Source organism: Pseudomonas sp. KCJK9111 (assembly GCF_046231935.1).
Taxonomy (GTDB): Bacteria; Pseudomonadota; Gammaproteobacteria; order Pseudomonadales; family Pseudomonadaceae; genus Aquipseudomonas; species Aquipseudomonas parafulva_B.
The window spans coordinates 1-57,333 of sequence record NZ_JBJJMO010000013.1 but is presented as its reverse complement, the minus strand read 5'-3'; the positions used below and the strand labels follow the sequence as shown (position 1 = coordinate 57,333).

Annotated in this window: 53 protein-coding genes (1 of these 53 only partly in view); 22 read left to right on the top strand and 31 right to left on the bottom strand. The window is 61.1% G+C overall.

Annotated features, from left to right (window positions below):
• From ACK59L_RS07710 to ACK59L_RS07665, 10 genes are all read left to right on the top strand, one after another.
• Positions 1–69, top strand: the 3' portion of a protein-coding gene (locus ACK59L_RS07710) for a methyl-accepting chemotaxis protein (RefSeq protein ID WP_392527054.1). It extends 666 nt beyond the left edge of the window; only the last 69 of its 735 coding nucleotides appear in the window; its start codon lies off the left edge, out of view; it ends in the stop codon at positions 67–69.
• 112 nt (positions 70–181) lie between these two features.
• Positions 182–748 (top strand): nicotinamide riboside transporter PnuC, encoded by a 567-nt coding sequence (pnuC, locus tag ACK59L_RS07705; RefSeq protein ID WP_058605142.1) that lies wholly within the window; start codon positions 182–184, stop codon positions 746–748.
• On the top strand, positions 745–1,308 hold the full coding sequence (locus ACK59L_RS07700; RefSeq protein ID WP_409272784.1) for an AAA family ATPase: 564 nt from the start codon (positions 745–747) through the stop codon (positions 1,306–1,308). The genes pnuC and ACK59L_RS07700 overlap by 4 nt, the downstream gene beginning before the upstream one ends.
• A gap of 290 nt (positions 1,309–1,598) precedes the next feature.
• Positions 1,599–2,033: a hypothetical protein gene (locus ACK59L_RS07695; protein ID WP_409272782.1), complete on the top strand. Its 435-nt coding sequence runs from the start codon at positions 1,599–1,601 to the stop codon at positions 2,031–2,033.
• A gap of 1 nt (position 2,034) precedes the next feature.
• A complete protein-coding gene (locus tag ACK59L_RS07690; protein ID WP_409272780.1) occupies positions 2,035–2,613 on the top strand; it encodes an adhesin in 579 nt (192 codons plus the stop codon).
• A 49-nt stretch (positions 2,614–2,662) separates the two neighbouring features.
• Positions 2,663–4,081 (top strand): hypothetical protein, encoded by a 1,419-nt coding sequence (locus tag ACK59L_RS07685; protein ID WP_058605138.1) that lies wholly within the window; start codon positions 2,663–2,665, stop codon positions 4,079–4,081.
• Between the two features lie 60 nt (positions 4,082–4,141).
• The gene (locus tag ACK59L_RS07680; protein WP_409272778.1) at positions 4,142–4,822 is read left to right on the top strand and encodes a C39 family peptidase; all 681 of its coding nucleotides are present in this window, start codon (positions 4,142–4,144) and stop codon (positions 4,820–4,822) included.
• A 45-nt stretch (positions 4,823–4,867) separates the two neighbouring features.
• On the top strand, positions 4,868–5,626 hold the full coding sequence (locus tag ACK59L_RS07675) for a hypothetical protein (RefSeq protein WP_409272776.1): 759 nt from the start codon (positions 4,868–4,870) through the stop codon (positions 5,624–5,626).
• A gap of 45 nt (positions 5,627–5,671) precedes the next feature.
• The gene (locus ACK59L_RS07670) at positions 5,672–6,952 is read left to right on the top strand and encodes a hypothetical protein (RefSeq protein ID WP_058605135.1); all 1,281 of its coding nucleotides are present in this window, start codon (positions 5,672–5,674) and stop codon (positions 6,950–6,952) included.
• A gap of 135 nt (positions 6,953–7,087) precedes the next feature.
• The gene (locus tag ACK59L_RS07665; protein ID WP_409272773.1) at positions 7,088–9,289 is read left to right on the top strand and encodes an LTA synthase family protein; all 2,202 of its coding nucleotides are present in this window, start codon (positions 7,088–7,090) and stop codon (positions 9,287–9,289) included.
• A gap of 73 nt (positions 9,290–9,362) precedes the next feature.
• On the opposite strand, the gene ureG is transcribed toward ACK59L_RS07665, so the two are convergent.
• The 14 genes from ureG to ACK59L_RS07595 form a co-directional block, all read right to left on the bottom strand.
• Entirely contained in the window at positions 9,363–9,986 is a 624-nt protein-coding gene (gene ureG, locus ACK59L_RS07660) for an urease accessory protein UreG (RefSeq protein ID WP_409272771.1), read from the bottom strand.
• Between the two features lie 11 nt (positions 9,987–9,997).
• On the bottom strand, positions 9,998–10,672 hold the full coding sequence (locus tag ACK59L_RS07655) for an urease accessory protein UreF (RefSeq protein ID WP_409272769.1): 675 nt from the start codon (positions 10,670–10,672) through the stop codon (positions 9,998–10,000).
• Complete coding sequence (locus ACK59L_RS07650; protein ID WP_058639348.1) at positions 10,672–11,217, bottom strand: HupE/UreJ family protein; 546 nt, start codon at positions 11,215–11,217, stop codon at positions 10,672–10,674. Before ACK59L_RS07650 ends, ACK59L_RS07655 begins: the two co-directional genes overlap by 1 nt.
• A 17-nt stretch (positions 11,218–11,234) precedes the next feature.
• Positions 11,235–11,720, bottom strand: a complete 486-nt coding sequence (gene ureE, locus ACK59L_RS07645) for an urease accessory protein UreE (RefSeq protein ID WP_058639349.1) — start codon at positions 11,718–11,720, stop codon at positions 11,235–11,237.
• A gap of 10 nt (positions 11,721–11,730) precedes the next feature.
• Complete coding sequence (gene ureC, locus ACK59L_RS07640) at positions 11,731–13,434, bottom strand: urease subunit alpha (protein WP_409272766.1); 1,704 nt, start codon at positions 13,432–13,434, stop codon at positions 11,731–11,733.
• A complete protein-coding gene (locus ACK59L_RS07635; RefSeq protein WP_028687722.1) occupies positions 13,431–13,748 on the bottom strand; it encodes an urease subunit beta in 318 nt (105 codons plus the stop codon). The genes ureC and ACK59L_RS07635 overlap by 4 nt, the downstream gene beginning before the upstream one ends.
• 19 nt (positions 13,749–13,767) lie before the next feature.
• Complete coding sequence (locus ACK59L_RS07630; protein WP_003253929.1) at positions 13,768–14,070, bottom strand: urease subunit gamma; 303 nt, start codon at positions 14,068–14,070, stop codon at positions 13,768–13,770.
• An 11-nt stretch (positions 14,071–14,081) separates the two neighbouring features.
• The gene (locus ACK59L_RS07625) at positions 14,082–14,915 is read right to left on the bottom strand and encodes an urease accessory protein UreD (protein WP_409272764.1); all 834 of its coding nucleotides are present in this window, start codon (positions 14,913–14,915) and stop codon (positions 14,082–14,084) included.
• A 280-nt stretch (positions 14,916–15,195) separates the two neighbouring features.
• The gene (xerC, locus tag ACK59L_RS07620) at positions 15,196–16,110 is read right to left on the bottom strand and encodes a tyrosine recombinase XerC (RefSeq protein WP_058605127.1); all 915 of its coding nucleotides are present in this window, start codon (positions 16,108–16,110) and stop codon (positions 15,196–15,198) included.
• Positions 16,111–16,352: 242 nt separating this feature from the next.
• Positions 16,353–18,614 (bottom strand): ATP-dependent DNA helicase, encoded by a 2,262-nt coding sequence (locus tag ACK59L_RS07615; RefSeq protein WP_409272762.1) that lies wholly within the window; start codon positions 18,612–18,614, stop codon positions 16,353–16,355.
• Complete coding sequence (locus tag ACK59L_RS07610; RefSeq protein WP_409272760.1) at positions 18,611–20,260, bottom strand: VRR-NUC domain-containing protein; 1,650 nt, start codon at positions 20,258–20,260, stop codon at positions 18,611–18,613. Before ACK59L_RS07610 ends, ACK59L_RS07615 begins: the two co-directional genes overlap by 4 nt.
• A 130-nt stretch (positions 20,261–20,390) precedes the next feature.
• Positions 20,391–21,719, bottom strand: a complete 1,329-nt coding sequence (locus tag ACK59L_RS07605) for a GntR family transcriptional regulator (RefSeq protein WP_409272758.1) — start codon at positions 21,717–21,719, stop codon at positions 20,391–20,393.
• Positions 21,719–23,098 carry a hypothetical protein gene (locus tag ACK59L_RS07600; RefSeq protein ID WP_409272756.1) on the bottom strand — a complete coding sequence of 460 codons (1,380 nt, stop codon included), beginning with the start codon at positions 23,096–23,098 and terminating at the stop codon, positions 21,719–21,721. Before ACK59L_RS07600 ends, ACK59L_RS07605 begins: the two co-directional genes overlap by 1 nt.
• A gap of 612 nt (positions 23,099–23,710) precedes the next feature.
• Positions 23,711–24,733, bottom strand: coding sequence for a zinc-dependent alcohol dehydrogenase family protein (locus ACK59L_RS07595; protein ID WP_409272754.1), 1,023 nt, complete (start codon positions 24,731–24,733; stop codon positions 23,711–23,713).
• Between the two features lie 204 nt (positions 24,734–24,937).
• Here ACK59L_RS07595 and ACK59L_RS07590 point away from each other — a divergent pair, with 204 nt between their 5' ends.
• Positions 24,938–25,852 carry a LysR family transcriptional regulator gene (locus ACK59L_RS07590; protein ID WP_230380240.1) on the top strand — a complete coding sequence of 305 codons (915 nt, stop codon included), beginning with the start codon at positions 24,938–24,940 and terminating at the stop codon, positions 25,850–25,852.
• Between the two features lie 181 nt (positions 25,853–26,033).
• Here ACK59L_RS07590 and ACK59L_RS07585 read toward each other — a convergent pair.
• Positions 26,034–27,184 (bottom strand): IS3 family transposase gene (locus ACK59L_RS07585; RefSeq protein WP_409272752.1). Its coding sequence is split into 2 segments (ribosomal slippage): positions 26,034–26,950 and positions 26,950–27,184, totalling 1,152 coding nucleotides; the frame shifts between segments, so codons are not numbered across the junction.
• Between the two features lie 335 nt (positions 27,185–27,519).
• Here ACK59L_RS07585 and ACK59L_RS07580 point away from each other — a divergent pair.
• Positions 27,520–27,987: an NIPSNAP family protein gene (locus ACK59L_RS07580; RefSeq protein WP_409272750.1), complete on the top strand. Its 468-nt coding sequence runs from the start codon at positions 27,520–27,522 to the stop codon at positions 27,985–27,987.
• A gap of 10 nt (positions 27,988–27,997) precedes the next feature.
• Here the strand turns inward: ACK59L_RS07580 and ACK59L_RS07575 are convergent, their stop codons facing one another.
• Both ACK59L_RS07575 and ACK59L_RS07570 read right to left on the bottom strand, forming a co-directional pair.
• Positions 27,998–28,882 carry an SMP-30/gluconolactonase/LRE family protein gene (locus tag ACK59L_RS07575; RefSeq protein WP_409272748.1) on the bottom strand — a complete coding sequence of 295 codons (885 nt, stop codon included), beginning with the start codon at positions 28,880–28,882 and terminating at the stop codon, positions 27,998–28,000.
• 2 nt (positions 28,883–28,884) lie between these two features.
• Positions 28,885–29,730: an SDR family NAD(P)-dependent oxidoreductase gene (locus ACK59L_RS07570; protein WP_409272746.1), complete on the bottom strand. Its 846-nt coding sequence runs from the start codon at positions 29,728–29,730 to the stop codon at positions 28,885–28,887.
• Between the two features lie 316 nt (positions 29,731–30,046).
• On the opposite strand from ACK59L_RS07570, the gene ACK59L_RS07565 reads away from it, so the two are divergent.
• Complete coding sequence (locus tag ACK59L_RS07565; protein ID WP_409272744.1) at positions 30,047–30,985, top strand: LysR family transcriptional regulator; 939 nt, start codon at positions 30,047–30,049, stop codon at positions 30,983–30,985.
• Here ACK59L_RS07565 and asnB read toward each other — a convergent pair.
• From asnB to ACK59L_RS07530, 7 genes are all read right to left on the bottom strand, one after another.
• Positions 30,982–32,817 (bottom strand): asparagine synthase (glutamine-hydrolyzing), encoded by a 1,836-nt coding sequence (asnB, locus tag ACK59L_RS07560; RefSeq protein ID WP_409272742.1) that lies wholly within the window; start codon positions 32,815–32,817, stop codon positions 30,982–30,984. The two genes, ACK59L_RS07565 and asnB, sit on opposite strands and share 4 nt — an antisense overlap.
• 12 nt (positions 32,818–32,829) lie before the next feature.
• Positions 32,830–34,212 carry an amidase family protein gene (locus ACK59L_RS07555; RefSeq protein WP_409272740.1) on the bottom strand — a complete coding sequence of 461 codons (1,383 nt, stop codon included), beginning with the start codon at positions 34,210–34,212 and terminating at the stop codon, positions 32,830–32,832.
• A complete protein-coding gene (locus ACK59L_RS07550; RefSeq protein ID WP_409272738.1) occupies positions 34,209–35,090 on the bottom strand; it encodes an acyl-CoA synthetase in 882 nt (293 codons plus the stop codon). The genes ACK59L_RS07555 and ACK59L_RS07550 overlap by 4 nt, the downstream gene beginning before the upstream one ends.
• Positions 35,091–35,186: 96 nt before the next feature.
• Positions 35,187–35,471, bottom strand: a complete 285-nt coding sequence (locus ACK59L_RS07545; protein ID WP_196129702.1) for an acyl carrier protein — start codon at positions 35,469–35,471, stop codon at positions 35,187–35,189.
• A 4-nt stretch (positions 35,472–35,475) separates the two neighbouring features.
• Complete coding sequence (locus tag ACK59L_RS07540; RefSeq protein ID WP_409272735.1) at positions 35,476–35,871, bottom strand: hypothetical protein; 396 nt, start codon at positions 35,869–35,871, stop codon at positions 35,476–35,478.
• A gap of 9 nt (positions 35,872–35,880) precedes the next feature.
• Positions 35,881–37,620, bottom strand: a complete 1,740-nt coding sequence (locus ACK59L_RS07535; protein WP_409272733.1) for a prenyltransferase/squalene oxidase repeat-containing protein — start codon at positions 37,618–37,620, stop codon at positions 35,881–35,883.
• Positions 37,617–38,933 carry an AMP-binding protein gene (locus ACK59L_RS07530; protein ID WP_409272731.1) on the bottom strand — a complete coding sequence of 439 codons (1,317 nt, stop codon included), beginning with the start codon at positions 38,931–38,933 and terminating at the stop codon, positions 37,617–37,619. The genes ACK59L_RS07535 and ACK59L_RS07530 overlap by 4 nt, the downstream gene beginning before the upstream one ends.
• 421 nt (positions 38,934–39,354) lie before the next feature.
• Here ACK59L_RS07530 and ACK59L_RS07525 point away from each other — a divergent pair, with 421 nt between their 5' ends.
• Positions 39,355–40,719: a 3-deoxy-7-phosphoheptulonate synthase gene (locus tag ACK59L_RS07525; protein ID WP_409272729.1), complete on the top strand. Its 1,365-nt coding sequence runs from the start codon at positions 39,355–39,357 to the stop codon at positions 40,717–40,719.
• A gap of 33 nt (positions 40,720–40,752) precedes the next feature.
• Entirely contained in the window at positions 40,753–41,946 is a 1,194-nt protein-coding gene (locus ACK59L_RS07520) for an MFS transporter (protein ID WP_409272727.1), read from the top strand.
• 206 nt (positions 41,947–42,152) lie between these two features.
• On the opposite strand, the gene ACK59L_RS07515 is transcribed toward ACK59L_RS07520, so the two are convergent.
• Together ACK59L_RS07515 and ACK59L_RS07510 are read right to left on the bottom strand one after the other, a co-directional pair.
• Positions 42,153–42,338, bottom strand: coding sequence for a DUF1289 domain-containing protein (locus tag ACK59L_RS07515; RefSeq protein ID WP_058605120.1), 186 nt, complete (start codon positions 42,336–42,338; stop codon positions 42,153–42,155).
• A gap of 98 nt (positions 42,339–42,436) precedes the next feature.
• Positions 42,437–43,759: an APC family permease gene (locus tag ACK59L_RS07510; RefSeq protein WP_196136945.1), complete on the bottom strand. Its 1,323-nt coding sequence runs from the start codon at positions 43,757–43,759 to the stop codon at positions 42,437–42,439.
• A gap of 266 nt (positions 43,760–44,025) precedes the next feature.
• Between ACK59L_RS07510 and cyoA the strand changes: the two genes are divergently transcribed.
• From cyoA to cyoD, 4 genes are read left to right on the top strand one after another with little or no spacing between them, the layout of a single operon-like run.
• Positions 44,026–44,910 (top strand): ubiquinol oxidase subunit II, encoded by an 885-nt coding sequence (cyoA, locus tag ACK59L_RS07505; RefSeq protein ID WP_409272813.1) that lies wholly within the window; start codon positions 44,026–44,028, stop codon positions 44,908–44,910.
• 4 nt (positions 44,911–44,914) lie between these two features.
• On the top strand, positions 44,915–46,888 hold the full coding sequence (cyoB, locus tag ACK59L_RS07500; RefSeq protein ID WP_409272724.1) for a cytochrome o ubiquinol oxidase subunit I: 1,974 nt from the start codon (positions 44,915–44,917) through the stop codon (positions 46,886–46,888).
• A 3-nt stretch (positions 46,889–46,891) separates the two neighbouring features.
• A complete protein-coding gene (gene cyoC / locus ACK59L_RS07495; RefSeq protein WP_409272722.1) occupies positions 46,892–47,503 on the top strand; it encodes a cytochrome o ubiquinol oxidase subunit III in 612 nt (203 codons plus the stop codon).
• On the top strand, positions 47,503–47,841 hold the full coding sequence (cyoD, locus tag ACK59L_RS07490; RefSeq protein WP_409272720.1) for a cytochrome o ubiquinol oxidase subunit IV: 339 nt from the start codon (positions 47,503–47,505) through the stop codon (positions 47,839–47,841). The genes cyoC and cyoD overlap by 1 nt, the downstream gene beginning before the upstream one ends.
• Before the next feature lie 50 nt (positions 47,842–47,891).
• Here cyoD and ACK59L_RS07485 read toward each other — a convergent pair whose 3' ends face one another.
• Complete coding sequence (locus ACK59L_RS07485; protein WP_409272718.1) at positions 47,892–49,124, bottom strand: MFS transporter; 1,233 nt, start codon at positions 49,122–49,124, stop codon at positions 47,892–47,894.
• A 70-nt stretch (positions 49,125–49,194) separates the two neighbouring features.
• Positions 49,195–49,872, bottom strand: a complete 678-nt coding sequence (locus ACK59L_RS07480; protein ID WP_409272716.1) for an RraA family protein — start codon at positions 49,870–49,872, stop codon at positions 49,195–49,197.
• A gap of 222 nt (positions 49,873–50,094) precedes the next feature.
• Between ACK59L_RS07480 and ACK59L_RS07475 the strand changes: the two genes are divergently transcribed.
• From ACK59L_RS07475 to ACK59L_RS07465, 3 genes are all read left to right on the top strand, one after another.
• On the top strand, positions 50,095–51,072 hold the full coding sequence (locus ACK59L_RS07475) for a hydroxyacid dehydrogenase (protein ID WP_409272714.1): 978 nt from the start codon (positions 50,095–50,097) through the stop codon (positions 51,070–51,072).
• 73 nt (positions 51,073–51,145) lie between these two features.
• Positions 51,146–52,474, top strand: coding sequence for an MFS transporter (locus ACK59L_RS07470; protein WP_409272712.1), 1,329 nt, complete (start codon positions 51,146–51,148; stop codon positions 52,472–52,474).
• 99 nt (positions 52,475–52,573) lie between these two features.
• Positions 52,574–53,494: an amidohydrolase family protein gene (locus ACK59L_RS07465; protein WP_409272710.1), complete on the top strand. Its 921-nt coding sequence runs from the start codon at positions 52,574–52,576 to the stop codon at positions 53,492–53,494.
• Positions 53,495–53,587: 93 nt separating this feature from the next.
• Here ACK59L_RS07465 and ACK59L_RS07460 read toward each other — a convergent pair whose 3' ends face one another.
• The 3 genes from ACK59L_RS07460 to ACK59L_RS07450 all read right to left on the bottom strand — a co-directional run bounded on the left by ACK59L_RS07460 (position 53,588) and on the right by ACK59L_RS07450 (position 57,324).
• Complete coding sequence (locus tag ACK59L_RS07460) at positions 53,588–53,746, bottom strand: hypothetical protein (RefSeq protein ID WP_165919269.1); 159 nt, start codon at positions 53,744–53,746, stop codon at positions 53,588–53,590.
• A 17-nt stretch (positions 53,747–53,763) separates the two neighbouring features.
• Positions 53,764–54,879, bottom strand: coding sequence for a catalase family protein (locus ACK59L_RS07455; protein ID WP_409272707.1), 1,116 nt, complete (start codon positions 54,877–54,879; stop codon positions 53,764–53,766).
• Between the two features lie 90 nt (positions 54,880–54,969).
• Positions 54,970–57,324, bottom strand: a complete 2,355-nt coding sequence (locus ACK59L_RS07450; protein WP_409272811.1) for an FdhF/YdeP family oxidoreductase — start codon at positions 57,322–57,324, stop codon at positions 54,970–54,972.
• Between the last annotated feature and the right edge of the window lie 9 nt (positions 57,325–57,333).

Here is a 57,333-nt window from a genome sequence, read left to right as displayed (position 1 = left end):
GAGGCCGGCGTGGCGCTGGGCCGCCTCAGCCAGGACCTGGAACAACTGCTGCGCCAGTTCAGGGTCTGAAGCCGACACCGGCTCAGGGCTGCTAGACGGCCCTGATCCCGGCAACGCTCTACACCTTCCTTGAGCTAACCGCTACAATCGCGCCCCTCCCTGAAATCTCCAAGGATCGCCGATGTCCGGCCTTGAACTCATCGCCGCCGTCCTCGGCGTCATCGCTGTGTGGCTCACGGTCAAGCAGAACGCCTGGTGCTGGCCCCTCGGCCTGATCATGGTGCTGATCTATGCCTGGCTATTTTATGAGGTCAAGCTCTATTCGGGGATGCTGCTTCAAGTTGCCTATGCGCTGTTGCAACTGTATGGCTGGTGGCAGTGGAAGCGCCCTGAACGGCAAGACGCGGCACGCCAGGTATCGAGCTTACGGCCCGGCGCGCTGGTCATCCACCTGGGCCTGGGCGTACTGCTTAGCGCAGCATTGGGTACTGCCATGGCCACCTGGACCGATGCCGCCCTGCCCTGGCTGGATGCCAGCCTGACCGGCTTTAGCCTGGTGGCCCAGCTGTGGATGGCGCAAAAGCGCTTGCAATGCTGGCCCCTATGGGTCGTGGTGGACATCATCTATGTCGGGCAGTACCTGCACCAGCACTTGTATTTCACCGCGGCGCTGTTTGCGGTGCTCACCCTCATTGCCCTGCGCGGATGGCTGGAATGGCACCGGGACCCGGCGTTGGTGAAGCCATGAGCGCTGTCACGAGCACCCAGGTTGTGGTGCTGTGCGGCCCCGAATCCAGTGGCAAGAGCTGGCTCAGCGGCCAGATCCAGGCGCGTTTCGGAGGGCTGGTGGTGGGTGAGTACGTGCGTCATTTCATCGACCAGCACTGCCGCGATACGTGCTACGCCGACATCCCCAGCATCGCCCGTGGGCAGTTGGCCTGGGAAGACGCTGCACGCGCAGCCTCGCCGTCGCTGTTGATTCTGGACACCCACCTGCTCAGCAACATGCTCTGGAGCCAGACCTTGTTCGGCGATTGCCCACCTTGGCTGGAGCAGGCTCTGCTCGATCGTCACTACGACCTGCACCTGCTTCTCAGCCCAGAGGGCGTGCCCTGGGTTGCCGATGGCCAGCGCACCCAACCGGATGTGCGAGAGCGCCAGCAGTTTTTCGAGGCAAGCCTGCACTGGCTGCAAAATCACGATCAGCCTTATCGCATCATCGAAGGTGACTGGGCGGCACGTCAGGCCCTGGCGCTGGAACTGGTCGCCTCGACGCTGCGGGGCTCTGACCCGGTGTTAAGCCTCTGACACACCCCGGCTGTTACCAACCCCGCAAGCATGCGGCTTACGCCGTGAACTCCGATAAGTGTCACGCCACCGATACACTGCCTGTCATTCCAATCAAACCACGCCCTAGAGGTGACCGCTTGGTCATCAGTCCATGGTCGTTGTATCAGCACTGACACAACGCAGCCCTATACGACAGCTTTCATCGCGCTAACCCTCTGAAATACAGCGACTTCTCAAAAGCGGCACGGCTTCTGCTCTTGCTAGCGCAACGCTGAACAAGGCCAGCGGCTGAAGAAGGAATTGCCGTCGTGAGGAACATCGACAAACGCCTGGGTTACCTGTTGCTGCTGGGGTGCGCGATCAGCTCGCTCAGCGCGACCGCCCAAGCCGACAATGGCACCATCGTCATTACCCGCGACGTGCAGACACGCAATGCCGTGATTCCCCCACTGCGTCCGGACCCCACACCCACCACCGTCAATGCCAACCCGGTCAATCATGTGCTGCGCCAGACCAACGAGTTGAGCGATGGCGACTTCGCCAGCATCAGCAGCAGCTCAGGCATCAACGCCCTGATCACCCAACACACCGATCACCTGGGCAGCAACCTTGGCTACCAGAGCCAGTTGCCCAACCTCTCTGGCGGGCGTGGAGCAGGGTCGGGCAACGGGATCTCCAACATGGTCAATTCGAGCGTGCAGAAAGGCCTCGCGCCCCTGCAGATCCTGACGGGGGGCAAATGACATGAAGCCTGCCCTGCTCGTCATCACCCTGCTGTGCAGCGCCTCCGCCATGGCCCAGCCACCGACTGCCATCAGCAACAACGCCACCATCGACGACGCCGGCCGTGCCTATCAGGGCAACATGACGGTCAACCAGGCCGCCGGGGACATGCAGCAGCAGGCCAATGCCCGGGCCTTTGCCCTTGGCCACGGCGCCAGTGCCACGACCCAGATCCGGCAACGGCTCAATACGCCTGCGCACGCTCCCATGGATACCCAAGCCCGCATTGGCGGCGCCTCGTTCAGCCACGGTAATGGCGCGCTTGGCGTCAACCAGAGCGCCGGTGCCGGCACCCAGCAGGCCAACGCCCTGCGCATCAGCGTCGGAACACAACCGCAAAGCATCGACGACAGCGTCCTCCTGCAACAGAACGTGACGCTGCTCAACACCTTTGACTCAGCTGCTACCCCGACAGGTCATCGCCAGGTCACCACCAGTGACCAGGCGTTCACCGGTGGCCGTGGCGTGGTTCAGCTGAATCAGAGTGCCGGGGTGGGAAACCGCATGGCCAACACCTTGAGCATACGAGTCGCCGACTGACCGTTTGAGTCATGAACGACACTTAACCTTTAGAGTACGGAGAATCACCATGAAACCTTCGATGGCACTCAAGCCTCTGGTTTTCGCAATTGCTGCGGTCATGGCCGTTGCTGTACAAGCCGATCAGAACCGTCGCAGCTACAACGGCAACAGCACCACCTGGCTGCCTATCTCGGCCAAGGCCGATGCGCTGGACACCCAGCGTAGCACCGGCAACACCATCACCAACCAGGGCACCGTGAACGAAGCTGAAATGAGCAGCTCGGCAACCGGCGCCAGTGGCAACGTGGGTGTCAACGTGGCGTCTGGTAACGGTAACCAGCAGGGCAACGCGTCGGCCATCGCCAACGCCGCTGCCGACTCTACCCTGGACAACAGTTTCGTCTTCGGCACCGCGCAAGCCAATGCTGACGTCAGCCAGTACAGCAACAACAACCGTGTTGACAACTGGTCGACCCAGTCTTCGGCGGTGATGAGCGGCTCTGGCGAAGGCAGCTCGGGCAACGTAGGCATCAACATTGCCGGCGGCGACCTGAACCAGCAGAAAAACAGCATGGCCATCGCCAATACCAATGCCGGTATCGGCAACGCCACGGCTACGGCCAAGGCCGACCAGAACGGTCCTGGGCTTGTGGTCAACAATGGGGCCGACCGCACTTACCGTGTCGATACCCTGACCTTCACCACCTCGGCCACCGGTTCCAGCTCGCGTGAAGGTACGCTGAACTCGACCGATGACCGCAGTGCCTCGTCCAGCTTCAACCTGGCGGGCTCGCAAAGTGCCAGCTCCAGCGGCTCCAGCGGTTGGAATTCGAGTGGTTCGAGTGCCAATAACGCCAGCGGCTCCAACAGTGCCAGTGCCAGTGGCTCCAACAGCTGGGGCATGAACGGTTCGGCCAGCGGCAGCGCCAGCGCTTCGAACAGCGCCAGCCTCAGTGCCAGCCTGGCAGCGGCTGCCGATGCCACGCGTACCCTGACCCTGACCAACGGTGATCGCGAGCGCACCCGCACCAGCAGCGTCGACGGTTCACTCAATGCATCCCTGGACGCCTCGGTGAATACCTCGCAGCAAAGTGCCTACGACTCTTCGTTCGAGAAAGCCTTCGACTCCAACTACGACAAGTCGAGCGAGTCGGCCTATAACCATTCGCGGGACTCCTCGTACACCAAGTCCCATGACTCGTCCTACGAGAACGCTTCGGCTTCGGCGTTTGAAAAGTCTGGCGAAACCTCCAGTCAGTCCTCCAACGACGTTGCCAAGAGCTACAGCGAAAGCAGCGCTTACGACTTGAGCAATACCGTGTCCTTCCAAGTGCTGACCCCGACCGGCTGGGCCAACCCTGTGACCAACACTGCAACCCTTAGCGGTTCGGTCAATGGCGGCAGCGGCAACCTGGGCGTGAACGTGGCGGCCGGTGTCGGCAACCAGCAGAGCAACTCGCTGGCTATCTCCAATACCTCGTTCTGATGCCAGACCCAAGGCCCCCTTTCAGGGGGCCTATCTTCAACGCATCCAAAGGCGTCGATCATGCGCGTATTCGCCCTGGCGTTCCTGCTGTGCCTGACCAGCATGGGTCAAGCAGCCCAGATGCCCCTGTCCGTCCTGCCCGGCGGTGCGGTGGTGTTCAAGCCCATCCAGAGCATGCGCGAACGCAAGTTCGCCGACTTGGTGCAACAGAAGACCGACTTCAGCTGCGGCGCCGCCGCGCTGGCAACCATCCTGCGCCAGGCCTACTGGCTGGACGTGGACGAACACCAGATCATCGAAGGCATGCTGACCCATGCCGACCAGAACCTGGTCCGCACCCAGGGGTTCTCGATGCTCGACATGAAGCGCTACGTGGAAAGCCTGGGCATGCGCGCCCGGGGATACCGGGTGGCGCCCGAGACCCTGAACAGCGTACGAATCCCGGTGGTGGTGCTGATGGACATCCGCGGCTACAAGCATTTTGTGGTCATGCAGAAGGTCGACCGCGGCTGGGTCTACATCGGCGATCCGGTGTTGGGGCACAAGCGCTACAGAACCGAGGACTTCCTCAAGGGCTGGAACGGCATCATCTTCGCGGTGATCGGCCAGGGCTACGACAAGCACAACGCCCTGCTCGACCCTCCGTTGCCGCTGACGGCCAAAGGCCGCCTGGACGGCTTCACGCCGGTCAAGGATGCCGATCTGCTGGACTACGGCTTCATTCGAAGCGATTTCTTCTAACGCCTCTTCCAAGAACAAGGTGCATGATGCGCCGGGGAGCATTGCATGAAGACCCCTATCTGGATGGTCCTGGCTTGCATGACGGCCAGCCTGCCTGTCCACGCCGAAGTGCTGCACCCCATCGAGCTCAAGGACCAGGAGCTGGCGAGCTTGCGTGGGCGCTACGTGATGCCGGGCCGAATCGTGAGTTTTGGCATCGTCATGAGCAGCACCTGGCAGACCGCGCGCGGCGAAGTGATAGGCGCCAGCAGCACCTTGCAGGTGCAAGAGGCCACGATCAAGCCGCAGTTCTATGTCTCGCTGATCGATGAGCACGGCGCGCCGACGGCCCAGGGAGGTGCCCAGCCGGTCGCCCAAGGCAGCGGCACGGTGAGCGGCGGTGCCGGGCTCGGCACCACCCAGGGGGTGACCCAAGTGGTCCGCGCGGCCGGCGACGACAACAGTGCGTACAACACTGTAAACGTCAACGTGACCAAGGCCGATCAGGCCCCTGCCGTGCAGGCCCATGGCCAGGTATTGGCCGCTGGGCAGACGCTGATGGCCGAGAACGGTGCCGGCGCGCTGAGCGTATCGTCCACAGGCGTGGGCGTACAAATGAACATAGACGCCAACGCCAACCAGGGCAGCAGCGTGCAGCGCCTGGCCCAGGGCGGGTTGATGCAGAACACCACCGTGCTTGGCAATGGCAACCTGGTGAACAACGTCACCTCCCTGAACGTGGTCATGCGCCAGAACCTGCCGACTGCCGCTTCGCTAAACGGCAGCCTGGACCAGCTCAAAGGGCTTCGCTCTGTCGGATACTGATCTACGCTCAGTCTCATCACAGCAGTCGGAAGGGACGGCATCTTCATGCAACGATCGTTAGCACTCAAAGCGGTTGTGTGTTTGACAACCTTGGCACCCGCCACATCGCTGTACGCCGCTGTAGATCCGCAAGTAGAAGCACTCAAACAGGAACTGACCGAACTCAAGCGCCGCTATGAAGCCCAGCAGCAGGCGCTGATGGTGCTGGAGCAGCGGGTTCGCCAGGTCGAAGAAACTCCGGCCGCGCCCCCGCCAAAACGCCTGGTGCGATCGCCCAGCGAACGGGTCAAGGGGGCCCAGACCGTCGCTGCCGGGGCGCCTGGGACCACCGGCAGTTCGTATGGACAGGCGCTGGCCGCAGACTCCGAGCCTGCGCAAAGCGTCTCCAACCTGTACGACGAGGCCAGCGGGTTCTTCGGGGGTGGCAAGTTCAGCCTCGAAACCGGCTTGACCTACACCCACTACGACACCCGCGCCCTGACCCTCAACGGCTTCCTGGCGCTGGATTCGATCTTCCTGGGCAATATCAACCTGGACCGGATCAAGGCCGACAACTGGACCTTGGACCTGACGGCACGCTACAACCTGGACCAGCGCTGGCAGTTCGACATCAACGTCCCGGTCATCTACCGCGAGTCCACCTATTCGTCTGGCGGCGCAGGCGGTGCCGGGCCGAGCACCTCGGATGCCACGGTCACGCGTGACCCGGAAATCGGTGATATCAACGTAGGTGTCGCCTACAAGTTCCTGGACGAATCCGAGACCTGGCCAGACGCCGTGGCCACCCTGCGGGTCAAGGCGCCGACCGGCAAGGACCCCTATGGGATCAAGCTGCGCGAAGTGGCGGGCAACGACAACCTTTCCGTGCCCGAGAGCCTGCCGACCGGCAATGGGGTCTGGTCCATCACGCCGGGTATCTCGCTGGTCAAGACGTTCGATCCGGCCGTGCTGTTCGGCAGCTTGTCCTACACGTACAACCTGCAAGACTCCTTCAGCGACATCAGCCCGCAGGTCAACAGCAAGGTCCCAGGTGACGTGAAGCTGGGCGACTCGTGGCAGATCGGTGCGGGTATTGCCTTCGCGCTGAACGAGAAGATGAGCATGTCGTTCTCGGTCTCCGACCAGTTCGGACGCAAGAGCAAGATCAAGCCCGACGGTGGTGACTGGCAATCGGTCTCCAACAGCGACTACAACGCGGCCAACTTCAACGTCGGCATGACGTTTGCGGCGACCAACAACCTCACGATCGTGCCCAACCTGTCCATTGGGCTGACCGATGATGCGCCCGATTTCTCGTTCAGCCTCAAATTCCCTTACTACTTCTGATGATCGACGCACCGGGCCCGCTCACGCGGGCCCTCCTTTTGTGTGCCCGCGCTTTGCACACCCGCCTTGCCCGGCCTCCGCCTGTTATCATCAGCCACAGTTTGATGACGGTTTAATGGCAAAGGAACGTTTTTTGTGAAGAGCCTTTCAGACCCCTCACACCAGCGGCTCGCCGCCTTGGCCGTGTTGGTGCTGGTGCTACCTCTGGGCGCACGTGCCGTGTTGGGCTGGTCCAACCCGCTTGGCTATCTCTCCGACCTGGCCTTGGGCGGCGCACTGATGCTGCTTTTGCACCGCCGGCCTTGGTGGCTGGCGCTGCCGGTGCTGTTGGCGTGGGCCCTGCTCTGGGTCGCCTCGGCCGAACTGGTCAGCGCGGTGGGACGGTTGCCCACCAGCGCAGACCTCGCCTACCTGGTCGACCCGCAGTTCATGGAGAACTCCACCGGGGGCGGTCTGGCCCACGCCTGGCTGCCTTGGTCCTTGGGTGCCGGGCTGCTGGTCTGGTTGGTCTGGGCGTGGAAGACGCGTAGACAGCCTGGCCGATCGCTGCCACGCAAGGCGTGGGTGGCGGTCCTGGCGTTGTTCGGTGTGCATTGGGCCAGCCAACACCTGGCCCCCTCCGATGCCGAGCAGTGGCGCCAATACAACCTGGGGCATCAGCTCGTCTCTGCGGCGGTGGGCGATGTGCAGCGCCAGGTGCAACGCTGGAGCGGCCAGGCGACGCCGTTCACCCCCCTGCCGAGCGCCGGCCTCACCCAGTCGGACCTCAACGGCCAACGCCTGCTCAATGGCCCTGGCAGCGCGCGCAACCTGCTGGTCATCACGGTCGAGGGCATCCCGGGTGCCTACCTGCGCCCCAATCGCGAGGCGCTGCACAGCCGCTTCGACGAAGACCTGATGCCGCGCCTGAGCCAATGGGCAGCGCGGGGCATGAACACCCCGGACTATGTCCTGCACAGCCATCAGACCATACGCGGCTTGTATGCAATGCTCTGTGGCGACTACGACAAGCTGGCCAACGGTACGCCCAAGGGCGTGGAGTTGCTGACCCAGGCCGAGCGCAACCAGGCCTGCCTGCCGGCGCAGTTGCGCCAGGCTGGTTTTACCACCCATTACCTGCAGGGCGCTGGGCTTCGTTTCATGGCCAAGGACCGCATCATGCCCCACATAGGTTTTGATTCGGTACATGGCGTGGAGTGGTTCGCCAACCGCAATTACCTGGACTTCCCGTGGGGCAAGGATGACCGAGCCTTTTTCGAGGGCGCACTGAATTACGTCGGGCAACTGCGCAAGCAAGACAAACCGTGGATGCTCACCCTGCTCACCGTCGGCACCCATCAGCCCTACTCCGCCCCTGCCAATTACCTGGCGCGCTTCGACACGCCCAAGCAGGCCGCCGTGGCCTATCTGGACGATGCCCTGGGGGCCTTCTTGGATAACCTGGAGCGCCGGGGCGTGCTCAAGGACACCCTGGTGGTAATCACCTCGGATGAATCCCACGGCATCGATGGGGTGCGTCTGGCCTCTTCCTGGGGCTTCAACCTGACCCTCGCACCCGATCAGGCCCAGTTACCTCATCTCAAGGGCGGCACCTACGGGCATGTCGACCTGGCCACTTCGCTGCTGGACTATTTCGCGCTGCCCATCCCGCTGGCCCTTGGCGGGCGGTCGATGTACCGAGACTACGACACCGGTCGTGAAATGATCTCGTTCACCAATGGCATGCTCCGCTACCACAACGGCAAGGGCGTGTTTACCGAGTGCGATTTCCAGCAGCGCTGTCGCCGTTACGCCAGCGAAGGTTTCATTGCCGATCAGGCCCGCTACCTGGACCAGGGCGACAGCGCACTGGGCCAGCAGATGGGTGCATTGGCCGGCGTACTGGACCAGTCGCTGATGCAAAGCCCCCTCAACCTGCGCTATCAATTTGGCGGGCCTTCACCCATCCAGTTGCGCAAGCGCATCCATGACGATTGGGCCGATAACCTGATCGGCGCGCAGTACCTGGAAATGCCCGAGGGCTCGCGCACGCGGGTCAGGGTCAAGGTGCGTGCGCTGGACGCCAGGCACGCCGCGTATATCCAGCTCAAGGCCAAGCAACTGGAGCAGGATGTGCCGCTAGGCTTGCCCGAGGAAGTCAGGGTCACCGCTGACGAGCCGCTGGAGATGGAGTTCGGTTTCGACAACCCGGTGGAGCGCAAGGCCTTCTCCTTCCACCTGCTGGGCTATGGCGGTGGGCAGGTCGAGGTGAGTGACTTCAGCGTGATCACCGCATTGCCTGGCGAGGAGGATTTCCAGGATGAACTGACCCCGGAGCACGTCGCGCACTCAGGCTGATGCGCTGCCGGGTCGCGTCTACCCAGCCTGGCAGGCCCGCCTGGCTGGCTGGGTATTGCCCATCAAGCGGGGGTCAGGTTCGCACGCCCAGCATGCCCTGCTCGATGATGAAGTCGATCACCGCCTGCAACCCCTCCCCCTTTTTCAGATTGCTGAACGTCCAGGGCCGCTCGGGCCGCATCCGTTGAGTGTCACGCTCCATTACTTCGAGTGAAGCCCCAACGTACGGTGCCAGGTCGGTCTTGTTGATGACCAGGAAATCGGACTTGGTGATGCCGGGTCCACCCTTGCGCGGAATCTTCTCGCCTTCGGCTACGTCGATCACGTAGATAGTGAGGTCGGCCAGCTCGGGGCTGAACGTCGCACTCAGGTTATCGCCGCCACTTTCGACAAAGATGACTTCAAGGTTGCCAAACTTGCGTGCCAGCTCCTCGACGGCTGCGAGGTTCATCGACGCATCTTCACGGATGGCCGTGTGCGGGCAGCCGCCGGTTTCGACGCCTACGATGCGCTCAGGCTCAAGTGCACCGGCTTCGGTCAGGATGCGCTGGTCTTCCTTGGTATAGATGTCATTGGTCACCACCGCGATCTGGTAATGGTCGCGCATGGCCTTGCACAGCGCTTCGAGCAATGCGGTCTTGCCGGAGCCCACGGGGCCACCCACACCGACACGCAGGGGTTGTTGATAGCTTTGCATTCAGGCAGTCCTCAAGAACGGAACAAACGGGTGTATTGGGTTTCATGACGCGATGAAGCGATGGCCAGCAGTGGCAAGCCGCCGCCAAGCTGGTCGTCGCCAAGGGTCAGGGCGTGGTCGAATGCCTCGGGCAAGTCATTGCTCAGCGCATGCAGCAGGGTCTGGGCAGCCTGTTGGCCGAACGGCACCAGCTTGACACCGGCCATCACCGCCCCTTCAAGCCAGGCGAAACCGTAGCCCATTGCCAGTTGCCGCAAGGGGATCGCCCAATGCACGGCCAGCCAGGCCATGCCACCCAGCTGGGTGAGCCCCAGGCTGTCACGCCAAGCCGGGGCCTGTGCCAGCTGCCAACCGTCGAGCAGTCGCGCCAGGGCGGCCCCACGCTGTTGCTCTTCCAGGCGCAGCTCTGCCGTTTCGCGATTGGCCAGCAAGAACTGGCACCAATGGGCGTACGCCTGGGCATCGCTGGCCAGGCAGGCGTTGTACAGGCGGACAAGCACGGGCCAGTCCAGGTACGCCAAGGTGTCCTGGATCTGTTCGCGCTGCCAGGCGGCAAAACCATCTGTGTCCTTGACCCACCCTGCCTCGACTGCCCATTCCAGGCCTTGCGAATAGGTGAAGCCCCCGACTGGCAAGCCGGGGCTTGCCAGCTGCAGCAACCGCAGCAACGCCAGATCGGTGCTCATCAACCGGCCAGCACCAGTGCTGCGCCGGCCAGCAGCCCACCGCCGAACGCTTTCTGCAGCCGTGCATGGCGGCGCAGCAGCAGGCCTGCTGCGTAGCCACAGGCCAGTAACAGCCCGCTCACTGCAACGAAGCCTGCGCTGAATTGCCAGAACGCGCTGGGCGTCGCCTCTACCCCATGCGCCCAGCCATGGAACAGCGCAAACACCGGCATGGCCAGCGCCAGCAGCAGTTGCCGTGCTGGCAGCAGCATGGCCGCACCGGCCACCACCAGCGAGCCTGCAATCAGGGTTTCCATGCCCAGTACATTTCCGAACAAGTGCCCCCCTACAGCACCAGCGAACATCGCCGCCAATGTCGCCAAGGGCAGCAGCAACGTGCGGCCAGTGAGCGCCGCCAACACGCCAGTGCCCAGCAGCATCAACAGGTGATCCAGCCCGGTCAACGGGTGCAACAGCCCGTCCTGTAGCGGGTGGGTATCGTGACCAGGGTGGGCGAAAGCGGGCAACGCCAGCATCAGTAACAACAGCGCGAACGTCTTTTTCATAGGTAGCTCCATTAGGGTCAGGAATGAGCAGGCAGGCGCACGAAGGGGTGACCATGGCCATGGGTATGGGGTGTGCTCTGGTAGGCACCGGCCTCAGGCTCGAAAGGCGCTTGTTCGGCCTCCACGGTCAGGCCCAGGCCGCGCAGCATGTCATCGAGCACATGGTCATGCTGAAAGCGCAGCAGGCCAGGCTCGATCTGCAGAGGTACGTGTCGATTCCCCAGGTGGTAGGCGGCGCGTGCCAGCAGGTGCGGGTCTGCACACCGCACGGTCGAGACTGCTTCGGCCGCGGCCTGCACCCGGATCAACTGGCTGCCGGTGGCATCCGTCAGCAGTTCTCCGCCGCGCAGCAAGTGCCCCCGTTCGAGCATCAGGCCCGCTTCGCGGCCATCGTCAAGGGTTACCCGCAAACGGCTCTTGATGCGGCTGTCCACATCCAGGGTGACAGTGCCGGTTACGGCATGGGTGCCGGGGTCGGTGATACGACGGGTCAGAACTAACATCGGGGCTCCTTCAGAACAGGAAATAGCGCTGCGCCAGCGGCAGCTCGGTGGCCGGTTCGCACACCAGCAGTTCACCGTCGGCCCTGACCTGATAGGTCTGGGCATCGACTTCGATCACCGGTTGCAGGGTGTTGTGGATCATGTCGGCCTTGCGCACCCGTCGGCAGCCGTGGGCCACCCCGATCAGGCTGCGCAGGTTCAACGCCTGGTGCAGGCCATCGTCGATTGCGGCTTGTGGCAGGAAGGTCATGCGGGTGGCATGGCGGGCCGCGCCCAGGGCGCCGAACATCGGTCGGTAGTGCACCGGTTGCGGCGTTGGAATCGAGCCGTTGACGTCGCCCATGGGCGCAGTGACGATCATTCCGCCCTTGATCACCAACGCCGGCTTGACCGCGAAGAACGCCGGAGACCACAACACCAGGTCCGCCAGTTTGCCCGGTTCGACCGAGCCGACCTCATGGGCGATGCCGTGGGTGACTGCAGGGTTGATGGTGTATTTGGCGATGTAGCGCTTGACCCGGAAGTTATCGCTGTACGCCGTGTCGGGCGCCAGGGGCCCGCGCCGCTTTTTCATCTGGTGCGCCACCTGCCAGGTGCGCAGCACGACTTCTCCGACCCGGCCCATGGCCTGGGAATCGGAAGATGTCATGGCGAAGGCGCCCATGTCATGCAGGATATCCTCGGCCGCGATGGTCTCGCGCCGGATACGCGACTCGGCGAAGGCGACGTCCTCGGCAATGCTCGGGTCCAGGTGGTGGCAGACCATCAGCATGTCCAGGTGCTCATCCACGGTATTGACCGTGTAAGGCAAGGTGGGGTTGGTCGAGGACGGCAGTACATTGGCCTGCCCCGCTGCCCGAATGATGTCCGGCGCATGGCCCCCGCCAGCCCCTTCGGTGTGGAAGGTATGGATGGTGCGCTCGCCGATGGCGGCCAGGGTGTCTTCGATGCAGCCGGACTCATTGAGGGTGTCGGTATGGATGGCCACCTGGATGTCCAACTCCTCGGCCACCCCCAGGCAACAGTCGATGGCCGCTGGGGTCGAGCCCCAATCCTCGTGCAGCTTCAGCCCCACGGCGCCGGCGGCGATCTGCTCGCGCAGTGCCTCGGGTCGCGATGCATTGCCTTTGCCCAGCAGCCCTATGTTGATGGGCAAGCTGTCGGCTGCCTGGAGCATGCGCGCCAAGTACCAGGGGCCTGGGGTGCAGGTGGTGGCATTGGTGCCGGTAGCGGGCCCGGTACCACCGCCAATGAAGGTCGTCACGCCGCTGTTGAGGGCTTCATCCACCTGTTGGGGGCAGATGAAATGGATGTGCGAATCAATGCCGCCAGCCGTGACGATCTTGCCTTCGGCCGCAATCACCTCGGTACCAGGGCCGATCGGCAAGGTGACGCCTGGCTGGACGTCAGGGTTGCCGGCCTTGCCAATGCCGGCGATGCGGCCATGCTTGATGCCAATGTCAGCTTTGACGATGCCCCAGTGGTCGATGATCAGCGCATTGGTAAAGACCAGGTCCATGGCCTCGGCGGCCAGCATCTGCCCTTGGCCCATGCCGTCACGGATGACCTTGCCGCCGCCGAACTTCACCTCTTCACCGTACAGGGTGTAATCCTTTTCGACGGCCACCCACAGCTCGGTGTCGGCCAGGCGTACCCGGTCCCCTACCGTGGGCCCGAACATGTCGGCATAGGCCTGGCGAGACAGTCGGCTCATGCTTCACGCTCCAAAGGCCCCATGACCTTGCCCTGAAACCCATACACCTCGCGCTTGCCGGCATAGGCGACCAACTGCACGGTACGGGCCTGGCCTGGTTCGAAACGCACGGCGGTACCTGCCGGGATGTCCAGGCGAAACCCGCGGGTGGGGCCACGCTCGAAGACCAGGGCCGCGTTGACCTCGTAGAAGTGGTAATGCGACCCGACCTGCACGGGGCGGTCGCCGTGGTTGGCAACGCTCACGCTGACGGTGGCACGGCCGCTGTTGAGCTCGATGTCGCCAAGGGCGACCTGGATTTCACCTGGAATCATCAGGGGCTCCGGTGGGGTTTCAGACAATGGGGTCATGCACCGTCACAAGCTTGGTGCCATCAGGAAACGTTGCTTCTACCTGCACGTCGTGCAGCATCTCGGCGATGCCGGGCATAACCTGCTCGCGGGTCAGTACTTCACGGCCAAGGCTCATCAGCTCGGCGACCGTACGCCCGTCGCGTGCCCCTTCGAGCACCGCCGCGCTGATCAGCGCCACCGCCTCGGGGTAGTTGAGCTTAAGGCCACGGGCCAGGCGCCGTTCGGCCAGCAATGCGGCGGTGAACAGCAACAGTTTGTCTTTCTCTCTAGGGGTCAGCTCCATCGGTACTCTCTTCAGGTGGCCCAGATTCGTGGCGGGCAGGCGGACAGCCCCAGGATGGCCGGACGCAGCACCTGCCAAAGGCGTTGCAGGGTGTGTTGCAGGTGTTGGTTGTCGTGATCGAGCAGGCGGATCACCAGCAGCGAGCCGAGCAGCGTCGCGCCTGCCGGGATACCCAGCGCGTCCAGATGCGGGCGTATGGCCTCAAGCGTGTCTTGATTGGCGGGCGCAGCGCAGAACGTTGCCAGCAACGGATGACCACCGAGCTTCTCCAGGCGTCCACCGCGTACCCGCAAGCGTTCGTGCAGGCCGATTTGGTCTGCAAGCTCGATGCTCAGCAGGCTGTCGAGCGCGCCTTGCTCGAAGCGCTCTTGCATGACCGGCCTACCCAGGCACAAGGTTTCCCAGGCCAGTAGTCGAGCGCCGGCTTCGAGGGTGAAGCGGCTCTCGAGCGTTGCCTTGGCACCATTGAAAAAGATGCTGTCTTGAGGCAGCCACTCCAGTGTGCTGCCCGCTGCCAGGTGAAAGCGCTGGGTCAGGCGCGCCGTCGGGCCCACGCTGCGGTAGAACTTGCTTGCCCCCGGCATGGTAAGCAGCGCGTGACTACCGGGCTCCAGGCTGATGTCCAACTCTAGCCGGTCACCGGCGACGATGCCGCCTGGCGGGTGCAGGACATAGACGTGGCATGGCGCGCCTTCCGGATAGAATGGCCGCTGCACCAAAAGAGGTCCGAAATGCCGGCTCGCACCAAGGCGGGTCACATCCTCGCGAACGACAAAACGCAATTGCAGACAAGCGCTCCACCCGGTCGGGTCGTCCAATGCTTTAAGCGGCTCTGCGAGCATCATCCTGCAACCCTTGTAGTGCGTGGCCTCATGGCCGTTGCGAGGGGACCGGGCGGGGACGACTACGCGTTCCTGCCTGACCACTCGATCAAATTCTCGAGGTGGACATAGCAGGGAATGGGCCAATTCGGCGGGTCAGCGGTAGATGCTTGAATCAGAGCGCTGCGCCCGCATTGGGCAGCTAGTTGGTGCGCGCACTAGCCAAGGGCATGCACGAGCGCCATTGCGGTGCTCGTGGGCCTAGGCATGGGGTGGGCTATCTAGCGACAAGGTATAGGCGTGTTCAGTAGTCGAAACGGTCCACGGCACGCCGACGTTCGTTGTCATCGCGCCGGTCATAGATGGCCGTGGTCTGGATGTTGGCGTGGTGCGCCAACTTCTGAGCGATGGACAGGTCATGCTCTTCGATGACCCGCGTGATGAAGGCGCGACGAAAATCGTGCGGCATGATCTTCACACCGACCTGCGCACCGCGTTGGCGGGCAATGTAGTAGATCGCATGCTTGGTGATGCGAGCCCGGGTGATGTGGTTGCCCCGCCGAATTCGGTTGAACAGGAACGGATCGTCCTCTGCGCCGGCAGGCAAGCCAGCGCGCCGCAAGTCAAGCCAGGCCTGCAGTTTTTCGAAGGCCCAGGGCGGTGCGTACTTGATCAGCTGGTGATTGCCCTTGCCCACCACCTGCAAACTGCGCGCCTCGAAATCCACCTGATCCAGGTCGATGTCCACCGATTCCGACTTGCGCATGCCGGTGCCGTACAACAAGGCGATGATGGCCGCATCACGAACGCCCTGCGGGCGCGGGTCAGCGGCGCAGACGTCCATCAGTTCCCGAATCAGGCTGCGCCGCAGGTTGCGACCAGGCGGTAGTCGCGAGCCAGTGGCAGGTTTGACCTCGCGCATGCGCAGCAGGTGCTCGTGGTCGATCAGGCCCTGTCGCCAGGCCTCGTTCATCACGCCGCGGATGGCGTTGACGTACAGCGACGAGCTATTGGGCGCAAAACCATCGCTGCGCAGCGCGGCGACCAGCCCTATCACATGACCAGGCTCGAGCTGATGCCACGGCACATCGACCAGGTTGCAGTCCACGAACCCTAGCCGGTCGGCAGCGTCCTGGAGGATATAGCGCATGGTCTGCTGGCTGGAGGGCGCCAGCCGGTCCATGTACTGCAAGAGCGGGTTTTTCGGAAGTTCGGACAAAACATAAATCCTGTAGCAGTGTTGCAGCGCAGGCGGACGATGAGTGCAAGCTACCCATTCTCAGGCCTTGGAGACAGCGCACGGGCCAAGCCACTGCGAACCTGACACGCTCACCGCCCTCAAATACAACGGAGTGTGGAACGGTGTGGTCGCTGATCTTACCGCAAAGGGCCCACCAGAACGAACGCAGGGCCTTAAAGCTGCCTTTTCATCAGTAGCGGCAAAGGGCCCGCGCTGCAGTGTCAAGCAATCGCTGGCGGCCACCAGCCTGGAAACATCTGCTGAACACGGGGTTCGGCAAAGCGCTCGTCGATAAGTACCAGTACCCCGCGGTCCTGGTCGCCCCGGATGACCCTGCCTGCTGCCTGGATGACTTTGCGCACCCCCGGATACAGGTAGGCATAGTCGAACCCGGCGCCGAACTGGCGACCAAGCCGCTGCTTGAACTGCTCGTTGATCGGGTTGACCTGGGGCAGGCCCAAAGTGGCCACGAACGCGCCGATCAAGCGCGTCCCCGGCAGATCGACCCCTTCACCGAAGGCCCCGCCCAACACCGCAAACCCTACGCCGCGGCCGCCCTCGACGAAACGGTCGAGAAACGCCTGACGCTCGCCCTCGTCCATCCCTGGGGCTTGCGACCAGAGGGGGATTTGCCCGTGCTGGCGCGCCAGCAGCTCGGCCACCTGCTGCAGATATTCGAAGCTGCTGAAGAAAGCAAGGTAGTTACCCGGCAGGCGCTGGTATTGCTGCGCAATCAGCTCGACGATTGGCGCCAACGAGGCGCTGCGCTGCTGATAACGCGTGGAAACCTGACTTGCGATGCGCACTTCCAGCTGCTCGGCGCGAAACGGCGCGGCTACCTCGAGCCAGGCGGTGTCCGCCGGCATGCCCAGCAGGTCGTGGTAGAAACGCCGGGGGCTCAGGGTGGCTGAAAACAAGGTCACGCTGCGGGCCGCCTGCATACGCGGCGAGAGCAGCCGCGCCGGGTTGACGTTACGCAGGCACAGGGTGGAATAGCGCTTATTGCGCGGGCCGTTGCGCACGCTGATGTCGAACAGAAAATGCTCGTCGAACAGTTCAGCCACCCGGTTGAACTGCAATGCGTTGAAGAAAAACTGGAGCAGGTGCGGATCGGTATGCGCCGGGGATTGGTTCATCTGCTCCTGGATCAGGCTGGTGCACTGCTGGAGCGCGCGTAGCAGCGCTTGGGGCAACGCGTCACTGGCCTGGTAGGGCGCGCGCTGTTCCTTGTGCAGCGCATTCCACTGCCGATTCAAACGGTCCAGCGCCGTGGTCAGCCCGGCCGGCTTACGTAGACGTAATGCCTGCAGCTGGCCCTGATCGAGGCTGGCGCTGTACATGCTGCGGCCGCGCTCGACCAGGTTGTGGGCTTCGTCCACCAGAACGGCAGTACGCCATTGGTTGGCCTGGGCCAGGCCGAAGAGCAAGGCGTGGGCATCGAAGTAGTAGTTGTAGTCGGCAATCAGCACATCGACCCAGCGCGCCATTTCCTGCCCCAGGTAATACGGGCATACCTGATGGGCCAACGCCACTGCGCGCAGGCTGCTGCGGTCGAGCAAGGGCTGGGCAGCGGCGGCTTCGCGTGCGGCAGGCAGCCTGTCGTAGAAGCCCGCCGCCAACGGGCATGACTCCCCGTGGCAGGCCTTGTCCGGGTGTTCGCAGGCCTTGTCGCGGGCGATCAGCTCCAGCGTGCGCAAGCCGGGCTGGGCCTGGGTATCGGTCAGTTGGCGAAGGGCATCCAGGGCCAGCGCGCGCCCCGGTGTCTTGGCTGTCAGAAAGAACAGCTTGTCCAACTGCTGCGGCACCATGGCCTTGAGCAGGGGAAACAGCGTGCCAAGCGTCTTGCCGATGCCGGTACTGGCCTGGGCCATCAGGCAGCGGCCAGTGCTCACGGCCTTGTACAGGGTCTCAGACAGCTGCCGCTGCCCTTGGCGAAACTGCGGATAGGGAAAGCGCAGCGCCAGTAGCCCTAGGTCGCGCTGCGCAAGGCGCCGTTGCTGACGGTGAGCCCAGGCCAGAAACCGTTGGCACTGGTCGTCGAAGAAGGCCTGCAGATCAGTCGCCGTGCAGTGCTGGGTGATCAGCGTCTGCCCATCACTGTCGACGTCCAGATACACCAGGGCCACATCAAGGGCTGACAGGCCACGCGCCTGACACAGCAGCCAGCCATAGACCTTGGCCTGTGCCCAATGCAATTGGCGATGATTGTCAGGCTGGCGGGCCAGGTCACCGCGGTGGGTCTTGATTTCTTCGAGGCGGTTGCAAGCCGGGTCATAGCCGTCGGCGCGTCCGCGAACACGCAGGGTTTCAAACTGCCCTTCAAGGGCGATTTCCGATTCATAGCCCGCCCCCCGGCGGGCGACCACGCGCCGATGGCCTTCAATGCCTTCCTGGGCTGTCGGCGACGGCGTGAAGCGCAGGTCCAAGTCACCCACCTTCGCGCTGAACTCACACAACGCCCGTACAGCCACGCTGTAGCTCACGCCACCTCGCTCCAGCGCACATGACACACCGCGACCGGCAGGCCATGCAGGCGGCAGAATTCCAACCACCGCAGCTGGTTGTCCTGCAGGCGATCACCTGGCCCCTTGACCTCCACCATGCGATAGCGGCCTTGCTCCGGCCAGAACTGGATCAGGTCCGGCATACCGGTGCGGTTGTTGCGAATGTCCTGCAGCAGCCTCAAAAAGCACTGCTTCAGATGGGCGCCCGGCAAGCAGCCCAAGGCTTGGTCAAGCAGGGTTTCACTGAGCATGCCCCAGAACACGAAAGGCGATTGCAGGCCGCGCTTGGTGGCATAGCAGTCCAGAATGGCCTGCCGATGTGTACCGTCGTCCAGCCGGTTCAGGCAACGCTCGAACACTTGGCTGCGCCGATGCTGGAAGTCGCTGTCGTGCAAGTCTTGTGGCGCCGACTGGAATGGGTTGAAGAAGGCTCCTGGGACCGGGGCAAACACGGCCTCCCAGCACAGCAGGCCGAACAAGCTGTTGAACAGGGTGTTTTCCACATAGTGAACCTCCCCCCCCGCCGTAGCCAGATGCTGTCGCACCGCTTCCTCGACGCCAAGCTCGGCGTGGGATCTGGGCAGTTCCAGCTCGATCAACTCGACGGGCTTGAGGCGCTGGCGACGCTGAGGTGGCCCGCCGAGCTTGCGCGCCAGGCGCGGCAACATGCGCTCCAGCGCCTGTACCTCAAGCGCATTGGCCGGCGCTGCTGCCAGTTGCAGAGCCAGGGCATGGGCCTGCTCCCAGGACTGTGTGCGCTCCAGTACGCGTACTTGACGAATGCGCGCCTGGGGATGGGCGCACTGGGCGTACACCGCCATGGCCTGATCCCACTCGCCCCTGCGTTCGCACTGCTGGCCCAGCGCGAACAGCAACCGCGCGCGGCGCCTGGCCAGCCATGCATTGCCACTGTGCAAGCCTTGCAGTGTCGCCAGGATCGAAGCGGTATCGGCGCCTTCCTCTAGACGCTCGGCGCACTGGTGCAGTGCCAGGGCCAGATCAACCTCCGAGCGCTGGTGCAAGGCCCGCGAGTCAGCGCTGAACGCTACCTGCTCGAAACGCAATACCCCCAGGTCGGCGAGCACGAAGTCCGACCAGTCTTGATAGAGATTGCCGAAAAACAGCAGCCGAATTCGGTCACAGACCGGCTGTCGACACCACTGCACGATACGCAGCTCACTGTCGGCGAACCATTGGCGCAGCGACCGCGGAGCCAGTTCCAATGCTTGCAACTCGGCCAGCAGCTCATGCTTGGCCGCACGCGGCCGGCTGAGCTGCGCTGCAAAGCACTGCGCCAGTTCATCCTTGCGCAAGAGCGTGAACAACTGCTCAAGGGTCAAGTGCTCGGGCTCGCACACCCAGCCGAGCCCGATCAAAGGTGCCAGGGCCTGCCCGATATCACCGACTTCGGCATACTGCAGGCGATCATCTCGAAACAGCTCACCCTTGCGCATGACCATGCGCACCATGATCGCTTGCGCAGGCGGGTCCAACTCGGCGAACGCAGCGATGAACGCCTGCTCGCTCAGATCGAGCAGGTCTGCATAGCGCTGACCCACCCAGCACAGGACCTGGCGGAAGTTATGCAGGTAATACAGGGGATCTTCGACAGAATGGGCAATCACGGAAATCGGTCGGACGGCAGCTTTACGGGGTACTGGTTATACATACAGATTGGTCCATGTGACAAGTGCCGCGGGTCGGGCCGTGCACCTCGCACCGTGGCAGCACGGCCGATGCCGGCTGGTAAGGTCATCAAGGATGCCCGGCGATCCGAGCCAATCGATCGACGGCAATCTGTAGCTCTACCGGGTCATCGCCGGTCCAGCCCAGGGCCAGGTGGTGCTGAAAGCGGCTTTGCAAGCTGAAGTGCTTGCCAGGCATGGCATGCAGCGACGTGCCTGCCAGCGCCTTGCTAATGGACTCCCAATGCACAGGCTGGCGCAACCTTGCCCAGAGCAAGCCGCCGCCGTCGGGCAAACGCAGTTGCAACTGTGGCCCGAAGCGTAACGCGAGCACGCGTGCCAATGTTCGGGTACGGCGTTGCAGCGCCTGGCGAAGCCAGGCCCATTGTGCATCCACCTCCCCTTTGTCCAACATGCAGGCCAGCGCTTGCATGCGTAAGGGTGGCAAGCGGAAAGCCCGTTCGCCAAAGCCTCTGGTCAGTGCACCGGTTGGTCCGAGTACGTAGGCATACGGGGCCTCGGGCCCAAGCACTGCCTCGAACCCACCCACCACCAACAGTTGCCTGACATCCACCCAGTCCCGCTGGCGTATGACAGGCGGGCCTGCGTGACAGAGCTCGCTGTCCAGGTCGCTTTCCAGCACCCATACCCGATAGCGTGAAAGCAGATGGCCCAACTGCTGCTGGCCCGCCGAGGACACTAACCGCCCTTGTGGCGTGCTCAGACATGAGGGCAACACCACAAGCCCCACTGGCTCGCTTTCCAACAGACAGGTCAACGCATACAGATTCAGATCACCCCGAGTATCCACTGGCACCTCCAGCACGGGCACCCCGGTCCGGGCGAGCGCCTGCAGTAGCTGCCAGCAGCACGGTGAATGAACCAGTACTGTCGCATGCCGAAGTTCGAGCGCTGCCCACACCGTATCGAGCAACGCAGTGAGGTCCGGCGCCACGTGCACATCCTTGGCGCACCAGTAACGGCTGCTGGAATGGGTGTAGCGCTCTGCAAGCGCCTGACGCAATCTCACGCTGCCCGGATCCTGACCCCTGCCCACGGCTCGCAGCCGCTGACGCGCCAGCCGGCGTTCATGGTTGTGCAAGTTCAGCTCGAACAGCGATGGCTCGAATACCGGCAGCTGCCGGGGCACGATGGCCAGCTCGCTGCTTGACGCACCGTGCACGAAGTAGCCCGATCTGGGCAGGCGCTGAACACGGCCGGCTTCCTCCAGCAGGTTATAGGCGTGCTGAACAGTGCCCAACGACACCCGCAGCCTCGAAGCCAGGCCACGCAGCGAGGGCAAACGCTGTCGTTGGCCGGGCGGCGATTGATCGATGAGTGCTTCGATGTACCGGTAGACCTTGCGGTAGGCAAACTCGCGATGAGGGGCCTGCGGCATCACGACCACTCCACGTCACTGCCCTGCGCTGGCAATGGCGCCTGACACAGCAGACGCAGGTTGATGTCACGCCTGGCCAGGTGCCTCAACACGCGCATGGCCGAGGCAGGCAAGCTGGTTTCATACACGGCCCGCAGCTGTGCAACAGGCAAGCCACTGACATTGACGAGCCAAGCCTTCACGGCCTGTGGACATGGCTCGCCGCGTAAGGCGTAGTGCAAATAGGGCAATGCCACCAGCATGTCGGTATGCCGGCACTTGAGGTAGCGCTCCAAATGCTCACCCCTGCGAGCGAAAGGTGCAAACAGCAGGCAAATCAACTGATCGTGACTCAAACCCAGCACGCCGCCCGCCTGCGCGGCGCGGCCCCGGCCCGGTTTGTCTACCTGACTTTTGAGCGACAATGCGGGCCTGCACCCCAGGGTTTGCTGAGCGCGGCTCTGCAATTGGCGCACCTGCGCCAACGTTTCAGGCTCCACGAACGCCCCCAATGGATAGGCATCCTCTGGCACTGCACACGCATTGCCGAGCATCAATTCGAGTTTTTGCCCTTCAAGCAAGTCTGCCAGAAGCTCATCGATCGCCATGACCCGCAGTGGTGTACGTGCCTGCACCTCCCGGCCTGCCTGCCTGGTTTCCTGGCCACCAACACCCTCCAGCCGCTGTGACAGTTGACTGAGCCCATCGGCCAACGCAGCCAGGCAATGCTGCGCCTCGGGCAAGCCATTTTCGCCTGCAAGGTGCAGGATGCGCCGGAACCAGGCCAGAAAACGATGCCGCTCTCGCGCCGGTATTGCCGTGATCATCACGTCGACAGGTGCTTGGGACTGCACGGCCTCACTGAAGGTGGTTGCCAGCTCCAGATAAAGCCAAGCGCCTAGCAACCCCTCGGGCCTGGTCCCTGCCAGATGCCCCAACAGCAGCATGGCAGTACTGGCCGGAGGGGCGTCGTCTCTACTGGGCACCCAGTCTCGCGAAAAGGGTCTGACCGCCCGGCCTTGGACCATAAGCAACTCAACGCGAGGATCATCCTGCAGGAACAAGGCATTGAACGCACGCTCGTGAGCTATCAGGGTGTTGAAACCGGGAGCGGGTTGACTGATCACCAACACGCGCAACTGGAAGGTGACTGGCCCGCGTGCGGCGATGCTCAATTGCGCAGCCCGAAGCATGGCCAGTAACCTTGCACTACGGCGGTCGTTGCCATGCAGGACCAATACACGGAATGTCCCGATATATTCAGCACCTCCGGCAGCTATTAGCAATCGCTGAATCAACAACTGCAAGGACGCACGTTGTGATTGGGACATATGATTCAACAAGCGCTCCAGCACTTGCCGATAGATATGATGCATAGCCTGATCGTGAATAGCCGTCACGATATTACCTCGTCCAGTTCATGCGGCCAGTCGATGCACAAGCACTTGGCATCCACCGGCCCGGGGTACTCCGAAAGGTCGTTACAGTTCACGCACAACGGAGTTCACCTTCACTGTCGACACACATCGGAAACCCTCACCGCATGCCCATGGCACACCGGACCTTCACGCCATTGCCCAGCCAGCTCAGCCCTGCTCATATCACGCTCCTTGCGTAAACTGTCATTGCGCCATTATCGATAGGCAACAGAAGAATTAAAGATACAGATCAGGGAAAAAAAAGTAGTCAGCGGTGATGAAACGACAGCTTGACGTTGAAACTTAAAGACTTCAATCAAAGATAAGAGGCGAAATATTTCTGCAACTCGAGAACACTGAAACTTTATGTAGTATCAGTCTTCGTCCATTGTAGGACTTATCCTTTTATAAATTCATGCACAGACCCCCGCCACGGGTCGAAGCGAGTAAACAACCAAGAACAGTCAGCCGTCGCCGGGGATCACGCCGGCGACGGCTGACTGTTGGGAGGAGTATGTGCGGGTAAAGCCAGATGCGGCCGGCAGCGACCTGTAGATGCCCACCCAGTGAAGCGAGCCATCAGCAAGCGGCTTGTCAGGCTGGCGTAAGGTCCAGAACCACGCGCCCGCCGCAAGGGCACTGGTCCATGTACCGATGGGCGTCGACCACTTGCTCGAACGGATACACCTTGATGATCTGCGGTGTGAGCAGCTTGTCGGCCGTGAACTGGTTGATGTCGCGCAATGCCCTGTGCAAGGCCACCTGGTCCTGGCTGATGCCCAATTCGGGCTTGCCTGTGAAATTGCCAATACAGTGCACGTAGAACTGAATGTTCTTCTGGAATGCAGCACAGGCCGGGAATGGGGTCTGGTTGCCGCCTTGCAGGCCATACAGCACCAGGCTGCCACGCGGGGCCAAGACATCACCGAGCAACGACATCTGTGGCCCACCCAGGCCATCGAGCACCATGTCTACACCGCGACCTTCGGTGTACTTGCCTACCTGCATCACCAGGTCCTGCTCCTCGGTGACGATCACTTTGTCAGCGCCCAGGCCGAGCAGATAGTCACGCTGCTCGTCATCCTTGGTCGCGGCAAACACCGTCAGCCCAAGCGCCTTGCCCAGCTGCACGAACGCCGGGCCCGCGCAATGACTGGCATCGGTGACCAGTGCCGTCTGCCCACTTTTTGCACGGGCCAGATCGACGTACGCAAAATAGGCGATCAGCAGCGGCGTGTAGTGCACGCTCGCTTCGATCGGTGTCAGCACCTCGGGATAACGGGTGATGGCTGAACGCGGCAAGACGATGACGTCACCGTACACCGGGTGGTCGTTGGCACTGGTGGCCGGGAAGCTCGCGACCCTGTCACCGACCACGATGTCGTCGACCGCCTCGCCCACCGCCGTTACCACGCCGGCCATTTCATGACCTATACCGGCTGGCAGCCGTGCACGGGAGGACGCCAGGTTCTGGCGCCAGAGCACGTCGTACCAGCTGACACCGATCGCCTCGACGCGGATTTGCACCTCACCGGCGGCGGGCATCGGCTCGGCCTGCTCCTCGCAACGGAGCACATCCGCAGCGCCGAACTTGTGGAACCGAATCATGCGGGACATCGCCTACCTCGCCTCGTGAAACATCAATTACCACTGACTCTATCCGGGCTTTACCCATCAGACCAGCCGCGGTCATTAATAGTCGACATGCCTGTCATCGATTGGGCCCTGCATTTTCCCTGCAATTGGCCCCCTGGATGGGTGCAGGTTACCAGCCTTTGGCCTTAATATTCACCCCTGCTCCTTTTCTGGCGAAGCGCCCCGATGAATCGAAACGACTTACGTCGCGTAGACCTCAACCTGCTGATCGTGTTCGAAACGCTCATGCACGAGCGAAGCGTGACCCGTGCAGCGGAAAAGCTGTTCCTCGGCCAACCCGCCATCAGTGCCGCCCTGTCGCGCCTGCGCAACCTGTTCGATGATCCGCTTTTTGTGCGCACTGGCCGCAGCATGGAGCCGTCCGCCCGCGCCAACGAAATCTTCGCCCTGCTTTCGCCCGCACTGGATTCGATTTCCACGGCCGTCAGCCGAGCGGCCGAGTTCGATCCAGCCACCAGCAACGCGGTGTTTCGCATCGGCCTGTCGGACGATGCCGAATTCGGCCTGCTGCCGCAGTTGCTCAAGCGCGTACGCGCCGAAGCGCCAGGTATCGTGCTGGTGATACGGCGCGTCAATTACCTGCTGATGCCCACCTTGCTGGCCTCCGGTGAAATTTCGGTCGGCGTCAGCTACACCAGCGAACTGCCCGCCAATGCCAAACGCAAAGTGCTGCGCCGCAGCCGACCAAAGCTGCTGCGGGCCGACAGCGTACCGGGCAGCATCAGCCTCGATGATTTTTGCGCAAGGCCCCATGCCCTGGTGTCGTTCGCCGGGGACCTGTCGGGCTTCATCGACGAAGCCCTGCAGGCGCTTGGACGCAAGCGCCACGTGGTCCTGGCCGTGCCGCAGTTCAATGGCCTGGGCAGCCTGCTGGCTGGCACCGACATTGTGGCCACCGTGCCCGATTACACGGCCGATGCCCTGACAGCGGCCGGTGGGTTGCGGGCTGAAGAGCTGCCGTTGGAGGTGCGCAGTTTTGAATTGCACATGGCCTGGCGCGGGGCGCAGGACAATGATCCGGCGGAGCGGTGGTTGAGGTCTAGGATTCAGATGTTCTTCGGCGACCCTGACAGTCTTTAGGGGCTTCGTGCATGCTTGTTAGCTGGTCATTTCTGCGTTTCTCTAGCCTCGAAGAACCATTTACTTCCAGCGAATTGCTACATTTGGGGCATATTTGAGGGCATGCTTTGGATGGTTTGAAAAGGATGCCCCCAACCGAAAATGCTCAGCGCTTTCGGTAATCTGAATCGCCCCTGGTTTCCTAGACACTCTCCAAGCTCAGGAAATAGCGTTTCTCATACTCTACTGGAGACAGCTGCATAGCACTGCTGTGTCGACGCTTGGGGTTATAGAACATCTCGATGTAATCGAAAATATCACTTCGGGTTTCGTCACGCGTTGCGTAGATCTTTCGTCGGATTCGCTCCCGCTTCAAAAGCTGGAAATAGCTCTCGGCTACGGCATTGTCGTGGCAGTTTCGCCGTCGGCTCATGCTGCTGATCACATTGTTGGCCTTCAGGAAGCTTTGCCAATCTGAGAAACTGAACTGACTGCCTTGGTCTGAGTGAATCATCACTTGCTGCTGTGGCTTGCGTCGCCACACGGCCATCAGCATGGCGTCGATAGCCAGGTCGCTGCTCATCCTGGGCTTCATTGACAAACCAATGACTTGGCGAGAGAACAGATCCAGCACTACCGCCAGGTACAGCCACCCTTCATAGGTGCGGATGTAGGTGATATCGGTCACCCAGACCTTATTCGGCTCACAGACCTTGAACTGCCGGGCCAGATGGTTGGGCGATACCACTGTTGGTTTTCCGCCATAAAACCCAGGACGACGGCGATAGCCCGTTTGCGAACGCAGCCCCTCTGCCTGCATCAAGCGACCGACTCGATTTCGCCCACAGATCTCTCCTAACTCTCGCAGGTCATCGTGAATCTTGCGATAGCCATACACGCCGCCGCTTTCTAACCAGGCCTGCTTGATCAAGCCAAGCAGGCGCTGATCTTCTTTGGCTCGGGCAGATTGAGGCTCGGCCAACCAAGCGTAATAGCCGCTGGGATGCACCTTGAGGGTTTGGCAAAGGCGACGCACTGGGTAATCCGTCGAGTGCTTGTTGATGAAGGCGTACTTCAGCCGCACTCCTTGGCAAAGTACGCGGCGGCCTTCTTTTAGATGTCTCGCTCTTCTGTCACGCGCTTGAGTTCAGCGCGTAGCTTGCGCAGTTCAGCCTGCTGATCATTGTCTTGCTGACGCTGCTCTTGGGGCTTGCTGTAGACCTTGATCCAAGCGTAAAGGCTGTGCATGGACATGCCCAGGCGCTGGGCGACCTCGGCGACTGGTTTGCCTTTTTCGGTCACTTGCTTGACCGCTTCGATCTTGAATTCTTCGGGGTAACGCTGACGACTCATGACACCTCCTATTTGGGCCTGATTATGAGGCTTGGAGGTGTCTACGAAACCAGGGGCGATTCAAAGCCACGCGATCACTTGTACGGAAGCTCGTCTGAAAATTGCGAGCCAATCTGGTCCCGGTTAAGCAAGTATTCACACGGCCATTCGCAGTTATAGCCCTCCCCTGACGCTCCTTGATTGGCCTCAAATACATGTGCCGCGCACACGACTAAGACTACGGGCGTCTCACCCGCGTGTCGAAAAAATATTATACAAACCTGTCCCGCTCCCCAAACATCTAGGGGCTGCCCGCGTCAGCGGAACTTCCCCGGTTTTTTGAGCAGGCCCCTTTCATGGCACGATTCAAAACCACGCTGCTGGCTTTCCATTTCCTGACTCTCGCAGGCCTATTCATGCCCTCCCTACCTGCCCACGCTAACGCAATCGACTCAACCGTAGCGCCGCTTGCGCATGACGCCATCTACCAACTGCGCATCTACGAAATTTTCGAACATAATAAGGTTGCGTTTCATGAACGATTTCGCGATCACGCCATGCGCATCATGGCCCGTCATGGGTTCGACATCATCGCACTGTGGGAAACCAAGACCGACCAGCGTACCGAGTTTATCTATTTGATCAGATGGCCGGATTCAGAAAGGATGCGCCAGGGTTGGGCGAACTTGATGGCCGATCAGGAGTGGTCTGCCATCAAAGAAAAAAGCGCCGCGGAGCACGGCGCAATGGTGGGCCAAATTCAGGAAAAGGTGATGGCATTGACCGACTACTCAAGGACACCTGCCGGCCTACCAAGGCCTTGATGCGTAGAGGCTACAGCTCCTTGAAACGGTGGCGCGGCTTTCCGGGCACTGGCACCCGGATGCTGTAGATATTGCCAGCCGCCGGATAGTCCGTGTGCTCGGCCGCCGACATGCCGAATTTGGCGGTGGTAATAAACAGCGTACGCATATCCGGTCCGCCAAAGCAGCAACTGGTGGGCCGTGGCACCGGCACCGGCAAGGTCTGCAACAGCACACCATGGCGGTCGTACTGCAGCAGGCAGCCTCCGTTGAATTGGCAAACCCACAGGTTATCCTCGACATCCAGCGCTAGGCCGTCCGGTCGGCCCAGTTGCTCCGGTGTCCGAGCGAACACCGACACCTGTTGCAGGTAATTGCCGTTCGCCGGGTAAGGAGCGCGGTAAAGCGTGCGGGCCACCGAGTCGACGAAAAACAACTCCTCGCCCTCACTTGCCCACGCAAGTCCGTTGGGTAGACTGAGACCGTCCAGTATCACTGAGGCGTTCAGGCCGGCATCGTATCGATAGAGCTTGCCCGTATTGGCGCTGTGACCTTCATCCATCAAACCGGTAATGAAGCGACCCTGTGGATCGCACGCACCATCATTGAAGCGATAGGACGACAATGTAATGGCCAGCTTTGAGTTCTGGGTGACCCGCAGGCTGGTGCGGTCCAGGATGGCAACGCCAGCATTCTGGGAGAAAATTAGGTTGCCCTTTTCAGTCAATGCCAGTGCGCCAATGCGCGCAGGCGACTGATACAGGCGCGTCAATTGCCCGTGCAGGTCCAGCGCATTGATCTGGCCGCCACTGATGTCGACAAAGAGCAGGCACTGATGGGATTTATCCCAGACCGGGCTTTCACCCAGGTCGGCCTGGCACGGTGAGAACAGTTTGAGCGCTTCTTGAGTAGGCATGTTCAACGCTCCTTGATGTGGTCCCAAAGCTGGGCAACTTGTTCAGCACTGGTGGCCTTCACTCGGGCCAGATCGACCGGATAATCCACACCTGGATTTTCGACAAATCGCGTCGCCGTAAATTGGCCATTGCTGGCACGCAGAACATAACCGGTATCCTGGCACTGCTGCGACGCCAGGAACACCACGCCGGGCGTCACCCATTCAGGCTTGAGGTTCTCCGGTTTACCCGTCACGCCCCACATGCGGGTCTTGGCCACTGGAGATACCGCATTGACGAGAATGCCGGCTTTGGTGCCTTCCATGCTTAGCGCATTCATGATGCCCAGTTGAGCCATCTTGCCGGCGGCATACGCCACCAGGCCCGGTTGGGCATATTGCTGGTACATCGCGCGGTCGGACGAGGTCAGCACGACCCGTGCGGCAGCGGACTGTTTGAGGTGTTTCCAGGCATGTTTGCATAACCACACGGGGGTATAGATGTTGATATCCACCGCGCGACCAATGAATGTCGCATCAGCCTCTTCAATCGCTTGATAACCGACCCAGCCGGCGTTGTGAATCAAGATATCGAGTTGGCCAAATGCCTCGATGGCCGTTGCCACCAATTGCTCGCAACCCTGCTCACCGGACAAGTCCCCATGATGCCCCAACACGTTGAAACCTTTGTCCCGCAGCGCTTTCGCAGCCTCCAGGGCGATGGAGCCATCGCACCCGGCGCCCAGCTCATCTGCGCCGATGTCACTGATTACCACATTAGCGCCCAGCGTCGCTAATGCGTGCGCATAATTAAGACCGAGCCCTCGGCCAGCACCCGTTACAATGGCGGTCTTTCCTGTAAAGTTCATGGGCTGTTTCCTCCTGAGTACCGCCCCACTTTAACAATGAATGTTTACGCTGTTTAATACTAACGGCGACGCCCGTTGATACCGGACTCATATCAAGTTGCTGGTCAATCCGAATAACTTCTCGATGATTACTCATCTGAAGGCCCATCCCTGTGCCACGCCACCGAACTCGGACCTGCGCGATACCGCTTGCACGTATTGGATCCTACGTTTAACTTAGCTCCACTTTGTATTTAGTATTTAGTCGAGGGTCTGTTAATCGGTCACATTGCCGCACCCCCGTCCTCAGATCAGTTCAGATGAAGGAACAGAAGAAATGATCGAAACTCGCCTGTTACGCCAATTTATCGCCGTGGCTGAAGAGCTGCATTTCCACAAGGCCGCTGTTCGCCTGCACATGGCCCAGCCCCCGTTGAGCCAAGCCATCAATCGGCTAGAAGACAAATTGGGGTTCAGTCTGTTCACGCGCAATAAGCGCGGTGTCAAGCTAACCCCCGCTGGCAGTGCATTCCTGAATGCGGCCTACAGCACGTTGAAGGAGCTGGAGCTGGGCATCGAACACGCACGCCAGGTGTCCGAGGGCATTGCCGGCAAACTCACAGTGACGGCGGTGTCCATCGCTTATTACGAGTCACTGCTCAGTACCCTGCGCCAGTTCCGCGAGGCTTACCCCAAAGTCCAACTGATCATCAAGGAGATGCCTTCTTCCAGCCAAGCCAAGGCCATTTTGTCGGGAGAAGCGGACATTGCCTTCATGCGCAAGTTGCCGATCTCGGCGGAAAACGTCGAGTCACGCCTGTTGCTGGACGAAGAGATCGTGATGGCCCTGCCCGCCCACCACCCGAAGGCAAAGGGAGGGCAGATCGACTTGAGGGACTTTGCCGGGGAAGACTTCGTATTTACCCCTGAAGCGCTGGGCACCGGCTATCACAGCCAGCTGATCGCCTTGTGTGAAGCCGCCGGTTTTTACCCCAAGGTGGTGCAGGAGGCCGCGCAGATTCATACCTTGATAGGCCTGGTGGCCTGCGGTTTCGGCGTTGCTTTGGTGCCTGAGTCAATTGCCAACTCGATCATGCGCGACAAGGTCCTGTTCCGTCGTATCTACCCAGTGACCGCCTCCCCCAACCCGGCCATCGGCCTGTACATGAGTTGGAACACCCACAACGAATCACCGTTGATGGACAGCTTCATTTCCATGCTCGACGTCAACGTCGCTCCTCAGGTCGAGGGGATGCTGGCCGCTCAGGTCAGTTAGAGCGCCAGCTGGTAATCCTGGAGCCATGCGGCAAGGGTCAAGGCGGTTTCAAGGTTATTGCGCTTGAGCTGGGAGTTGAAATAACCCACAGGCTGTTCAAGCTCGCGCCCCAGGTGGGTGCGATCAATTATCTCGAAGACCGGGTTGCTGGCCTGTCGCAACAGCGCTTTGGTCTGCGCGCGCAGAAAATGTTCATACGCCATGTTGGCAGAGGTCGGGTATGGGCTTTTCTTGCGCCGCAGCACGGCGTCAGGTACCAGGTCGGCACAGGCCTGCTTGAGCAACCACTTCTCCACCCCGTCTTTGCCCTTGATGCTCCACGGTACGTTGTAGACGTATTGCACCAGCTCATGGTCGGTGAACGGCACGCGCACTTCGAGACTGGCGTACATGCTCAGGCGGTCCTTGCGATCTAGCAGGATCGGTAGCCAGCGATGCAGGTGCATGTGGCAGACTTCGCGCATCCTGCGCTCCCCAGCGCTGTCGCCCTGCAGATGCTCGACGCTGTCGACGGCCTGGCCGTAACTGCTGCGTTGGTATTCGGCGAAGTCACACAGTTTGTTGAAGTCCGGGTTGATCATCTCCGGCTGCAGCAGCTGCATGCGTGAAAGCCAGGGGAAGCGCTGGGCTTCAAGCGCCTGAGAATCGCGAAACCAGGCATAGCCACCAAATACTTCATCCGCCGCTTCACCGGAAATGGCCACGGTGGAGTGCTCGCTAATAGCCTTGAACAGCAAATGCAATGAGGTGTCCACGTCGCCGAACGTCTGAGCCGAGTCGTTGGCCCTGAACACCGACTGCCGCGCCGTCTCGCTCACCAATTCCTGGTTGTCGATCAGGATGGTCTGGTGATGGCTGCCGATCGCTTCGGCCGCCGCCAGCGCGAAGGGCTGGTCGCGATCCGGGCGGAAAGTATCGGCACAGAACTGCTCGGCCTGCCCGACAAAGTCGACCGAAAACGAGTTGACCACACTGCCGTGTTCGGCACGCAGCTTTTTCTGCGCCATGGCAGTGAGAATGGTCGAGTCCAGTCCGCCTGAGAGCAAGGAGCAGACCGGCACGTCGGCATAAAGTTGCTCGCTTAGAGCCTGTTCCAGCAAGGCCCGGGTTTTTTCGACGGTCTGCGCTTCGGTGTCGGTGTGCTCGTAACGCGCTACCGCCCAATAGCGATGTAGGCTCGGTGCACGCCCGGCTAGCAATTGCAGGCAATGGCCAGGCGGCAATTCACGAATGCCCTTGAAAGCGGTCTGCGCTGTTGCTTTGCACAGGGATAACGCATCAACCAAGCCCACAACGTCCAACGCTCGGTGAAACTGCGGGTGAGCGAGGATGGCTTTGGGTTCCGACGCGAACAGCAAACCTGCGTCTAGCGCCGCATAAAAAAGTGGCTTGACCCCCAGGCGATCGCGCAGCAGCAGGAAACGCCCCAGGCGCTCGTCGAAAATGGCCAGCGCAAACATGCCGGTGAGGTGGTCGACACATCGCTCGCCCCACTCTAGGTAGGCGTGCAGCACCACTTCCGTATCGCTGCGGGTGGTGAAGTGGTGCCCGGCCTTGCGCAAACGCTCACGCAGCGGGGCATAGTTATACACCTCGCCGGTATACACCATCGCCACCGTCGCGCCCCCTACGGTGGTAAATATCATCGGTTGCGCGCCGCCGCTCAAGTCAATAATTGCCAGCCGACGGTGCCCAAGCACTGCGTGCTGGCCTTGCCAGATGCCCTCGGCATCCGGACCGCGTCGCGTGAGGCTGGTGGTCATTTTCTCCACCAACGGCCGTTGATCTCTGAGGTCTCGTGTAAAGTCGACCCAGCCTGTAATTCCACACATATCAGATGATCCTCAGTGGTCGATTGCAGCAGCAGGCAAAGGGCCGCGCAACGCTTCAAGGCGTTTCGCCAAGTCGATCAATTGCAGCTCGCTGTCGCGCCGCCCCATGATCTGCAGAGCTAGGGGGGCCTTGCCGTCAGCACTGAGCATGATCGGCAGGGTGATCGCCGGAAGGCCGCTGAAGCTGGCTAATGGGGTAAAGCCAATTTTCTGCGCATAATCCGGATCGGTCGGTGACGGGATGGTCGAGTCGCCCGGCAGCGGCCGACGCACGTCGAAAGGCCGGCAAGGGTCAATGGGAAAAACCACCACATCCACACCTGCATCTTCAAAACACTGGTCAATACCGGCCCGCACCGATTGCATGCGTTCGGTTATCTGCCTGTGCTCGGTATCACTCACAGCGGCACCCACATCCAGTGCGGCTTGGGTCGACCAATGCAGGTCCGTGTCGAAGATTTCTCGCCACACTTGGGAAGCCAACCAAGCGTCCCGCGCACATAATTGCCAAGCCGCCCCACGATTGGCCCACAGCGCTGGCAATTGCATGGGCACCTGAGGCAGGCCCATATCAGCCAATAGGTTTTTGGCCTGTTGCATCATGGCGAGCATCGGCGCGCTGGTGACATGCTCGTCAATGTGACTCAGCACGCCAACCCGGTAGGTCTCGGCCAACGGCTTTTGCTCGCCCAGATGTTGTTCGATCCCCAGCATGGGCATCAGGAAGTCCAGATCATCGACTGTACGCGTGACCCAACCCAAAGCGTCCATTGAGGGTGACAACGGAAACACGCCATCCAGGTTGGAGGCCTTGTGCGTCATGCGCAGCCCGACCATGCCGCAATGGGCCGCCGGCCAACGCACAGATCCCAGCACGTCGGTGCCCAGGGAGATGTCGCATAAGCCCGCAGCCACGGCTACCGCCGAGCCGGTGCTGGAGCCGGAAGGGTCAATGCTTGGGTACAACGGGTTACGAGCCCCGCAACCAAAGCCGATGTTGAGTTCGGTAGTGGCGACCTTGAACAGGACGCGCACATCGGGTAGCAACGACGACAAGGCGCTGGCAGAGACATCAGGGTAGTGCCGGTAACTGCGCAACCCCAGGCGTGTCGGCAAGCCGGCTACATCGACGGTGTCCTTGACCCCCATGCGGAACAGGACACTGTCGTCGGTCAAGCTCGAGATCAGGCAACGGTATTGGCTATCCGCCGAGCCTGCCCACTGGTTATATTGCCTGGCCCATTGATACCGCAGCTGGGGTTGTTGCTGTACCAAAAGGTAGCGCTGGCGTAACGGTAACCGGAGAAAATCCGGCACAGCATCAGCCTGTTCACGTTGGCTGGTGTGGCCTGACAGGTAAGCAGTAACGCTCTGCTCTGCAGTACGGATACTCATGACTCACGACTCCCTGTTTGCTGGATAGCCCATACCTGCGGTTTGCCGCTGGCTGACAACGGCACCTGCGTGACGTGGCGAATTCGCGCCGGCTTGGGAATATGCCTTCCCAGGCGCTCGATGGCCTGGATGATGCTTGCAGCGCTGAGCGTGGGCGAACTGAAAACGATTTCGTAGGCCTCGCCGCGTACCTCATCGCGCAGGGGCACACATGCCAGGTGCTGGCATTGGGTAACCGCACTGAGGTCAGCGCGCAAGACGCCCAGGTCCTGGCGCACGCCATTGATTTTTATCAGCTGGCTGGCACGCCCTAGCCACTCGAATTGCCCGGGCCCTGTCGCAATAATCCAGTCATCGCTCTGATGACTTGTCGCAGCCACTTCATCCTCGACGGCCCTAGCGATTCGTGGGCTGCGCACGCTGAGGCGTGACTCAACACCCACCGGGCTGAGCAACGATACGTCGTCGAACAACGTCCAGAGCATGGGCGTTTCGCTGACAGGCCGATGGGCAATGGCACCGGTCTCAGTCGAACCGAGCAACTCGATGAACGTCACCCTTTGCCCGACAAAACGACTGACCACCCCGTACGCCTTGGACGGCAAAGCCGAGGCGCTGTGCAGTACCAATACCGGTACCTGCGGCGCAAGGCGCTTGAGCAGCGACGTGAGTAGTGTCCAGGTGCTGGCAATGCACAAGATCACTGTCGGCCCCCTGACTTGCAGGTCCGGCAGTCTGAGTGTCTCCAGTGAGCAGCACTGCAACCTGGCCTGGGTCACCTCGGCCCCGATCTGACCCAGGATCATGCCGTAGCTGTGCTCTATAGGGGCGAACGCCAGGATGTCCGTCACATCGGTGGCCCATGTGCCGAGAATCATCCGCGCTTCCTGCTCCATCTGCCGCCTGGTGCGGAGCCACTGGCGTGGTGTCTGGGTTGAGCCGGAGGTACGAAAAACGTGCTCCACGTTCATCACCTAGAACGCCTGCAACGTGGCAGTGTCTTCGAGGCGCTCGGTGACAAACTGCTCCATTTTTTCCAAGGTCTCGAACCAGTAGCGAACGTCATCGCCAACGTAGTCCACCTCGATACCAAAGCGCTCCTCGATAGTGGTCACCACTTCTACCGCCATCAGGCTGTCGAAGCGCTCGCCGATGAAGTCGCGAAAACTCTGGTCAGCGCCAATAGTACGGACCTCAGGCCCGAGCAAGGCCTCAAGCGCTGAGCGAATACCCTCTTTCACAGTGTTGGAATGGGTCATGTTATTAATCCTTTGCGCCAGCGTTAGTCAATGTTTCACCCGTGGCGTAAAATACACTTTTAGGGAACACATCTTCGTACTGCAGATAAAAGAATGAATCGACAAACTGGTCGGTAAAAAAGTTAAACAGCTCCGTGGCGAAATCCTTACGGAAAAACTGATCACGGCTGGCGGCAATCGAAGCACGAATAAAAAACACTCTACTTCGCTTGCTCTCGTCATGATTAATCGGCATCGGAAGTCCTGCACTGAATAGACTGTCTTCGTCCAAGAGACTGAAAATCACCATACAGTGTGACGGATCCAGGCCATGCCCCTTGAGTTCGCGAGCAACTTTCAAGGCAATCTTCTTTTTTTCACTTATTCCAAGAAATCCGGAGCGAATATTGATCGTCGGCACATCATCCTCTCAAGACAGGTATAAGTTAGGAAGTACAGGCAGGTGACCTTTTAACCACTGCCTAACCAGGCTGCCCAGGCAGGTGGACAGCGCATCGTGCCCTTCGCGGTACATCGGTGACCAGGCGTAGCCGCCGTCTGTCTCGACGTTTTCCAGGAAATAGAGCACGTGAGCGCGGTCCACCTCGAGGCCAAAGTCACAGCAGGCAGCCATGGCTTCGTAGGTGCTGAGCAAGTCCGGAATGCGATTGCCGATATTGGCGAAACCACCCTGCTTGACCTTGTGCCGCCGCAACAGGGCCAACATTCCTTCACGGTCGGCGTAGCCTAGGTAACGCAGGCACTTGAGCGCCTGGACACTGGAGCGAAACGTCGCTACGCCACCTGGGAAGTTGGCAAAGGTCGGGGGCTCTTGGGCGACAGAGCAACGCCGGACAAAACGCTCTAACTGCCCGCAGTCGACGCCGTCACTGCGGCCTAGACGGGCGATGATCGACACCGCGGAGGCGGTCGACACCATGTCCGAACCACGTCCTTCCCAGAAGCCCAAACCGCCATCGGGGTTCTGGATACGCGCCAGCCAGCCCAGCACAGCCTGCCGAGCCTCGGGCGAGTCACGCAGCGCGCCGGCCGCCAACGCCCAGGCGGTGCAGCGCACTTCGGCGCCTCGCCCAGGCATGTACATCACTCCAGCTTCGTTGGGCAGCTGGCAACCCTCGATCCACTTCACTGCCGAAGCACGCGCCTGCGGGGTGAGGCGACCGTCCAGGATAGTGGCGGCAGTGGTTAGAACGTCCGCCGCTGCACTTTTTTCACGGTAGGTGTAGCCGCCGCTGCCGACATACAGCTGCTGGATAAATCGACTGACGCCTTGGGCCAGCCCGCTCACATCGCGTCCCAGGGCCTTGAGCGAGCCAACCGCACAAAACACCGCCCAGACGTCCTCGCAGTCATAGCCTTGCCAGCGCACGAAACCGCCTCCGGGGCCACGCAACGATTCGATCCATGCGACACAACCGGCACCGTGCAACGGCGCACGCCCCAGCGCAGCAAGGGTTGCGGTCGTGCGATAAGTCGCCCACAGGCACGCGGTATCGGCCGCCTCACTGAAGCGAAAGCCACCCCCTGCGACCTGCTGGGCCTGCATCCACTCGATCAGACGATCCATGTCCCAAGCCGGCACCCAGTCGCCTTGCTGGCTGAGGGCTTTCCAGGCCATCACTGCATAAAAGCACGCTCGCACGTCCGCCTTGCCGCGCTGGGCAAATGCTGGCGACCAACTCAACCCACCACTTTCACACTGCAACGCGTTGAGCCAGTCAAGCAGTACGGCCGGGGCTTTCACCTCACCGTGACAGACGTTGATCAAGGTGCGCACCGCATAGTGTGTTGCCCACACATCCGCGCCCTGCCCCGCGCACATGCCGTAGGCATGCCCATCCCACAGGCTGTCCAGCCAAGCTTCGGTTTTTTCCGACACCTGCTCCAGCGTGCCGAGGTCGTTCAGCGTTTCGGTGCAGTAAAACGTTGCCCAGGCATCCGAAGGCATGCCTTTGCTCCAGGCGTAGCCGCCATCGCGGTTCAAGCGCGACTCGATGTAGCGTCGAATCTGCAGCTGGTCGGCCGTTTGCAATTGATTGACCCAGGCCAGGCTGCGGATGGCCGCATAGGTGCACCACAGGTCCGGCTGGCCGCTGACCACTGCGCGACCTTCGGGAAAGCGCGGCGGAATCTGGCTGAACGCATTCATTGCTGGCCACCGACGAAACGCAGGTTAGTCTTTTTCCAGCTTTTCTGCGAAGCCCCACTCTTGCTGACCGCCGCAAGGTTGTTGACGAACAGGATTCTGTCCCACCGCAGATTCATGCGTTGCTCAGTACACTCGCGTAACGCGTCTGCAAGCACCGCCTCCAACTCATTGTCCCAGACTACATCGCGCTCCAGGATCAGGCTGGCGCTGTCCGTGGTGCGATCGACTTCGATCAGGTAGCCGGTAGCGTTGCTGTGGCCATAGACAATTTCTTCGATCTTGCGGATCTCCAGGTCCACCCCAGACACCACGACAGCGTCGGAATCGCGACCATTGACCATCATCGTCGGGCCCGGCAACCCCACGGCGCAGTCGGATGTGATGGTTACACTGTCGCCGGTGTCCAGGCGCAACAGCGGGCGGGCGTACAGGTTCAGAGGCGTGACGACAAGACGCCCGCTGGCACCATTGCTCAAGGGTACGATCTGCCCGCTGGGGGTCACCAATTCGAAATAATTGGTGCCAGTGGTCAAGCGTTGTACCTTGCCCTGGGTCACCGCCGCCAGGGTGCCTGTTTCGGTGCTGCCGTAGCTGGCATCGTGAATATCGCAGGCCCACCACTGCGCAAGGTTTTCCCGGAAGGGCTGGGTATTGACTTCACCCAACAACATAATCGCCTTGATCGACTCACTGACACGGTCAAGCATCTGCCGTTGCTTGAGATAGCGCGTCAGTTGCACCAACACCCCAGGCGCGATGAATATCACAGTAGGACGGTAGGTCTCGAACAGCCTGCACAGACGCTCCCAATCCGTGATCCCCGTGGCGAAGGGGTAGGCACGCACATGGGAAACGTCTAGGTATTCGCATACATTGGCGATCAGGTCGCCCACCGGGACGATGTCCGAGGGCATCAGGTTGGCCACCCGTGAGCCAGGTTCGATGATGTGGCGCCAGTGGAGCGCTACCGACACGGCGTTCCAAATTATGTCCTCCTTGAGCCTGGGACTGGGAGTGGGCTCGCCGGTGGTGCCAGTGGTCGCATAATACTTGGCGGCTTGGCCGTAATCGACGGTGCAGAACGCACGCGGGGAGCCTTTAAGACTGGCCTTGGGCGTCAGCGCCAGGGCCCGGAACCCGGCAAAGCTAAAGTCGTCCAGGTCGCGATAGTACGTGCTGTGCCGGGCGCGCTCCCACACGGCCTGCAGTTTTCGCTCATAGAAAGGGGCGTCGGGGATCAACTCCCCATGGCGCAGGATTTCGCATTCGGCGCTCTGCAAAACCCTATAGTAATGATCGTTATGAACTAACATTAACGTGCCCTCGTTAAAAACCCCAGCGAGCATTAGCGAGCGGGCCGGCAAAGTAAAATACTTTCGCGGTCTATTAGTAAGAGCTTGCAGATATCAGAGAGAAGAACCGATACTTGGAGACGCACCCCTCTCATTTAGTTGGCGTCGCCCCCCCAACACGCCAACCCTCCGAACGTTACAACTGAGCAAACAGCTTATTGCGAATGGATACGGCTCCTATCAAAAAAGCAACTAAGCGTCGCCAATGGTATTAAACAGAGACTTTAATAATATTTCCCATCTGACGCCTAGCGCCGCACTATCACCGCCACCTTCAGGAACGCGGTCCGAACATCGCCACGGCAGTCGGTTAACGAGACGCCAACTTAGTGCACTTGCGCCGGCTGGATCCCGGATTCACGCACAGACAAGGAGACGCTGAATGCTGACAACACACCCACAGTTCCAGGCCGTGGCCACTGACTGGACACCTGATACCTGGCGCTCGCACCCAGCCTCGCATCAGCCCACCTACCCCTGCCCGGCCGAGCTCCAGCACACCTTGCACGCACTGGTCCAGCGGCCAGCGCTGGTGAGCGCCGACAAGATCCTGCAACTCAAGCGTCTGATCGCCCAGGCCCAGAACGGCCACGGCTTCATCTTGCAGGGCGGCGATTGCGCGGAGTCCTTCGAGCGCTGCTCCAAAGATGCCACAGCCAGTCAACTGAAAGTGCTACAGCAAATGAGCCGGGTGCTCATGCATGGCCTCCAGACGCCAGTCATCTGTCTGGCACGTCTGGCGGGGCAATATGCCAAGCCGCGCTCAAGCGAGCGCGAAACCCTGGGGCAGCAGACGCTACCGGTATACCGTGGCGACATCGTCAACGATAGCGCGTTTACCCCACACGCACGCCGGGCAGATCCGAAGCGCCTGTTGCAGGCCCATGCGTGCGGCGCTTCAACGCTTGGGTTCGTCCGTGCGCTGTACGAAACCGGCATCGACGAACTGCTAAAGCCCACGTACTGGCCCACTGGATGGATCGATGCGCTGCCCGAGCGGGAGTTTTTCCAGCGCACCCTACAAGGGGTGCAGCACACCGCACACTTCATGACCTCGCTGTCTGGCAGCGATGCTGACCGTTTCCTGAACCGTGAAACTTTCGTGTCCCATGAGGCCCTGCTGCTGGACTATGAGCACGCGCTCACGCGGCAAGTGCCCGGCTTCGACGGTTGGTTCAATCTGTCCACACACTTTCCATGGATCGGCAAACGCACCGTCGAGTTGGAGGGCGCTCACGTGGAGTACTGCCGGGGCATTCGCAATCCACTAGGCGTCAAAGTCGGTCCCGATGTGAACCCTGAGGCCTTGCTGGCATTGCTGGATCGGCTCAATCCCCGTAACGAACCCGGTCGTTTGACACTTATCCACCGCATGGGCGCTGACCAACTCCGGGAGACACTGCCTGCCTTACTCAACGCCGTCACTCGCTCAGGCAGCAACGTGCTATGGCTGTGCGACCCTATGCATGGCAATACCGTAACCCTGACGTGCGGCACCAAAACCCGACGTTTTGAGCAGATCATGCGCGAGATTGAAGCGGCTTTCAGCGTTCACCGCGAATACGGCACTCGCCTGGGCGGCCTGCACCTTGAGCTCACAGGGGATGACGTCACCGAATGCTTGGGCGGCGCGCGCAACCTGCAACCCGAGGACTTGTCCCGACGTTATGTGAGTAAGGTTGACCCCCGCCTCAACCATGAACAAGCCCTCGAACTGGCCCTACGCGTTGCACACCTTGCCCGTTGAGACAACCCTGCCATTCTCCACAGCCGAGTTTTTATGCCTGCCGTCATCTACTTTTTTTCGCTCTGTACTTTTACATTCGGTTTATCCGAATTCGTCGTTGCCGGCCTGGTGTCGGCGATCTCGGCGGACTTACATGAGTCCATCTCGCAAGTCGGCTCAGCCATCGCGGCCTATGCCTTGGGTGCCGCCATTGGCGCTCCAATCATCACGGCCCTGTTGGTCAACTGGCGCGACAAAAACGTGTTGTTGCTGACCCTCGGCGTGCTTGCCGCTGGCAGCGTGGCTATCAGTCTTGCGCCCGATGTACTGACATTGCATGGGGTGCGTTTCGTCGTAGGCCTCGCGCATGGGGTATTCATGGCAGTGGCCTCCAACGCAGCGGTCAAACTGGTCGACCCAATGCGCGCAGGGCGAGCGCTGTCGCTGGTATGGATGGGCCTGACACTTTCAATTGCCTTTGGCGTGCCCATCGGTACCTTTTTCGGAAGCTACTGGTCATGGCGCATGGTATTCCTGGCCATCGGCGGCCTGGGCTTGATCAGCACGTTCGGCTTGGTGCTTCTAATGCGCCAGCAACCCTTTTCCTCGAATCAGTGCGCCACAGACCTGAAGCAAAGCCTCGCGGCTCTGCTGCATCGCGAACTGTTGGGAGCTGCCACGATCGCAATGCTGGTGAGCGTGGCGACTTTTTCATTTTTTACCTTTGTGTCGCCGTTCCTGCTGGACATCACGCGTGTACCCCGGCAGGTTCTGAGCCTTGCGATGCTGCTGTTCGGTATCTGCTCCATGCTCGGCAATTTACTTGGCGGTTATGTCATAGATACTTTCGACGCTGATCGATGTTTGCTCGGTGGGTTGACGGCATTGATGCTTAACCTACTGAGCTTGCATATCTGGGGCGATTCGATGATAGCCACACTAACGCTGGTGGGGCTGTTGGGAGTGGTGTTTTTTGCCATAGTGACTATGTCGACCCTGCGCATCCTGCGCTTGGCACATCATTATGTTCCGCAGTCCAGCGCAGTGGCGTCAGGGCTTAATATTGCATCGTTCAACCTCGGAACGGCGTTAGGAGGCATCGGCGCAGGCTGGGTGATTACCCATTTCGGGCTCGCCAACATCCCGATTGCGGGCGCGGCTGCAGCACTGGTAGCCATCGGTACGCTTGCCCTGCAGATGAAAAGCCGGTCTCCTACTGCAGATGGGCATACGGATCAATCCGCCTAGCGACCAACTCTCTGACAACATGATGCAGGGCGAGAGCATCTCGCATGTCACTGTCAAGAGATGCTGAGACACGGCCCACCTAGCACATGCGCGACACCTCTAGCCGGGCGAGGTGAGGTGGCCATTAAGGTTGCCCCGCTAAGAGTTAATCCCACTGCGTGCCTTTCTCGCCGAACTGCGCGAGGTTTGCCAACCCTGCACACCGCTCAACCCTTCCCTTTCTTCTTGATCTTCTTCAAGCGAGCAGCTGCTTTCTCGACCGTTGCCTTCTTCTCAGAGCGCTTCATGTTTCGCCAGCCTTTAATCTCCTCCTTGCTGCGCCCGCAGCCCGTGCACACTTCATGCTTGAGCTTGCAGCTCGAAACGCAAGGGCTTTCAATCTCTTTGGCCATTGAAGAGTTCCTGATGAGTAGCAGCACAAGTCTGCGCGAGGGCGCGGTTCGCTAGATAGGTTGGACATCCAAAGCTCGCACACGATCGCATGCTCCAGTCACTGCCCCGCATCCCCCTCGCTGACGGTACGACCAAAGCCCTTGCCCGCCAGCCAGTGCAATACCGCACCCAATCCCAACAGCGCCCCCGCCCTCAGCCAGTTCTCGAAGGGCTGCTGACCCAGTACCAGCAGGCACGACAGGATACCCAACACAGGCACCACCGGATGCACCGAGAAATGCTCGGCATCGACCTTGTCCTTCTTTAGCACCAACACGGCCACGTTCGTGCTCAAAAAAACGAACAACAGCAAAAGCACGACGGTTTCAGCCAGCACTTCCAGCGAGCCAGTAAAGGTCAGCAGGATGGCCAGCAGCGTGGTCGCGGCTATCGCATAACCAGGGGTACCGCGGTTGGGTAGCACCTGGCCCAGCAGGCGCGGCAGCATGCCATCGCGGGCCATGCCCCAGGTCAGACGGCTGGCCATGATCATGGTCAACATGGCGCCGTTGGCCACCGCCACCAGGGCGATGATGGCGAATACGCCGTGGGGCAGCCCAAGTTCTGCGTTGTGCACGATATCCATCAAGGGCGTCTTGGCGTCGATCAGTGCTTGCACTGGCATCACCAACGCGGCGCCGGCGCCGACAGCCAGGTAAACCAGGCCGGCCACCAGCAAGGCCGCGAACAGCGCGCGCGGGTACGTCCGGCGTACGTCCTTGATCTCCTCTGCCAGGTTGGCGGAAGTCTCGAACCCCACGTACGAGTAGAACGCCAGCAAGGCGCCGCCCAGTATCGCAGTTGCCGGGCCCTGTTCACCGAAGTCCAACAAGCGGGCAGGCTCGGCCTGCCCTTGGCCGCTCAACACCGCCACCGCGATGATCACCAGTACCAGGCCGCTGAGTTCGATCAGGGTCATGACCAGATTGGCGCTTAGCGACTCCTTGATACCCCGGGCGTTGAGCATTGCCATCAGCACCAGAAACAGGGGCGCCAGCACCGCCGAAGGCCAGTCGATGAACACGCGCAGGTATTCCCCTGCAAACGCCAACGCCAGCCCGGCAGCACTGGTGATGCCTGCCGCCAACATGGCGAACCCCACCAAGAAAGCCAGCAAGGGCGAGCCGAACGCACGCCGTGCAAACACGGCCGCACCGCCGGCCCGGGGGTATTTGCTGACCAGCTCGGCGTAGGACGCCGCCGTCAACAGGGCGAAGAACAGTGCCAGGGCCAGCGGGGCCCAGATGGCGCCACCGGCCCGGTCGGCGATGGCGCCTGCCAGCGCGTATACGCCAGCGCCCAATACGTCCCCGAGAATGAAGAACACCAGCAACGGTAGGGTGATCACGCGTTTGAGTGAGGCAGTTGCGTCGCTGGCCATCATGGCGCTCCATTCGTCTGGGCAATGGCGCTGTGACTGAGCACCTGCGCGCAAGGTTCAGTGGCCTTGCTCAAGTGGCGCGCCAACCCCACCGCCCCATGGACTTAAGTTCCCTGACCTGTGCTGCCATTCGTCGACTAATCGAACATTGCAAAAAACCTTGCCAGCACGGGTTTCCTCTCACAGGTGATAGCCGAAACATCTGCCAACAATTACGGGACGCTCACATGGCCAGGGAACCGAAAACGGCAAGCCGACTGCTTTGGATGATGGCGCTAGGCACTGTGGCACTCCAGCTCTCGGGCTGCGACATGGTGTTGTTCAACCCCAAGGGGCAGGTGGGGCTCGAGCAACGCAACCTGATCATCCTCGCCACCCTGCTCATGCTGATCGTGGTGATACCGGTGATGATCATGGCGCTGGTGTTTTCGGTGCGCTATCGGGCCTCGAACGAAAAGGCCCGCTATACCCCCGACTGGAGCCACTCGCGGCTGATCGAAGCGGTGGTATGGGGCGTACCACTGGCCATCATCATCGTGCTGGGCGTCGTCACCTGGCGCTCGACCCATGCGCTGGACCCGTACCGGCCGCTGGCATCCGATACCCCGGCGCTCAAGGTCCAGGTCATCGCCATGGACTGGAAGTGGCTGTTCGTCTACCCCGAACTCGGCATTGCCTCGGTCAACGAGATGGCGATGCCTGTGGACACGCCCATCGACTTCAGGGTGACTTCCGACGGGGCCATCACCTCGTTCTTCATCCCAGCCCTGGGTGGCCAGATCTACGCCATGGCCGGGATGCAGACACGGCTGCACCTGATCGCCAACCACGCAGGCGACTACACGGGGATAGCCGCCAACTACAACGGGCCGGGGTTCTCGGACATGCACTTCAAGGCGCTGGCCCTCGACCCGGCAGGCTTTGAAGAGTGGGTCGAACGCACACGTGCTGCCGGGCGCCAGCTCGATGGGGCTGCCTACACGCAGTTGGCCAAGCCCAGTATTGCCCACCCGGTAGAACATTACGGCCAGGTCGAGCCGCACCTGTTCCAGTCGCTGATCGACAAGTACCAGGGCGTCAACCGCTCCCGCGAGGTCGAGCGCCGGCTTGGTGATTCCCAGGGCGAGAGCCCCCAAGGCAGCAAGGAGTAAGACCATGTTCGGAAAACTGACCTGGGATGCCATTCCCCTCCACGAGCCGATCATCATGTACACGCTGGCCGTCGTCGGGCTGCTGGGCCTGGCGGTCGTGGGGGCCATTACCTACATGGGCAAATGGAAATACCTGTGGCAAGAGTGGTTCACCACCGTGGACCACAAGCGCATCGGCGTGATGTACATCGTCGTCGCCTTGGTGATGCTGCTGCGCGGCTTCGCCGACGCGTTGATGATGCGCACCCAGCAGGCCATGGCCTCGGACGGATCGCCCGGCTACCTGCCACCTGAGCACTACGACCAGATCTTCACCGCTCACGGGGTGATCATGATCTTCTTCATGGCCATGCCGTTCGTGGTCGGGCTGATGAACGTGGTGGTACCCCTGCAGATCGGCGCACGCGACGTGGCCTATCCATTCTTGAACGCCGTCAGCTTCTGGCTGTTCGTCTCCGGCGCTGTGCTGGTGAACCTTTCGCTGGGCATTGGCGAATTTGCCCGCACAGGCTGGGTGGCCTACCCCCCGTTGTCGGGCATCGGGTACAGCCCCGGGGTGGGGGTGGACTACTACATCTGGGCGCTGCAGATATCCGGGGTCGGCACCCTGCTTACCGGGCTGAACTTTTTCGTCACCATCTTGAAAATGCGTACCACCGGCATGACGCTGTTTCGCATGCCAGTGTTCACCTGGACGGTACTGTGCACCTCGATCCTGATCCTGGCTGCCTTTCCCATCCTCACTGCCACCTTGTTCATGCTCACGCTCGATCGCTATTTGGGCATGCACTTCTTCACCAATGAACTGGGCGGCAACCCCATGATGTATGTGAACCTCATCTGGGCCTGGGGCCACCCCGAGGTGTACATCCTCATACTCCCAGCATTCGGTATCTTCTCGGAGGTGGCCTCGACGTTCTCGCGCAAGAAGCTGTTCGGCTACTACTCCCTGGTGTGGGCGACCATCGTCATCACGGTGCTGTCGTTCATCGTCTGGGTGCACCACTTCTTCACCATGGGCGCCGGGCCCAACGTGAATGCGTTCTTCGGCATCATGACCATGATCATCGCCGTGCCCACCGGGGTGAAGATCTTTACCTGGTTGTTCACCATGTACCGGGGCCGAGTGCGTTTCGAAACGCCGATGCTGTGGACGGTTGGCTTCATCGTCACCTTCAGCATCGGGGGCATGACCGGGGTCCTGTTGGCGGTGCCTGGGGCGGACTTCCTGTTGCACAACAGCCTGTTCCTCATTGCCCATTTCCACAACGTGATCATCGGCGGCGCGGTCTTCGGCTACCTCTGCGGCCTGACGTACTGGTTCCCCAAGGCCTTCGGTTTCAAGCTCTACGACCCCTTGGGGCGTGCTGCCTTCTGGTGCTGGTTGGCTGGATTTTACTTTGCCTTCATGCCGTCCTACTTCCTGGGGTTCATGGGCATGACCCGGCGCCTGAATCACTTCGACGTACCCGAGTGGCGGCCCTTGCTGCTGCTGGAAATGGTCGGGGTACTGATCATCCTGTGCGGCGTGGCCTGCCAGGTCATGCAACTGGTGGTAAGTATCCGCAAACGTCATGAGAACCGCGACACCACAGGCGACCCCTGGGACGGGCGTACGCTGGAATGGGCGACCGCTTCGCCGCCCCCTTTCTACAACTTTGCCGAACAACCGGTCGTGGGCGGCATCGACGCGTACTGGGGCATGAAGGAGAAAGGCGTGAAAACCTTGGCCGAGATGGATTTTCGCAAGATTCACATGCCTTGCAACACCAGCCTGGGCCTGGTGCTGGGCGTTCTGTCCACGGCGCTGGGCTTCGCGTTGATCTGGCACATCTGGTGGTTGGTCATCGCCAGTTCACTGGCAGTCATCGCCACCCTGATCGTGCGCAGTTACGACCCCGATACCGACTACTACATCCCGGCCGAAGAGGTCGAACGGATGGAAACCGAGCGGCGCCAACGGCTGGGGGAGGCCTGAATCATGTCCCATGTCGTGCACAACGAAACGGCCCGCGAGCAGGAGCATGGCCACGAAGACGCAGGCTCCCTTAGCCTGTTCGGCTTCTGGGTCTACCTGATGACCGACTGCATTCTGTTCGCCACCCTGTTCGCTACCTACGCGGTGCTGGGCCAGTCTGTGGCAGGTGGACCCAGCGCGGCGGACATCTTCGAACTGCCCTATGTGCTGGTGGAGACGTTCCTGCTGCTGTTGAGCAGCATCACCTACGGCTATGCGATGCTCGCCAATCACCGTCAGGACAAGCGCTGGATATTGCGCTGGCTGGGCGTCACGTTTCTCCTCGGCCTGGGCTTCATTGCCATGGAGATCAACGAATTCCATCATCTGATCAGCGAGGGCGCAGGCCCTGAACGCAGCGCGTTTCTGACGGCGTTCTTCACGCTTGTGGGTACTCACGGCCTGCATGTGCTGGTGGGGTTGATCTGGATGGCCCTGTTGATGATGCAGGTCCATCAACGCGGCCTGACCTGTGTCAATGCCACACGCTTGAGCTGCCTGAGCCTGTTCTGGCATTTCCTGGACATCGTGTGGGTGTGCGTGTTTACCGTCGTCTATCTGTTCGGGGTGATCTGATGAATCGTCAAAGCCATGTGCATAGCAGTGCCGGCGCTAGCCAGAGCAACCACCGTTCCTACAACACAGGGTTCGTCCTGGCCGCCCTGCTCACCCTGCTCCCCTTCGGGCTGGCCATGTACCCCAGCCTGCCGCGTCACCTGACCTTCATCGCTGTGCTGGTGTGCGCCCTGGTTCAGATCGTGGTGCACATGGTGTTTTTCCTGCACCTGACCACAGCGCGAGAGCAGCGTTGGAACTTGATCGCGCTGGTGTTCACGGTGGTGATCATCACGCTGTTGGTGGGGTTGTCGCTGTGGATCATGTACTACGTGCACTACAACATGCTTGGGTTATGACGTTCTTCCCATTCGGGCTGGCCTGCCAACAGCAGGCCAGCCCGGCGCGTTTATGCAGCCCGACGGTTGCGCCATGCACAAGTCCCCGCCACACCCAACAGCAACAGTGCCCCGGCTGCACCCAAGGTAGCCGGAGCGCCCACCCGAGCAGCCAGCAGCCCGGCGGCCATTCCGCCCAGTGCCTCGAAGCCGAAGCGCATGGCGATGTAGAACGCAATGACACGTCCGCGCAGATGGCCTGGCGCTTGGCTCTGCAGCTGCATGTTAGTGCTTACATTGCTCAGCGTGATGCCGAAGCCCAGCACCACCAGGGCAAGCAATGCCAGCTGCAACTGCCCCGCCCAGCACAAACCCAGTAGTGCCAGGGCGCAGAGCCCTGCGCCCATTTCGATGAACTGGCGAAGGCGAGGCAAGGCTCCGCCCACCGCCAGCACCAGCGTGGCCACGAACGCACCCGCGCCCGCCGCGCCCCAAAGCCAGCCCAGCACCCGTGCGTCACCGGCATACACACTCTTGGCCAGGATCGGCAGGAGCGCTGCATAGCAGGACGCCAGGAGGTTGACCATGATGACGTTGAACAGCAATTGCCTGACGCCTTGCTCGCGCCATAGATAAGCGACGCCCTCACGGAACACCTGGGCGGTGGAACCTGTGGCCCGAGGGCTGGCTTTGGCTTGCACCTTCAGCAACCCAACGAGCAAGGCGGTGAAAGCAACGGCGGTCAAGGCGAAGCACGCCGCCTCCCCTGCCACGGCAATCATGCCACCGGCCAATGGCGGGCCGACGAAGCGGGCCGCGTTGATGAGCATCGCGTTTAGCACCAGCGCATTGGGCAGGTCGGCCGGGTCATCCACGAAAGAAGCAATCAAGGCTTGGCGCAGGGGCGTTTCGACGGCGTTGAGCAAGCCCAGCAGCAACGCCATGGCGGCGATGAAAGGGCCATCTACCCAATGCCCCCAGGTGGCCAGCCCAAGCACGGCTGACTGCACCACCAGTATCGACTGGACGACGATCAGCAATCGGCGCTTGTCATGGCGATCGATCCAGGCGCCTGCCAGAGGACCGATGACCAGCTGCGGGGCGAGGGAAAGGAAGGTGATCAACCCCAGCAATACGGCTGAACCGGTCAGGTGATAGGCCAGCCAGGACAGCGCGACTTGCTGAACCCACTTGCCCAGGGTGGAAACACCCTGGCCTGCGAAGTAAACCTGGAAGTTGCGGTGGCCCAATGCGCGTACCGCAGAGGGCCAACGGGTACGAGGGGGCGGCGTCAGGTCTGACAAGTGAGCAAGTCCTCAAGTGAGAAGCCGCCGCCATTGAAGGATCTTGCTCGTACCACGTGCGGGTCGATCCTCAGCCTGGCAGCAGGCAGCCTTTCTTTTTCAAGGATTCCAGGACCCAGGTGCGGTTATTGGTACCTTGAGCGATATGTTCCATTTGCGCCGTTTCGGCAGCGTGCTTGGCCGTGGCGCGTTGGTAAACCTCTGCGACATGGGCATAGGGTACGCACAGCAAGCCGTCATCGTCACCGATGATCAGGTCCCCAGGTTCGATTACCATGCCATCGATGGCGACTGGCACATTGATCTCACCCGGTCCGTCCTTGTAAGGGCCGCGGTGGGAAACACCGGCAGCGAAAAGGGGGAAGTCACCGGCCTTGATGCTTCCGGCATCGCGGATTGCACCGTTGATGACGATGCCGGCTACACCACGCTTCACAGCGTACGCCACCATCATCTCGCCGATCAGTGCATTGGTCAGGTCGCCGCCAGCATCGACCACGATCACATCCCCTGGCTCGGCGATGTCGATGGCGTAGTGCAGCATCAGGTTGTCACCAGGGCGGGCCTTGACGGTCAGCGCCGCGCCGCACAACACACCTTCCCGGTGCATGGGACGCAAACGCGCACCACCGGCCGTCATGCGATTCATCGAATCGCTGACGTTGGCAACCGGGACCTCGCGGTAGCGCGATACCCATTCATCACCGATTTTGCGCGTGCGTTCAAGCACCTGGAAACCAATGCTCATGTGACCTTCCTCTCTTGGATTTATTAGGCGCGCTCCAAGCAAACCAGAACGCCATTTCAGAATCGCATTTCATTAAACGCATTTCAAGGATTTGGAATGACGCTAATTACGGAATTTGATTGACGATAAAACTGTTGTTGCAACGCCGTTTCATTATGCTAGGTTACTGGTGAAAGCACGCAGTGCAGTCCTGCCGTCTTGAACAAAAACAAGGTATCGACGATGTCCCGTACCCTTCTGCTGACAGGTCCGGCGCTGGCCGACCAAGCGATGCGCCTGGCCGAACAGCACGCCATCCGCGTCATCCCCACCACGCCCTATCTGCCCGAGCAAGAACTCGAAGCGATCATTCGCGCAGAGCAACCCGATGGCATCATCGTGCGTCAGGGCAGCCTGACCCGCGCCATGATCGACGCCTCCAGCGCATTGAAGGTGGTGGCCAAGCATGGGGTTGGCTACAACACCATCGACATTCAGGCCGCCGCCGACCGCGGTATTCCTGTCTCCATCGCCGTTGGAGCCAACGCCCAGTCAGTGGCCGAGCACGCTTTTGCGTTGATGTTCAGCGTCGCGCGCCAGACCGCCTTGCTCGATGCGCGCATGCGCGAAGGCCACTGGGACAAGGCCACCGCCAACGGCATGGAATTGGCGGGCAAGACCCTGGGCCTGGTGGGCCTTGGCTCGATTGGCGCGATCCTGATGGACTTGGTGGCGCCGCTGCGCATGAAGGTCAAGGTCTACGACCCTTACCTGCGGCATTTGCCCGTGCGTGACCACGTCGAGCGCGAAGAGGATTTCGATCGCTTGCTGGCCGATAGCGATATCATCAGCCTGCATTGCCCGCTCACGGACACCAACCGCAACCTCATTGGCGCCCAGCAACTTGAGCGCATGCGTCCCGGCTCCATCTTGATCAATACCGCACGTGGCGAGCTGGTCGATACCGATGCCCTGGTGCATGCGTTGAGCGAACGCCGTATCGGGGGTGCCGGCCTGGACACCTTCCACCCCGAACCGCCTCCGGCCGACAGCCCGCTGTGGGGCCTGCCAACCCTGGTTGCCACGCCTCACATCGGGGCCAACACCAGCGAAGCCCGGGACCGCGTAGGCCTGGTTGCCCTGCAGCAAGTCCTCGATGCCTGGGACGGCAAGGCGCTGGACCCGCGCTGTGTGGTGAACCGTCACCTGATCGATAACTGATTGCACCTGCGCCGGCTGGTCCGGCGGCACGGACCACTGCGTAACTCCAGAAAAAAAACAATTGGAGAGCACCATGAAACCAGCCTCAACCCCGCCCAGCGAGCTCGAACGCGCCACCATGCGCCGTGTTGCCTGGCGCCTACTGCCCTTTCTGATCATCTGCTACCTGATCGCGATCATCGATCGCGGCAACATCGGCATGGCATCGTTGCAAATGAACCAGGACCTGGAGTTGTCAGCCAAGGTCTTCGGTTTCGCCAGCAGCTTGTTCTTCTTCGCCTACTTTCTGGTGGAAGTACCCAGCAACCTGGCCATGCAGCGCTACGGGGCGCGCATCTGGATCGCGCGCATCATGATCACCTGGGGGCTCATCTCCGCAGGTACCGCCTTCGTGCAAGGCGCCAACTCGCTGTACGTGATGCGCTTTCTGCTGGGCGCTGCCGAGGCCGGGTTCTTCCCTGGGGTGTTGCTCTACCTCACCTACTGGCTGCCGTCGGCGTATCGCGCGCGCATGGTGGCGCTATTCATGGTCGCCATTCCCGCCGCCAACTTCATCGGCTCGCCAATTTCGGGGCTGCTCTTGAGCCTGGACGGCTGGTTGGGCATGCGCGGCTGGCATTGGCTGTTCATCCTCGAGGGCATCCCGGCGGTGCTGCTGGGTATCGCCTGTCTGTTCGTACTCACCGATCGGCCTGAACAGGCCAAATGGCTGAGTGACGAGCAACGCGGCTGGCTCACCGGGCGGCTGGCCGAGGAACGAGCGCAGAAAACCACCATCGGTCATATCTCGCTGTGGAAGCTGCTGCGCCACAAGGACATCTGGGTGCTTGCGCTGATCTACTCGGGCGCCTCGGCGGCCGGCAGCACCATGAGCGTCTGGGCGCCGCAACTGCTCAAGACGTTCGGCCTGAGCTCCATGGAGATCGGGCTGGTGAACGCAATTCCGTACGGCGTTGCCTCGATCCTGATGGTCATTTGGGGTCGCAGCTCCGACCGCACCGGTGAACGTCGCTGGCACACCGCGATGACCATGTTGCTGATTGCGGCCGGCCTGCTGATGACCCTAGTCACCTCGTCGCTGCCGGCCACGGTGGTGATGCTGACCATGGTGCTGGTGGGGGCTTACTCCATGAAAGGCCCGTTCTGGGCACTGGTATCGGGCTGGTTGTCCTCCTCTACTGCAGCCGCTGGGCTGGCTGCAGTCGGCGCCATGGCCAACCTGATCGGAGGTGGCTTGATGGTCAACGTGTACGGCGCCATCCATGACGCCACGGGCAGCTATGCCCTGGCACTGATGCCACTGGCGGCGCTGTGCACGCTGGCCGGGGTCATGGTGTTGGTCATTGGCCGCAAGCGTCAGCTGGAACAGGCGCAGGCCGCAGGAACGCTGGCTACCAAGTAGAAGCCGCTTGGCGCTCGATTGGCGTCCATGGCACGCACAACGTGCCATGGAGCCGGTGAAACCGGTGCCAAGTCAAAACACAACAAAAAAGAGGCTGTAATGGCTTTATCACGTCGAAGATTTCTTCAGGCGACCGGTAGCCTGAGTGTACTGGGTGCAATGGGCGCTGCGGCCAGCGTCCCGTACAGTCAGGGTGAAGACCGTCCGCGTCTGGTCCCGCCTTCCGGCAGCGTGGACTGCCACATGCACCTTTACGACAGCCGCGTCCCAGCGGCACCGGGTGCTACCTTGTTGCCGCCGGACGCGTCTTTGGACGACTACCGCCAATTGCAACGCCGACTGGGGCTGCGCCGCATGGTCATCGTCACGCCTTCGACCTACGGTACGGACAACCGTGTGATGCTCGAGGGTCTGGCCCGCAGCGGTACCGATGCACGGGGCATAGCCGTCGTCGCCAGCACCGTCAGCGATGAGGAGCTTGCTCGCTTGCACGGGGCAGGCGTGCGGGGCATCCGCTTCAACCTCAGCACCGGTGGGCAAGCGCTCGACGGCATCGAGCTGCTCGCGGCGCGGGTGAATGAGTTGGGCTGGCACTTACAACTGGCCACAGGGCCGCTGCTGGCCGATATCGCCCCACGGCTGTCTGCGCTGCCTGGCAAGGTAGTCATCGATCACATGGGGCACGTGCCACAGCCCGAGGGTGTTCTGTCGCCTGCCTTCAAGGCGCTGGATGGGCTCATGCAACAAGGTCGCACCTGGGTCAAACTTTCTGGTCCCTACCTGCGTTCCAAAACGGGCGCTCCGCATTTTGAGGACGTGGGCGTGGTGGCACGCAGGTTGATCTCACACTACCCTCAACGCCTGCTATGGGGCAGTGATTGGCCGCACCCCACCCAGTCTCTGCAGAACAAGCCTGACGATGCCGCATTACTGGATACCTTGCTTGACTGGGCACCGGATGACCAGGTTCGGCAGCTGATCCTGCGGGATAACCCCGTGGACCTGTACGGCTTCGCCTAGCGCTCGCGCTTAGCCTCGCACGACCCGGATCGCCTACACATCGATGCTCTACCCACTGGCGCCGCCGCTGCTCAGGCGACGGCGCCAGTGAACTCAGAGCGATTCGCCGTCGTCCTCGATATCCATCTCAGCCTCAGCTGCCTCGGTGGCATCCGCGTCATTGAGCGCAGGGGAAGTGGGTTTCAACGGATCGTTGATATACGGCACATCGCTTGGGCCTTTCTCTTCAGTGCCCGCGGTTTCTGGTTGCATGGCGTACTCTCCTCGACTTACAGGCTCGGCCCTTTGAAACCGGGCTCATGGATTGGGCAACCATTGTGCTGCCCACGAAAATTTGCCGACATTTCATAGGCCGGCTTGCGCACCCGCATCACGCCGCCCAACGGCCTGTGCGCCGCCAGGCCATGCCAGGGGCTGAACGCCATGCCGTCGTCGATACGGCGCACATTCTCTTCGCTCCACGCGGCTTGAGGCTTGACCTCCAAGGTGGCCACAGTCACATAGGGGCTAAGCGCCTCGGGCCACTGCCTGGATGCATCTTCGATCGGCATCTGTTCCAGGTCCGTGGCCAATTGCACCCGGAGTTCCCAGACACCACCCTGGCTTGCAAAAAACGCCTCCACCGCGTGGCGCAGCCCGTCGGTGTCGTCTTTGAGGTCCACGACCTGATCGGTCAGCGCAGTCAAGGCCGTCGACACGGGCACTACCGCAAGTTTTGCGTAATAAGGGCCATAGAGCACAGGTACGACGGTGCTGAAGCTTTCGCCAAGAATGTGGGTTTGAGGATGCCCGCCAAGGCTTTTGAGCGTGCCGCTCTCGCCGCCAAACGCTTCGACCACCTTTTCTGCACCGCGCAGCACGGCGGACAATGCCTTTTTGGTACCCGGGGCTTTGTCAGTGGTCTTGGCAAGCAACTTCAACGTCTTGAGAAACGCCTTGGGGTCTGGCGCGGTAAAGGCTTTAGCATTCTGCATGACAAAGTCCTGCGTGACTTGCCCTTCACTGCCGGGCAACCGCGGGCCTTGCATGCCAACGATCTTGAGCGCCAGCCCCCGTGGGGTGGAAACCTTGTCGTCGAGTATGTCACCTGGGTTGGTGGAGAACCGCAGGTAGGCATCGAACTCACCGGGTGTGGCGAAGGCTCCCTGAGCGAGCTGCGCAGGCAGCCCCGGCGCCACCTTCAGTGTGCCGCGCAATAATCCATGTGCTTTGGCATGAACGCCCCGATTGGCGTGACCATTATCATTGAAGGTGATCTCCATGATCTGACGCAGCGTATCCTGCAACGCTTGGCTGGTCTGCGCCTCATCCTCGGGAATCTGCTCAAAACCGGGCTCGAAAGGCAATGGCACTACCATGGCGCAGTCATCGGGCAGCTTGTTCATTTCTACGCTCCTGTCGTCTCGGGACGAACAATGGAATGGATTATCAACGTATAGCCTTCAAGGCCCTGCATGGCCCAACCTTCCGAGCGCTCAATTGATCTGATCGTGCGCCGGCACTGCCTTGCTCAGGTCATCAGCGGACGGCTCCACCTTGTGCAGCGTAACCGGCACGCATTTGGCGGCGGGTACCTTGCTTCGTTCAGCGTGATGCCACAGCGGGATCAGGGGATTGCACTCGGGGTAGTAAGCGCCGGCGCAGCCTTCGGGAATGTCATAGGCGATGATCTGCAAAGGACCCACTTCTCGCACCACCTGGGGCTCGACAGCGGTGCGTAGCAGCACCCAATCGCCTGCAGCCAAGCCCAACCGAACCACATCGCTGCGATTGAGGAACACGACGCTGCGGGTGCCTTTTACGCCGCGGAAACGGTCGTCATAGCCATAGACGGTGGTGTTGAACTGATCATTGCTGCGCAGCGTCATCAATTGCAGCACATCATGCGCTGAGACAGCGGGCTGCAAGTCGTCGTCCTCATCAAGCCGCTGGGGCGCCACGAACTGGGCTTTGCCAGACGCGGTCTGCCACTCCCGCTTAGCCGCGGGCAAGGGCCTATGGAAACCACCGTGCTCCCACATGCGGGTCTCCATGTCGTGAAATATCTCGGGATAGACTTGGCTGATCGCTTTGCGGATCAATGCATAGTCGTGGCGCCAGGCATCCCAGTCGATAGCAGTACGCTGACCTAGAGTGGCTTCGGCCAACCCGGCGATGATCGCCACTTCGGAACGCAGTTGCTCGCTCGCCGGCTCATTGCGGCCCTGCCAGGCGCGGATGCAGCCGGTACTGTCCTCGGTGGTATAGACCTGCTCCACCCCGTCCTGACGATCAGTTTCGATGTGCCCCAGGCAAGGCAATAACCAGCCATGTCGTCCTGGGAACAGATGCGTGCGATTGAGCTTGGTGGCCACCTGGACGTTCAGCGTCAGCGTCTGCCAGGCCGCTTCCATGTGATGGGTGTCGGGGATCGCCCGCAGGAAGTTGCCACCCAGGCCGATGAAGGCCTTGACCTTACCCTCGACCAGCGCCTGGCAGCAGTCCACCGTGGCCATGCCTTTGTTCGGCGGGACCTGCACGCCAAACAGCGCTTGCAGTTTTTCAGCCGGAACCTTGCCCGGGTCTTCCGTGATACCGACCGTGCGCTGGCCCTGCACATTCGAGTGTCCGCGCACTGGACAGATGCCTGCGCCAGGCTTGCCAATGTTGCCGCGCAACAGCAGCAGGTTGACCAGCATCTGCACGTTGTCTACACCGCGTCGGTGTTGGGTCATGCCCATGCCGTAGACGATCATGACCTTGCTGCTGCGGGCATAGACGGTGGCTGCAGCTTCCATGGCAGCGCGCCCGAGGCCGGACTGACGCTCCAGGGTCGCCCACTGATGGCCCTGAACTTCCTCTCGCAGCGCATCCAACCCATCGGTGTGCGCCTGGATGAACGCATGGTCGAGGACGGCCGGCTTGCCCTGCTCATTTGCGTGTTGCTCCATCGCGAGCAGGGCCTTGATGATCCCCATCACTGCAGCCAGATCACCCCCGACCCTGACCTGGTGATATTGAGTGCTGATCACGGTCGAGTCAGGCCCCAGCATCTCACTGGGAGACTGTGGATTGACGAAGCGCTCGAGCCCCCTCTCACGCAGTGGGTTGAAGGTGATGATGGGCACATCGCGCTTGCGCGCTTCCTGCAGCGGGTGAAGCATTCGCGGGCTGTTGCTGCCCACGTTCTGGCCGAAGAAGAAAATGCAGTCGGTGTGTTCGAAGTCTTCCAGCGTGACGGTGCCGACAGGTACGCCGATACTCTCCTGCAGCCCGACCGATGTACTCTCATGGCACATGTTCGAGCTGTCCGGGAGGTTGTTGGTGCCATAGGCACGGGCGAACAGCTGGTACATGAACGAGGCTTCCAGCGACGCCCTGCCCGAGGCGTAGAACACCGCTTCGTCAGGCGTCAGGGCCTGCAGCTGTTGGCCAATTTGCTGATAAGCCTCTGCCCAGGTGGTGACCTGGTAGCGATCGCTGGTCGGGTCGTAGCGCATGGGGTGGGTCAACCGGCCTTGCTGCTCCAAGGCGTAATCGGTCCATGTGCGCAGCGCTGACAGGGTATGGGTGGCGAAGAATTCCGGGCCGGTGCGGTGGCGGGTGAGTTCCCAGGCAGTGGCCTTGGCGCCGTTCTCGCAAAATTCCAGCGCGTGTGGGTTGCCAGGCTTGGCCCAGGCACAGCTGACGCAGGCGAAGCCGTTGGGTTTGTTCTGTCTGACCAGTGCCATGGGTGCCGTAGTAAAGGCTTGTTCACGCCAGAGTATGCTCATGACAGAACGCGCCGACCCCCAACCGCCTGCTGCATCTTTGTAGGGCTTGTATCGCGCTTGAGGGTGGATGAGCGACATGGCCGCCTC

Bases quoted from the DNA above. Each gene is read 5' to 3' on its own strand.
- pnuC (WP_058605142.1), top strand. From the start codon at position 182: ATGTCCGGCCTTGAACTCATCGCCGCCGTCCTCGGCGTCATCGCTGTG.
- ACK59L_RS07700 (WP_409272784.1), top strand. From the start codon at position 745: ATGAGCGCTGTCACGAGCACCCAGGTTGTGGTGCTGTGCGGCCCCGAA.
- ACK59L_RS07690 (WP_409272780.1), top strand. From the start codon at position 2,035: ATGAAGCCTGCCCTGCTCGTCATCACCCTGCTGTGCAGCGCCTCCGCC.
- ACK59L_RS07685 (WP_058605138.1), top strand. From the start codon at position 2,663: ATGAAACCTTCGATGGCACTCAAGCCTCTGGTTTTCGCAATTGCTGCG.
- ACK59L_RS07680 (WP_409272778.1), top strand. From the start codon at position 4,142: ATGCGCGTATTCGCCCTGGCGTTCCTGCTGTGCCTGACCAGCATGGGT.
- ACK59L_RS07675 (WP_409272776.1), top strand. From the start codon at position 4,868: ATGAAGACCCCTATCTGGATGGTCCTGGCTTGCATGACGGCCAGCCTG.
- ACK59L_RS07670 (WP_058605135.1), top strand. From the start codon at position 5,672: ATGCAACGATCGTTAGCACTCAAAGCGGTTGTGTGTTTGACAACCTTG.
- ureG (WP_409272771.1), bottom strand. From the start codon at position 9,986: ATGCAAAGCTATCAACAACCCCTGCGTGTCGGTGTGGGTGGCCCCGTG.
- ACK59L_RS07655 (WP_409272769.1), bottom strand. From the start codon at position 10,672: ATGAGCACCGATCTGGCGTTGCTGCGGTTGCTGCAGCTGGCAAGCCCC.
- ACK59L_RS07650 (WP_058639348.1), bottom strand. From the start codon at position 11,217: ATGAAAAAGACGTTCGCGCTGTTGTTACTGATGCTGGCGTTGCCCGCT.
- ureE (WP_058639349.1), bottom strand. From the start codon at position 11,720: ATGTTAGTTCTGACCCGTCGTATCACCGACCCCGGCACCCATGCCGTA.
- ureC (WP_409272766.1), bottom strand. From the start codon at position 13,434: ATGAGCCGACTGTCTCGCCAGGCCTATGCCGACATGTTCGGGCCCACG.
- ACK59L_RS07635 (WP_028687722.1), bottom strand. From the start codon at position 13,748: ATGATTCCAGGTGAAATCCAGGTCGCCCTTGGCGACATCGAGCTCAAC.
- ACK59L_RS07630 (WP_003253929.1), bottom strand. From the start codon at position 14,070: ATGGAGCTGACCCCTAGAGAGAAAGACAAACTGTTGCTGTTCACCGCC.
- ACK59L_RS07625 (WP_409272764.1), bottom strand. From the start codon at position 14,915: ATGATGCTCGCAGAGCCGCTTAAAGCATTGGACGACCCGACCGGGTGG.
- ACK59L_RS07605 (WP_409272758.1), bottom strand. From the start codon at position 21,719: ATGCCGCAGGCCCCTCATCGCGAGTTTGCCTACCGCAAGGTCTACCGG.
- ACK59L_RS07595 (WP_409272754.1), bottom strand. From the start codon at position 24,733: ATGTCCCGCATGATTCGGTTCCACAAGTTCGGCGCTGCGGATGTGCTC.
- ACK59L_RS07590 (WP_230380240.1), top strand. From the start codon at position 24,938: ATGAATCGAAACGACTTACGTCGCGTAGACCTCAACCTGCTGATCGTG.
- ACK59L_RS07580 (WP_409272750.1), top strand. From the start codon at position 27,520: ATGGCACGATTCAAAACCACGCTGCTGGCTTTCCATTTCCTGACTCTC.
- ACK59L_RS07575 (WP_409272748.1), bottom strand. From the start codon at position 28,882: ATGCCTACTCAAGAAGCGCTCAAACTGTTCTCACCGTGCCAGGCCGAC.
- ACK59L_RS07570 (WP_409272746.1), bottom strand. From the start codon at position 29,730: ATGAACTTTACAGGAAAGACCGCCATTGTAACGGGTGCTGGCCGAGGG.
- ACK59L_RS07565 (WP_409272744.1), top strand. From the start codon at position 30,047: ATGATCGAAACTCGCCTGTTACGCCAATTTATCGCCGTGGCTGAAGAG.
- asnB (WP_409272742.1), bottom strand. From the start codon at position 32,817: ATGTGTGGAATTACAGGCTGGGTCGACTTTACACGAGACCTCAGAGAT.
- ACK59L_RS07555 (WP_409272740.1), bottom strand. From the start codon at position 34,212: ATGAGTATCCGTACTGCAGAGCAGAGCGTTACTGCTTACCTGTCAGGC.
- ACK59L_RS07550 (WP_409272738.1), bottom strand. From the start codon at position 35,090: ATGATTCTCGGCACATGGGCCACCGATGTGACGGACATCCTGGCGTTC.
- ACK59L_RS07545 (WP_196129702.1), bottom strand. From the start codon at position 35,471: ATGACCCATTCCAACACTGTGAAAGAGGGTATTCGCTCAGCGCTTGAG.
- ACK59L_RS07535 (WP_409272733.1), bottom strand. From the start codon at position 37,620: ATGAATGCGTTCAGCCAGATTCCGCCGCGCTTTCCCGAAGGTCGCGCA.
- ACK59L_RS07530 (WP_409272731.1), bottom strand. From the start codon at position 38,933: ATGTTAGTTCATAACGATCATTACTATAGGGTTTTGCAGAGCGCCGAA.
- ACK59L_RS07525 (WP_409272729.1), top strand. From the start codon at position 39,355: ATGCTGACAACACACCCACAGTTCCAGGCCGTGGCCACTGACTGGACA.
- ACK59L_RS07520 (WP_409272727.1), top strand. From the start codon at position 40,753: ATGCCTGCCGTCATCTACTTTTTTTCGCTCTGTACTTTTACATTCGGT.
- ACK59L_RS07515 (WP_058605120.1), bottom strand. From the start codon at position 42,338: ATGGCCAAAGAGATTGAAAGCCCTTGCGTTTCGAGCTGCAAGCTCAAG.
- ACK59L_RS07510 (WP_196136945.1), bottom strand. From the start codon at position 43,759: ATGGCCAGCGACGCAACTGCCTCACTCAAACGCGTGATCACCCTACCG.
- cyoA (WP_409272813.1), top strand. From the start codon at position 44,026: ATGATGGCGCTAGGCACTGTGGCACTCCAGCTCTCGGGCTGCGACATG.
- cyoB (WP_409272724.1), top strand. From the start codon at position 44,915: ATGTTCGGAAAACTGACCTGGGATGCCATTCCCCTCCACGAGCCGATC.
- cyoC (WP_409272722.1), top strand. From the start codon at position 46,892: ATGTCCCATGTCGTGCACAACGAAACGGCCCGCGAGCAGGAGCATGGC.
- cyoD (WP_409272720.1), top strand. From the start codon at position 47,503: ATGAATCGTCAAAGCCATGTGCATAGCAGTGCCGGCGCTAGCCAGAGC.
- ACK59L_RS07480 (WP_409272716.1), bottom strand. From the start codon at position 49,872: ATGAGCATTGGTTTCCAGGTGCTTGAACGCACGCGCAAAATCGGTGAT.
- ACK59L_RS07475 (WP_409272714.1), top strand. From the start codon at position 50,095: ATGTCCCGTACCCTTCTGCTGACAGGTCCGGCGCTGGCCGACCAAGCG.
- ACK59L_RS07470 (WP_409272712.1), top strand. From the start codon at position 51,146: ATGAAACCAGCCTCAACCCCGCCCAGCGAGCTCGAACGCGCCACCATG.
- ACK59L_RS07465 (WP_409272710.1), top strand. From the start codon at position 52,574: ATGGCTTTATCACGTCGAAGATTTCTTCAGGCGACCGGTAGCCTGAGT.
- ACK59L_RS07460 (WP_165919269.1), bottom strand. From the start codon at position 53,746: ATGCAACCAGAAACCGCGGGCACTGAAGAGAAAGGCCCAAGCGATGTG.
- ACK59L_RS07455 (WP_409272707.1), bottom strand. From the start codon at position 54,879: ATGAACAAGCTGCCCGATGACTGCGCCATGGTAGTGCCATTGCCTTTC.
- ACK59L_RS07450 (WP_409272811.1), bottom strand. From the start codon at position 57,324: ATGTCGCTCATCCACCCTCAAGCGCGATACAAGCCCTACAAAGATGCA.